Source organism: Novosphingobium sp. AP12, from assembly GCF_000281975.1.
Taxonomy (GTDB): Bacteria; Pseudomonadota; Alphaproteobacteria; order Sphingomonadales; family Sphingomonadaceae; genus Novosphingobium.
In genome coordinates this window covers 1-53244 of record NZ_AKKE01000149.1, presented here as the reverse complement: position 1 = coordinate 53244, position 53244 = coordinate 1, and the positions used below count along the sequence as shown (strand labels likewise).

The window sequence follows — 53244 nt, the reverse complement described above, 5'->3', positions numbered from 1 at the left end:
CGCTCAGCCCCGGCTATTTCCATCGCATCTTCAAGGCCCATACCGGGCTGACACCTAGGGGATATGCGACCGCGCATCGCGCAAAGCGTGTCCGCGAGGCGCTGGCTGGCGAGAACAGCGTCACCGAGGCGATTTACGATGCCGGTTTCAGTTCGAGCGGCCGCTTTTACGAAGCATCGAACGCGATGCTCGGCATGACCCCGTCGAGCTTCCGCAAGGGCGGCGCGAAAGAGGCGATCCGCTTTGCGATCGGCGAAACGACGCTGGGTGCGATCCTGGTTGCATCAAGCGCGAAGGGGGTCGCGGCGATCCTGCTCGGCGACGATCCGGATGCTCTGGCCCGAGATCTGCAGGATCGCTTCCCCAATGCGACCCTGATCGGCGCCGACGCCGAGTATGAGGCGATCGTCGCCAAAGTCGTCGGCTTCGTCGAGGCGCCGGAGGTCAGTCTCGATCTGCCGCTCGACGTGCGGGGCACAGCCTTCCAGCAGCGGGTATGGCAGGCGCTGCGCGACATTCCGGTCGGACAGACCGTGTCCTACAGCGATGTCGCCGAGCGCATCGGCGCGCCGACTGCGATGCGCGCAGTCGCAGGGGCCTGCGCCGCCAACAAGCTGGCGGTCGCCATCCCCTGCCACCGCGTCGTCCGCAACGACGGTGCCTTTTCCGGCTATGCCTGGGGCGTCGAGCGCAAGCGCAAGCTGCTCGCCATGGAGCAGGCGGCGTGATCGGGATGCGCGTCGACGATTTCGACTGGACGGAGGTTGCTAGCAGCCTTGATCGGCAGGGCTGGGCGATCCTGCCCGGCCTTCTGGCGACGGATCAGTGCGACGCGATTGCCGGCATGTACGGCGACAGTCCAGCGTTTCGCAGCCATGTCGCTATGGCGCGGCATGGGTTTGGAAGGGGCGAATATCGCTATTTCTCCTACCCGCTGCCCAATCTCGTGCGGATGTTGCGGACGACGCTCTATCCAAAGCTCGCCCCGATCGCGAACAGCTGGCACGATCGCATGGGGATGGCCGTCCAATTTCCGGCCACCCATGCGGAATTCTTGGAGCGATGCCACGACGCCGGCCAGCGCCGACCCACCCCGCTGCTGCTGCAATATGGCCCAGGCGACTATAACTGCCTCCATCAGGATTTGTACGGTGAGCATGTCTTCCCCTTGCAGGTGGCAGCCTTGCTGTCCGAGCCGCACGCCGCATTCGAGGGCGGTGAGTTCGTGCTGACCGAGCAGCGACCGCGCATGCAGTCGCGGCCCGTGGTCGTCCCACTCACCAAGGGCGACGCTGTGGTGTTCGCCGTGAACGCTCGGCCGCACCGTGGCACCAGAGGCGATTACCGGGTCACGCTGCGGCACGGTGTAAGCGAAGTGCGGTCCGGCTGCCGGCATACAATCGGGATCATTTTTCATGACGCCGCCTGAGACGATTTTTCCGACCGATCTGTTCGAGGAAGGTCGACGCGCCATGCCGCTGCAACCCGGAGCGATGCTGCTGGGAGGCTTCGCCTCGCCAGGGGCCGACGCGCTGCTGGCCGACCTCCACCGCGTCGCGGAGGTGGCACCGTTCAGGAAGATGGTCACCCCGGGCGGATGGCAGATGTCGGTCGCCATGACCAATTGCGGCAGCCTCGGCTGGATGACGGATCGCACCGGCTATCGCTACGACGCGCTCGATCCGTGGACGGGAAATCCGTGGCCGGAGATGCCCGAGACTTTCCGCTGTCTCGCCGAGCGGGCGGCCGAGGTCGCCGGCTATGCTCGGTTCGACCCGGATTCGTGCCTCATGAACCGATACGAGCCCGGCTCCCGGCTTTCGCTCCATCAGGACCGGAACGAGAGGGACTTCGACGCGCCGATCGTCTCGGTGTCTCTGGGGCTAGCCGCTACGTTTCTGTGGGGCGGCGCCACCCGAAGTGGGAAGCCGATGCGCGTGCGGCTGTTTCACGGCGACGTGGTGGTCTGGGGTGGCCCGGCGCGGCTGACGTTCCATGGCGTGGATACGCTGCGCGGCAGCGTTAGCCTGGCAGGCGAATTTCGGTACAACCTTACTTTTCGCGCGGCCCGTTGAACGGCGGCTCGTGCCGAATCCGGACGTTGGCAACGTTATCGGCGAACGGCGTGAAGTGGTCGATAGTGTTGAAAAATCCACCGTTGAGATCGACGCTGTTGCCAGCTCAGGGGCAGTTAGGAGGGCTCATTCCGATCATGCGGGCCTTGGGGCGGCGGGCATCGGGATCAGCTTAGCCAACTTGCGAAGGTTTTGTGCCGTGGCAGCCAAGAGAAACTCGTCTTTTGCACCATTTGGTCCTCGCAGGCGCAAGCGGTCGAGCTTGAGGATGCGTTTGAGGTGGGCGAACAGCATTTCAACCTTTTTCCGCTCGCGGCGGGAGGTGACATAGGCGTCGGTTTTGGACAAATCTCTTGCCAGATCCCGGGCCCCCTCGTGGATTGATCGGATCACTTTTCGGTTGGGCTGACCTGGGCAGCATTGCGGCCTGAGAGCGCAGGCATCGCAGTCATGTTTACTGGCGCGGTAGCGGATGAACCCGTCCTGATCGACGTCAGGCGGTGGGATCGCATAGTTCTTGCGGCGCGGGAACAGCTCTTTGCCGCCGGGACATACATACAGATCATTTTGATGGTCGTAGCGGAACTCAGCGCGTTGGTAGCTTCCAGTCCGGCGGCCCGCATGATCGAAAATGGGAATATGCGGTTCGATGCCGCGCTCATGGACAAGCCAGGCGATATTGGCGGCATCGCCATAACCAGTATCGGCGGCCAGGCGCTGTGGCCAAATGCCAAAGCGTTTCTGCGTCCTATCGATCATCGTTCGCTGCGCCGTCACCTCGGCGGGGCGAATGGCTGTGGTGGCTTCAACATCAACAATTACGCCGTTTTCCAAATCGATGAGATAATTGGTGCTGTAAGCGAAGAAGGCTTGTCCGCCATGAGCGCTTGTCCAGCGCGCTGCAGGATCGGCAGGTGACAGATATTTGGGTGTGACGGGCGATGCCGCGCCGAACGCTGCCGCATCGAGCACCTCCAGATACTCCCGGGCTGCATGGTTGCCGATCTCCGGGGGCAAGCCTTCCTCGCCGGGCACACCTCGCTGGCGGTTCGCGTCGGCCTTGATTAGGCTGGCGTCGACGGCAAAGCCCTCGCCACCGACCAATCCCTCCTCGATACAGCGCGTGACCGTCATCTCGAACAGGTCCCGCAACAGATCGCTCGCCCGGAAGCGGCCATGGCGGTTCTTGGAAAACGTCGAATGATCCGGCACCGCTCCGTCAAGGCCGAGGCGGCAAAACCAGCGATAGGCCAGGTTGAGATGCACTTCCTCAAAGAGGCGCCGTTCTGACCGGATCCCAAGGCAATAGCCAACCAGCAACATCCGGATCATGAGTTCGGGATCGATCGAAGGGCGGCCCGTCTCACTATAGAATGGCCGCAGCTTCTCCCGGATACCGCTCAGGTCCACAAAGCGGTCAACGGCCCGCAGCAGGTGGGTTTGCGGCACATGGTCCTCTAGGCTGAAGCTGTAAAACAGCGCCTCCTGCATCACCGTTCGAGCACCCATCATCAGTCTGTCTCCCAACGACAGGACCAGTGAATCAGGACTTTGCAACTACTGCAAGGCTGAGTTTTTCAACACTATCGGTCGTCTCCCGCCGGCGCCGAACACCGCATCCTAGGGCATTCTGGCGGTCTTGTCGGCGGTCTGACCGGCGGCTTTCGTCATTTACGGCCGCTGGTTCTGGTGTTGAGTTCTAGCGAACTTACCGAGCACAGACGTCACCAAGGGCTTACGAATCTATCCCACGCAATGCCGCGAGAACCGTAGAGAGCGTGTTCAGCCCCCAATGTTCGACATAGCGACCGTCCTCCAGACGTACGATGTCGATCACATCGATTGAGACGATTTTATGTGTCGCTGCAACATCCATGAGTTGGCCTGTGTGCTGACCAGAAATCGTCTTTCGCGTGGTGACCAGATCGCCCTGCGCAATCTGGTCATGGATGATCACTTTCAGGCCCGAGAGTGCGGGCCGCAGCATATTTTCGAACGTGTTCCACATGCTCTCCGGTCCGTTGACCATGCCCGGCGAGGCTGAGCGATTGATAAAGTCGGGGGCAACCAGAGCTTCGAACACCGCCCGGTTACCCGCTGCGATGACTTCCTCGTTGAAACGCCGCACGGCGGCCTTGTTCGTGTCTGTGAGCATGGCGATTCCCAATCGAAGAAGCTAGGAATATATACAGCTATACTGTATATATCAAGACCATGGCGATGCGCTGCTAGCCCGCCGACGGGGAGGAGTTCTATTCGATGAAACAGTCTGGTTCCCGACGTGATGAAGCAAGCCGCCTGGGTGAGGACTTGCGTCAGGCGGTCAGCGCATTCGTACGGACGATCCGCCGCGACGCCGATACACCTCGTTCAGCGCAAGCCGAGACACTTGCCCTTCTCGATAGGGAAGAGTCACTGAACATCGCGGCGCTGGCCAAACACCGCCAGGTCACGCACCAGACGATGCGGGTTGTCGCCAGGCAGATGGAGATCGCCGGCCTCATCATGCGGACGCCTGATCCGCACGACAGGCGAAGCCAGCTATTTTCCCTGTCGGTGAGCGGCCGCCGGGAGCTGGCCGATGAGCGCGCGAAGCGTGCGGCAACCATCACGGCGATGATTCGCGATGAATTGTCCAGCGACGAACGGGCCATCTTGCGGCAGGCCATTCCACTCCTTGAGCGGCTCAATAGCGCCGCCAAGTGATGCCGGTATACCCCCGTGGCCGGGAGGGTTCTTCAAGCAGGCTCAGACTTCCCGGACGCGAAGCTTTCGCGATAACGTAGCGGACTCAGCCCAAGCCGGCGCTGGAAGACGGCGCGCATCTGTTCCGGACTGGCAAAACCGCAATCGAAGGCTACCGCCTTGAGCGCCAGATCTGTCGCTTCAAGAAGACTGCGCGCATGGTCGAGGCGAACACTCTCCACAAAATCGTGCGGGGTGATGCCCAGTTCCCTCGTAAACAGGCGCGCGATACTGCGTATGCTAGTTCCCCCGATGGCCGCCAACCGCTCGACTGGGAAAGGCTCCCCGGGATGCGCCATGACATAAGCCTGCAACTTGCCAAGCGGCGTAGCGGGATCAGAGGGCGGCAACAGCATCGGACTGAATTGGGATTGCCCACCCTGACGCTGCGACACGACGACAAGACGCTTGGCGCATGCCAGAGATATCGCCGCGCCATGATCTTCGGCCACCAGCGCGAGAGCCAGATCGATGCCCGCCGTCACCCCCGCCGAGGTCACCAGGCGCCCGTCACGCGCGTGGATCCTGTCATGCTGGACGCGGGCGGCAGGGAAGGATGCCGCAAGATGGGCGGCATTCTGCCAATGGGTGGTCACCGTTCGGCCATCGAGCAATCCCGCTCGCCCCAGTGCAAACGCCCCGGTGCAGATCGAACCATAGCGCTTGGCCTTGACGCCCCACACACGCAGCCATGCCGACATTGCCTCGTCATCTGGCTTGTCCGGCAGCGCCGGCCCTCCTGCCACCAACACAGTGTGGAAGCGGCGCGAAGCCTGCGCGAAACTGAGATGGGCCGTCATCGGCATGCCGTTGGACGCCGGGATGACGCAGGTATGCTCGGCAACCAACCGGCAGTCGTACCGATCATCATGTGACACAAACCCGTTCGCTTCGGCAAAGACATCGAGCGGCCCGGCCACATCCAGTGCCTGAACCCCGTCATGAATGACAAGGGCCACTTCTTTTCTCGCCACATGCATACCCCTTGTCTTGGCGGCAGGATATCGCGCTAAGCTGGCAGAATATCAACGGTCACTATCGTTGCGGCCAAAGGCATGAACGGAAGATAAGCCGGGCAACGCAGTTCCATCACGGAGATCAACGATGACCAGCACCACCCTGCCCAGCGTCGAGGGCGTCACCATTCCCGACACCCGGCTTGCCCGGGCGATCACAGAATTCATCCGCGACACTGAGACCGAATTGCTTTTCAACCACTCCAGTCGCGTCTATTTCTTCGGCGCCATCGCCGGCCTGGATCGCGGGCTGACCTTCGACCGAGAGCTGCTGTATGCCGCAACGATGTTCCACGACATCGGCTTGATGCCCTCGCACAGCACGCCGCATCTGCGCTTCGAGGTCGACGGTGCTAACGCCGCGCGCGACTTTCTGGCCAGCTACGCCATCGACCCGTCCGATATCGAGAAGGTGTGGACGGGCGTCGCTCTGCACACCACGCCGGGCGTGCCGGAATTCATGCACCCGGTCATCGCCTTGACCACCGCAGGGGTCGAGATGGATGTGCTGGGCCTGACGTATGACCGGTATTCCGACCCGGTGCGTGAGGCTGTCGTGGCCGCCTTCCCTCGCTCGGCCCAATTCAAGGAGGACATCATTCAGACCTTCTACGACGGCATCAGGCACAAGCCTGACACCACCTTCGGCAACGTCAAGGCTGATGTATTGGCCGACAAGAACCCGCACTTTCACCGCGGCAATTTCTGCTCGGTAATCCGGTGTTCGCATTGGAAGGCGTGATGGCGGCATGATGTGAAGGCGCATGGCGGCATTTCGGGTATGTCGTCATGGTCGCACAGCCGATGAAAGGAACGAACGTGACGTCAGGGCTGGATCAATTTGTCCGTTTCCCCCTGCTTGAAGGCCCGACCCCCATCCAGCGGCTATCGCGTTTGGAAGAGGTGCTGGGCGAGGCTACGGGCGGCGCGCGGCTGTTCATCAAGCGTGACGACCTGACGGGCGTGGGCGGCGGCGGCAACAAGCTGCGCAAGCTCGAACTGCTGATCGGGGACGCGCTGGCACGAGGATGCGATACCTTCATCACGACTGGCGGCCTGCAATCCAACCACGCGCGACAGGCTGCCGCCGCTTCCGCGCGTGCCGGCCTGGCTTGCGAGCTCATGTTGACCGATGTGGTCCCTCGCCATGACGATGCCTATCAGCATAACGGCAATCTGCTGCTGGACGATCTGCTGGGTGCGACGGTTCACCGCTTGCCCGGTGACGCCGATGCGCTGGCCGCCGCGGAGGAGCGGGCTCGGGAGTTGGACCGAGAGGGGTGCCATGCCTATGTCGTAGGCAGTGGCGGATCATCGCCGCTCGGTTGCCTGGGCTATGCCCGTTGTGTGGCTGAAATACGCGAGCAGGAGAGGCAACATGCTCTCACCTTCGCCGCGATCGCCGTGGCCAACGGAAGCTCGGGCACGCATGCCGGGCTTGCCGGAGGCATGGCGGCGGCCGGCGACGATCCCAGGCGGGTGCTGTCCTGGACAGTGCTGGCGCCATTGGTGGAAGCGCGGCAGACAACGTTGCAACTGACCAAGGCAACGCTGGAGTTGATGAATCCGGAAATGTCGTTGCCAGAGGAAGCGATCATGGTCGATGGGTCGCAGCGCGGCGAGGGGTATGGCATTCCGACCGCCGCCACGCTGGACGCCCTGCGCCGGTTGGCGCGGTCCGAAGGTCTCCTGCTCGATCCGGTCTATAGCGGCAAGGCCTTCGCGGGCTTTCTCGAACGCGCGCGCAGCGGTGTCTGGCGGGATCAGGACGTGCTGTTCATCATGACGGGCGGCACCCCGGGCCTGTTCGCCTACCGCGACGCCCTGGCCTGCGACGACCCTGCTGTGGCAAGCAAGGGTCGTTCGGCGTGATCGGTCTCAGTGACGTCAGGGACGCTGCCGCGCGCATCCTTGGCACTATCGTCCGCACCCCGACCATTCGCAGTGAAGCCCTTAGTCGGCTCACGAAGGCGGAGGTCTGGCTCAAACTAGACACGCTGCAGGTCACGGGTGCCTTCAAGGAGCGGGGCGCGGCCAATCGGCTCGCTTTGCTGACGTCGCAGGAACGCGAGGCTGGCGTGGTTGCCATGTCGGCCGGCAACCACGCGCAGGCGGTGGCGCGCCATGCCTCGCTGCTCGGCATCCGGGCCGTGATCGTCATGCCCGCCTTCACACCGGCAACCAAGGTGACGCGCACTGCGCGCTGGGGCGCCCAGGTGGTGCTGCATGGCGATACGCTGGCGGAGGCGGCCGCCCATGCAAGGGCGCTGGCAGACCAGGAGGGACTGGTTTTCGTCCACCCTTATGATGATGACGCCGTGATCGCTGGACAGGGTACGCTGGCGCTCGAGATGATCGAGGACATTCCCATTCTCGAAACGATGGTCGTGCCGGTTGGCGGCGGCGGGCTCGCCGCAGGCTGCGCGATCGCGGCGCTGGGTGCGGCTCGGCCCATGGATGTCTTCGGTGTGGAGGTCGAGACCTACGCGGCGATGGCGCAGGAACTGGCGGGTGTGCCCGTCCGTGTGGGCGGTTCGACGATCGCCGAAGGCATTGCGGTGCGCGACGTGGGGCGGCGCCCGCTAGAGATTCTGCAGCGCCATGCGCGGCAGATCCTGACCGTTTCCGAGCACGCCATCGAAGATGCAGTCGCTCTGCTAGCCGAAGAGGGCAAGATCGTGGCGGAAGGGGCTGGAGCGGCAGGTGTCGCGGCCTTGCTGGCTCATCCCGCGCTATTTCATGGCCGCGCGATAGGTGTCCCGGTGTGCGGGGCCAATATCGACAACCGCGCTCTGGCCAACGTCTTGCAACGCGTAATGCTTCGTGACGGGCGTCTCATGCGGTTGGTGTTCGACATTCCCGACCGACCCGGCATCCTGGGGGAAATTTCTAGCCGGATTGGTGCCGCAGGAGCGAACATCATCGAGGTCTCTCACCACCGCCTACACACCTCACCAAACGTGCAAGCTGCCCGGTTGGAGGTCATGCTCGAAGCGCGGGACACAGCACATGGCACAGCTGTGCTCAGCGTGCTGGACCAGTTTTATACAGTGGAGAGGATTTGATCGAAGCAGCTGACCACTCAATCTGCGATTGACGCTCGCAGCGTCATGGAACTTGGGCTACCGCTCTGGTCAGTTGCGGACCGTCCCATCAACACGGACGAACGGCGAGTTGGGCGCGGCCAGCCAGTAGCGCCCTGCGCTGGCACGGAACTTCGCCCTCATTAAGGTCATTCCAAGCTAAAATCAGATGACCGACTCCGTCCGTCGGTTAATCACCGTAGATGGGACATTTTACCGTTTCAAAGCGATAGGTCGTCACTGCAGCTTTTGACATGAGCCGACATTCATCGGTTTCCTAACGGCATCGCATAATGACAGAAAGGCGGCCTTGCCGGACTGGCCGCTTGTCGCCGATCAAACGTAGCAAGCAGAGCGGCTTTTAACATTGTAAACGGCTGAGCGCGGTCACAGCTTTGAAGTGCCGATGGAAGGCCGACACAATAAGCGCGGCCATTTCCGCCCATGCCGCTGCCCGGAGCAGCCGCGTGCGTTTACGATTGCGCGCGAGCTGCGCACACGACTTTAAATTTGGACCATTGCGCACAGCAAGTCATCAAGATCTGCGACGGCAAAGCATGTGGACTCATCGCCGACGCCATAGGGTAAAAGCACTCGTCTTTCGTGAACCAGCGCCCCGCAGCTGTAAGTGACGTTGGGAACGTAGCCGCCGTGCTGCTCGGCGCTGGGGAAAATGAGGGGAGCGCTGGTGCGCGCAAGCACGCGCGACGGATCCGCCTTGTCGAGCAGGCACGCACCGATGCAGTAACCCCGCACCATGCCGACCCCGTGGGTGAAGACGAGCCAGCCCTCTTCGATCTCGATCGGCGATCCGCAGTTCCCCAGCTGCACGAACTCCCAGGGAAACTGCGGCGCCATGATGATGGAGCCCTCTTCCCAGACGTACAGATCGTTGGAGCGCAGAAGCCAGATGTTTTCGCTGTCCTGCCGCCCGAGCATCACGAACTGGCCGTCGATCCGGCGCGGGAACAGCGCCATGCCCTTGTAGCCCGTCATGGCGCCGGTCAGGGGGCGCATCTCGAAGGTGCGAAGGTCAACGCCGCGCACCATTTCCTGCCGGGTGTTGCGCCCGTCAAAGGCGGTATAAGTGCCGATTACGAGTTCGCTGCCGTCCTCGTCGATGAAGTTGACCATTCGCAGGTCCTCCACGCCCTGGCGTTGGGAGGGAAGGACGGGGAAGATGACGGTTTCCGAGATATCCTGGCTGTCGTCACACAGGAGGCGGACCCAGCCTTCGTGGTCGCTCTCGATGCAGGGCGGGACGCCGTATTCGCTGGGTGTATCGATGGTCACGACCTCGCCTCCGTCCCAGGTGCCGGTACGAAACGTGACCGAGGATATGTGGCCTTCGCCGATGCCGCGTAGCGAGAGCAGGAACCGGGTGCCGCCATCGGCGCCTTCGCTCTCGCCCGGCATGCGCACGATGCTGGGGTTGAACAGGGCTGCGGATTCGAAGGCGTATTCCTGGCTGAAATAGGCCCCGATGAGCAGGCGATCGCGTTCATTGACCCCGGTCAGATCGCCCAGTTCGTCGCCAATGGCTTCCAGGTGGCGCAGGAACGTGCGCTCGACGTTGCGATGACGTTCGCGCATCGGACCCGCGATGAAATCGAACATCCGCTCGCGGACCGCGTCATCCAGACCCAGAATGCGCTGGACCACGGCTTGCGGGCGGAGAGCCCGGCCCTCGGCGAAGGCTGGGGGATAGGCGAAGGAGAACGGACGGATCACCGTCCGGGCGGGATCTGGCCTGAGTTCGAGGTCGAGCTTGGTGAATACCTGCGCAGCTTCCATGCCGTGTCTCCCATGGCAACGACATGCCGCGCCCGGCGAGAGGAACGCCGTAGCAACGACAAAGTTCGGATGTATCCGGTGTTATCTTCCCGCGGCAGCCCAGCAGCCGGGCCCGTAGTCGCCGTTCAAAAGGGCTTCGATCGCCCGCGCGACGCCATCGTCGTCGCTGCTCGCCGTCACATGGTCTGCATGGGCCTTCACCTCGTCGGTGGCCTGTCCCATCGCGATGGAAAAGCCGGCCCGCGCGAACATCGGCAGGTCGTTGGCCTGATCGCCGATCACCGCCACATCTTCGAGCGGTACGCCGAAGGCCGCGGCGATATGGCTGATGCCGTCACCCTTGTTCGCCCGCGGAGCCGTTACGTCGAGGTAATAGGTCTGTGAGCGGGCAATGGTGGCCCGAGCGCCCGCGATATCCCTGGCTGCGTCTGCCAGCGTCGTCAGACGCTGATCGTCGGGGCTTACGCCGACGATCTTGTCGACACGCCCCAGCACCGCGGTGAAATCCTGCGTGATGACCGGCTGCACGTTGGCCGCCTTGACCTCGCGCAGGTTGTAGGGGTCGTCCGCGCTGTTCGAATACCACAATCCATCGGCAAACACCCAGCAGGTGATTCCGGCTTTGCACACCAGTTCGATGACGCCGCGCGCGACTTCGGCCTCCAGGCCATGGCGTTCAACGACCGTGCCGTCGCGCATGAACACCGTGCCGCCGTTGAATGCACCGAACGGTCCCGGAAGGCCGATTTCCTCCGCGATCCACCCGATGCCAGACGGCGGACGGGCGCTGATGAGACTCATCGGCACCCCCGCCGCAACGAGCTTGCGCGCCGCTGCCACGGTGGCCGGTGCCAGTGACTTGTCGGAGCGGACGAGAGTGCCGTCGATGTCGGAAACGAGGAGGCGGATCATATGCTCATCCCAAGGAGTTCCAGTGCCGACCGTCGCGCGCCAGCAAGGTTTCGGCGTCGGCGGGCCCATCGCCGCCCGCTTCGTAATCCTCGGGCTGTCCGGCTGTCTGCCAGCTTTCGAGCACCGGCTCCATCGCAGCCCAGCCTGCCTCGATCATGTCCGCCCGCTGGAACAGCGTCTGGTCGCCGATGAAGGCATCGTAGAGCAGCGTCTCGTATCCGGTGCGATGACCCATGGTGAAGGCATCGGCATAGGCGAAGTCCATGCTGACTTCGGCGGTATCGACCAGCGGTCCGGGCTTCTTGGCGAGGAAGCGGAGCGACATGCCCTCCTGCGGCTGGATCTGCAGGACCAGCCGGTTGGGCGGTAGCTGGCCGACATCGGTGTCGCGGAACAGGGCGAAGGCGACCGGCTTGAACTGCAGGACGATCTCGGTGTCACGCGCCGTCATCGCCTTGCCGGTGCGCAGGTAGAACGGCACCCCGACCCAGCGCCAGGACTCGATCTCCACTTTGACCGCCGCATAAGTCTCGGTGCGGCTGTCGGAGGCGACGTCGGCTTCCTTCAGGTAGTCCGGCACGTCCTTGTCGCCCGCGCGCCCCGCCACGTACCGGCCCCGCACGGCATGGGTCTCCACCTCGGCCGCGCGCGGGCCGCGCACCGCCGCCAGGACTTTCGCCTTTTCGTTGCGCACCGCTTCGGCATCGAACGAGTTGGGCGGCTCCATCGCCACCATCGCGAGGAGTTGGAACAGGTGGTTGGGCACCATGTCGCGCAGAGCGCCGGTAGCGTCGTAGAACTTGCCGCGTGTATCGATCGAGACGGTCTCGGCCGCCGTGATCTGGACATGATCGATATAGCGGTTGTTCCAGATCGCCTCGAACAGATGGTTGCCGAAACGCGCGACCATGATGTTCTGGACCGTCTCCTTGCCCAGGAAATGATCGACCCGGTAGATCTGGCCCTCCGGAATGCAGGCGAGCAAACGGGCGTTGAGGTCCCGCGCAGAGGCGAGATCATGGCCGAAGGGCTTTTCCACCAGGACCCTGCGAAAGCCCTCGTCCTCATTCAACACCCGCGCTGCCGCCAGTTTCTCGACCACGGGGCCGAAGAACTGCGGCGCGGTGGCGAGATAGAACACTGCGTTGCCGCTCACCCGCTTCGCCAACTCGGCGTAAGTGGCGTCCTGTTCGAAATCTCCCTGCAGGTAGCCGATCCGCCGCCGGAGCGATTGCCAGGCATCGCTGCCGCGCTCTTCCTTGGGGATGAAGGCTTCCAGCTCGCCGCGCAGCTTTTCGTCGCCAGCCTCGTGGTGGCTGACCCCAAGGATCGCAAAACCCTCCGGGATCAGGTCATCGCGCACGAGGTTGAAGATCGAGGGTACGAGGAGGCGCCGGGCCAGGTCGCCCATCGCGCCGAAGATGACGAGCGTGGCCGCCGGCGCCACCGCCGGCCCCGCGCCGTCCGTCACTGCGGCATCTCGACGTGGCCGCCGAAGCCGAAGCGCATCGCAGACAGCAACTTGTCGCCGAAGGTCGTGTCCACACGGCTGCGATAGCGCGCGAACAGCGCGGCCGAAAGCACGTAGACCGGCACCGCCTCTTCCATCGCGGCATCGATCGTCCAATGGCCTTCGCCGGAGTCCGCGACGCGGCCGGTGAACTGCTCCAGGTTGCGATCCTTCGCAAGGCCAATGGCGGTAAGGTCGAGCAGCCAGGAGGAGATGACGCTGCCGCGCCGCCAAACCTCGGCCACGTCGGGGAGGTCGATGTCGAACCGCTCCTCTTCGGGCAGTTTGTCGGAAGCGCGGCCCTTGAGCACGTCGAACCCTTCGGCGTAGGCCTGCATGAGGCCGTATTCGATGCCGTTGTGGACCATCTTGACGAAGTGCCCCGCTCCCGCGGGGCCTGCGTGGATATAGCCCCGCTCGGCGCGAGCGTCGGGCGCGTCACGCCCCTCGGTGCAAGGGATGGTGCCGTAGCCGGGCGCCAGGGTGTTGAAGATCGGATCGAGCAGGTCGACCGTCTCCTTGTCGCCGCCGATCATCATGCAGTAGCCGCGCTCGAGGCCCCAGACGCCGCCCGAGGTGCCCACGTCGACGTAGTGCAGGTCCTTCTCGCGGCAGGCCTTGGCGCGGCGGATGTCGTCCTTGTAGAAGCTGTTGCCGCCGTCGATGAGGATGTCACCCGGCGAGGCGAGGTCCATCAGCTGCGTGATCGTATCTTCGGTCGGCGCGCCCGCCGGCAGCATGATCCAGAAGATGCGCGGACCGCCGTCGAACTTGCCGATGATTTCGGGCACCGAGCTGGCGGCTATCGCCCCCTCTCCCGCCAGTTCGGCGACGGCCGGTTCGTTGCGGTCGAAGGCGACGATCTCGTGGCCTCCACGCATCAGGCGGCGGGCGATGTTGGCTCCCATTCGGCCCAGGCCGATCATGGCGATACGCATGCTTGGTGATCCTTCCTAGAGAGTCGCGGCCGAGACCAGCGCGGCTTCCAGCGCCGACACGTCTCCGCTCTTGAGATGGACGCGCAGCGCCCGCTGCCCGCGCTGCACGAGCACATCGAGATCGCCGCGCGCCTGCGCCAGTTGCACGGTGCCGAAGCTGGCCTTGCGTCCCGGCACGGCAAGGTCGCGGCCGGGCGTGCGGGTGATTTCGATGAAGGTCCCGGTAGCCGGGCCGCCCTTGTAGGCCTGTCCGGTCGAGTGCAGGAACCGCGGCCCGAAGCCGCCGACGGTGGCGATCTTCTTGGCATCGCGCACCGCCGTGCGCATACGGCCGAGCGCCGCCTGGTTGTCGGCATCGCGCTCGATATAGGCGAGGATGCCCAGGTAGCTGCCGGCTTTGAGCTGCGCCAGATGGCCTGCAAGGACCCCAGCAAGGCTCGTCTCGTCGAAAGTGGTCCCGGCCGGTGCGAACACGGCGACGGTGTCGTCCTCCCATACGGGCGTCTCGGGTTCGAGCGCGCCCGATTGCTCGTAGGCGTCGACCAGCTTGCGGGTTGCGATCTTGGCGTCCTCGACATCGGGCTGGTCGAAGGGATCGATGCCGATCACTGCCCCGGCGACGGCGGTGGCGATTTCCCAGCGAAAGAACTCCTGCGCCATCTGCGAGCGATTGGGCACGGTAATCGCGATGACCGGATGCCCGGCCGCCGCAAGCGCATCGAGCCTGGTCTCGAGATCGGGGTCCAGATCGCCCGCGAGGTGCAGATGCGCGAACACGCGGTCGGTGCCGTAGACGTCGGGTGGGCCCAGCGGCTCCAGGTCCACAGGCACGATGCCCCTGCCCTGCTTGCCGGTGGATTCGGCAATTAACTGCTCCAGCCACGAGCCGAACGGCGCCAGCCCGGCCGAGGGCACGATCGTCAGCTTGTCGCGCCCTCCCAGCGCCGCTTCGCCCAGGATCGCACCGAGACGAAAACCCGGATTGGCAGCAGGCGGCACGTCGTCGCCGCAGGCGAGGACCATCGGCCGGGTCGCAGCGAACAGCGCCTTCACGTCGATACCAATCGCGGCGGCCGGGGCCATGCCGAACACTGAGAGGACCGAATAGCGCCCGCCGATCGCGGGATCGCCATGGAACACTTGGCGGAACCCAGCTTCGCCCGCCAGCGCCTCCAGCTTCGAGCCGGGGTCGGTGACCGCGACGAAGTGATCGGCCTGCTCGCCCGAAGCGGCGAAGAAGTAGGCGCGCAGCAGTTCGGGCTCCATGGTCGAGCCGGACTTGGACGAGACGATGAACAGCGTCTCCTTCGGATCGATCTGCGCGGCGACCGCGCCGATCTGCTCCGGGTCGGTGGTGTCGAGGACGTGGAGCCGCGGATATCCCTGCGCCGAGCCGAGGACGAGCGAGAGCACTTCTGGGCCCAGGCTCGATCCGCCCATGCCCAGCAGTACCGCGTCCTTGAAGCCGCGCGCGGCCTCGGCAAGGTCCGACAGCTGCGCGAAGTCCACCTGCCTGCCCTCGCCCGCAGCCAGCCAGCCGAGCCATTTGCCCTCGTCGCCGCCGGTCCAGATCGAGGCGTCCCCGGCCCACAGCCCGCGCGACCACCCCGCCTTGCGCGCCGCTTCGAGACGGGCATCCACCGCGCTGGCGAGCGTTTCGGGCAGCCGCTCGGTCATCGCGTTCAGCTTGTCTCCGAACCATTTGGTGCGCCCGGACGCCACGCTGCCGAGTATCTTGTCGAAGGAGTCGGCGAACGACGCGAGCCCTTCGGTGAGCAGATGTTCGGTGACGACGGGCAGGTCCAGCCCGAGCGCCTCGGCATCGGCCAGCACCTGCTTCGCCGCATCCACATCGGCCGTGAGCGTCTGCGCGGTGGTGCCGTGGTCGCGGAAGCCGTCCATCGTCTTGGGCGGCATGGTGTTGACCGTATCGGGGCCGATCAGGCTGTCGATGTAGAGCGTATCGGGATAGGCCGCGTCCTTGGTCCCGGTCGAGGCCCAGAGCAGCCGCTGCGGTTTCGCCCCCTTGGCGGCCAAGGCCTGCCAGCGCGGCGAGGCCGAGGTGGCGATGAAGCTCTGGTAGGCCAGCTTGGCATTGGCGATCGCCAGTTTGCCGCGCAGCGCCTCGAGCCGATCGCTCTGAGCATCGTTGTCGCCGATCCGCTCGTCGATGGCCTTGTCGATCTGCGTGTCGATGCGGCTCACGAAGAAGCTGGCGACGCTGGCGATGCGATCTATCGGTTCGCCCCTGGCGACGCGCGCTTCGAGGCCGGCGAGATAGGCATCCGCGACCTTCTCGTAAGCGTCGATCGAAAACAGCAGAGTCACGTTGACGTTGATGCCGTCCTCGATCAGCTGCCGGATCGCGGGAACCCCGGCGGGCGTGCCCGGAACCTTGACCATCAGGTTCGGCCGGTCGACCACGTCCCAGAGCCGCCGCGCCTCTGAAATCGTGACTTCCGTGTTGTTCGCCGCGTAAGGCGAGACTTCAAGGCTGACGAAGCCGTCGCGCGCGTCGAGACGATCATAGACCGGTCTGAGCAGATCCGCCGCGCTGCGGATGTCGGGGATCGCCTCGCTTTCGTAGATGGCGCTGGTGCTGCCGTCCCCATCGTCGACGGCGCGTCCCGCCAGGGCCTTTTCGAAAATCGAGGGGTTGGAGGTGACGCCGGTGAGCGCGTCCTCGTCGATCAGCTTGGCAAGGCCACCGCTGGCGATGAAGTCCCGTTCGATGAAGTCGAGCCACACGGCCTGCCCGGCGGCGTTCAGTTCTACGAGACGACTGGTCATGACGCGTTCTTTCCGATGAGTTCGCGAGCCATTTTCACGGCGTTGTCGACCGTGAACCCGTACTTGGCCTGGAGTTTGGCGAGCGGCGCGGAAGCACCGAAGGTCGACATGGTGATGGTCGCCCCGTCGAACCCGACATAGCGGTCCCAGCCCAGCGAGCCCGCCTGTTCGATTGCAAGCCGCGCCCGCACCGAACGCGGGAATACGCTGAGTCGATAGGCGTCGTCCTGCTGCTCGAACGCATGCCAGCTGGGCATCGAGACCAGACGCGAGCGGACCCCGTCCGCCGTCAGCCGATCATGCGCCTCCAGTGCCAGCGAAACTTCGCTGCCGGTGGCGATGAGGATGACCTCGGGGTCGCCGTCGGCCGCATCGGCCAACACGTAGGCCCCGCGCCGCAGTCCGTCGGCGGCGGCTAGGCGCGAGCGGTCGAGCGTGGGCAAGGCCTGACGCGAGAGGACCAGCACGGTCGGTTCGTGCGTGGATTCCACTGCTACCTTCCAGGCCTCGGCGACCTCGTTGGCGTCGCCGGGACGGATCATGTTGAGGCCCGGTATGGCCCGCAGGGTAGCGAGATGTTCGATCGGCTGGTGGGTGGGGCCGTCCTCGCCGACACCAATCGAATCGTGGGTGAAGACGAATATGGTCGGCAGTTCCATGATCGCCGCCAACCGGATCGGCGTGCGCATGTAGTCGGCGAAGACCAGGAACGTCGCGGTGTAGGAACGCAGGTAGGACAGCGCCATGCCGTTCGCGATCGCGCCCATGGCGTGTTCGCGTACCCCGAAGTGCATGTTGCGTCCGCTCGGCGTGTCGGCCTCGAAGGTGCCTGCGCCCTGGAAGGTCAGGTTGGTCTTGGTAGAGGGCGACAGGTCGGCGGCGCCGCCCATCAGCAGTGGGATGTGCGGGGCGATGGCGTTGAGCACCTTGCCGCCGCTGTCGCGCGAGGCGATGCCCTTTGCGTCGGCCTCGAACACCGGAATGTCCTTTTCCCACCCCCCGGCGGCCTTGCCGGAGCGCAAGTTGTCGAGTTCGCCCGCGAGCTCGGGGAACTGGGCGCGATAGCGTTCGAACACGGCGTCCCAGTCCTGCCGCGCCTTGCCGCCATTGGCGTCCAGGGCGGCGCGGAAGGTATCGGAGACACCGTCGGGCACCAGGAACGAGGAATCCTCAGGCCAGCCATAAGCCTTCTTGGTGAGCCGCACGTTCTCTTCGCCCAGCGCCTCGCCGTGGGCCTTCTCGCTCCCGGCGCGGGGCGAACCCCACCCAATCACAGAACGCACGATGATGAGCGTGGGCCGGTCGTCGGTGGCGCGGAAGGTCCCGAGCGCACCGGCGACGGCGGCAGTGTCGTTGGCATCGGCCACATGCAGGACGTTCCAGCCATAGGCCTCGAAGCGCTTGCCGACATCCTCGGTGAAGGCAATCTGGGTCGATCCCTCGATCGAGATGCTGTTGTCGTCGTAGATCCAGCAAAGGTTCGACAGGCGCAAGTGCCCGGCGAGCGAGGCCGCTTCGCCCGAGATACCTTCCATCATGTCACCGTCGCCGCACATCGCGTAGACGTCGTGGTCGAACAGCGTGAAGCCGGGCCGATTGAAGCGCGCGGCAAGCGCGCGCTCAGCGATCGCCATGCCTACCGCGTTGGCGACGCCCTGGCCCAGCGGGCCTGTCGTCGTCTCGACACCGGTGGTCATGCGGTATTCGGGATGGCCCGGCGTCTTGGAGCCCAGCTGGCGGAACTGCCGGATATCGTCGAGGCTGACCGCCAGCTGGCCGGTCTTGCGCCCATCTGCTTCGATCTCCTCAACCGCAGCGAGGTGGAGCAGGGCGTAGAGCAGCATCGAGGCATGGCCGATCGAAAGCACGAAACGGTCGCGGTTGGGCCAATCGGGCGCGGCCGGATCATACCGCAGAAAGTCGCGCCATAGGGTATAGCCGACCGGCGCCATGGCCATGGGCGTACCCGGATGGCCGGAATTCGCTTTCTGGACGGCGTCCATCGCCAGAGTGCGGATCGTATCGATCGCCTGCCGTCTGGCGTCGGCATCCGAGGCGAGAGTGCGCGTGTCTAGGCTGGCCATGAGGCTCTCCTGTCAGCTATTTCAGAGGAATTACGTATCGCTAATGCAGCACCGTCCGGCGCGCCCCCGCACATGGGCAGTGGCTGCGCCGGGCAGCCCTCGCCGCGGGCGGAACAGAACTTCTGTCCGGCCGCCAGCGATACGATACCCATGACAAGGTTTTCAAGGGCTCGCCCGATGTGGCCGAGTCATCTTTTCGTGACGGGAGGGCGGGTCTTGCGTCCGATCCGGGTTCGGTGGCCATCGTGGACTCCGTGATGCGCCTCCATAACGGCAGCGGGCGCCTATTGTTTCTGGAATGTCTAAAACGCTTCAGAAAAGGATTCCGAGCCTTAACCGGCGGCGGCGAGCCTGAGAGAAGCGACGGCCTGCCCGTAGTCATCGGCACCGAAGATCGCCGTGCCGGCGACGATGACATCCGCGCCGGCCTCGATCGTTTTGCGCACTGTCAGTGGGTCCTGCCCGCCATCTACCTCGATGTGCGGATCAAGGCCGCGTTCCCGGCAAAGGCGGCGCAGGTCGGCGATCTTAGGAAGCATCTCGGGCAGAAACCGTTGGCCGCCGAATCCGGGGTTAACCGTCATCACCAGGACCACGCCGACGAGGTGCAGTACTTGCTCGATCCAGGCGATCGGTGTCGCCGGGTCTACGACAACGCCGGGCTGACAGCCCAGCTCGCGAACCTGGCTCAAGACCCGGTGGAGGTGAACGGTCGAGCCCGGCTCCGACTGGATGAGAATATGGTCAGCGCCGGCCTTGGCGTAGCGCTCGATCGTACGCTCAGGCTCCACCACCATCAGGTGCACGTTGAGCGGCTTTTGGGTGGAGCGCCTGATCGCTTCGACGACTGTCGGCCCGAACGAGATTTCCGGCACGAAACGGCCATCCATGATGTCCACGTGTATCCAGTCCGCGCCCGCGCGGTCGACAGCCTGTACTTCCTCGCCCAGCCGCGTGAAATCGGCGGCGAGCACGGAGGGCGCGATTTTTATGGCGCGGGTCATGCAGGTGCCGGCCTTTCCAAAAGTCGCACGCGATCACCCTCGGCCAGGTAGACGGCGTCTATTTCGTTTGCGAAGAAGCCGTGCCCCATGATCCCGGGGATGGCCTGCAAGTGGATCGCGAAGGCCTCGAGATCGAAGCCAGCGGGCGCAGTGCAGTCGAGCACGAAATTATCCTGGTCGGTCCGGTAGGGTTTGCCTGCCTCGATCCCGCGCAGGTTTGCTGTGGCACCCAAGCATTCGATCTGGTTCGTCACGAAAGCCTGGGCGAACGGTAGGATCTCGACAGGCAATGGCCCTGGCGGCAGGCGGGACACATGCTTGCTGGCATCGCAGATGGCAATCATGCGGGCGGCGGCTTGCGCCACGATCTTCTCGCGCAGCATCGCACCGCCCGCACCCTTGATCGCACACAGGCGTGGGTCAATCTGATCCACACCGTCTATGGCAAGGTCGACATGCGACACCGTGCTGAAATCCAGTACCTCGATGCCTGAAGCCTTGGCAGCGTGCTCGGTGCGCAGCGAGGTCGCGACTACCCGAACCGAAAGCCCCTCCCGGCAGCGCCGCCCCAAAGCCGTGATCGCAAAGGCGACGGTGCTACCCGTGCCAAGTCCGACCATCATCCCATGCGCGACTTCCCCCACCGCCGCCTGAGCTGCAGCTCGCTTCTCGTCATCATAATCACGCAGGTCCATCCCCCGTCAACGTGCGTGGCGCTTAACGGCTGCCTATGTCGGCGGAAGAACTCGCGTCATTGCCGGCCGATAAAATCTCCCGAAAATGCCAACTTTCAGGTCCGCCTTGATTGTGGACGTTCGCGAGCCAAAATCACGCGCGCAATTCCAGCCCTTCGTTCATAGCCTTAACGTGGGACTTTCCGATCCTTCAAGCCGATCACCCAAGATAGTGGTTCAACCAACGGAGGTCGTCGCGCGGGACGCTTGATGCGCTTCCGTGTAGGCGAAAAATTGATGGCTTGCAGTCTGGCCACTTTGGCAACCCCGTAACGTAAACATGCGTCAGGCAGAGCCGAATATATAGCTGCTACCGACGACCGACCGGATCACCTTCTGTGGCATGGCCGCAGTGGCAGCGGCGATAAACGCCTGGCCGGAACAGTGGCTTGGAATGATGTAATCCGGGTTGATCGCCTGTATCACCGCCAGCGTTTCCATTGCCTGGTCCCGCGTATGTGGCGGAACAAGATGGAAGCCGCCAACCATTGCGTGGACCTTGTCGATACCCGACACAGCTTGCGCACGCCGCACGGTATTAATGATGCCGCGATGGCTGCAGGATCCGACCACGATCAGCCCGCGTCCTGCAATATGAAATGCGGTGCCGAGTTCGTGCTCGGCATCGTCGACGACGAAGGTCTTGTTTCGCTTCGCAGTGTCGAGCAGCCTCCGATCGCAGTTCTGGCCGGGGAGCATTCCGGTCGGCACGCGTGGACGTTCCGTCGAGACGAACGGGATTCGGCCCGTAGTATAACCCTGTCCGGCGACGATCCGGGGATCGCCGGAGACGATGAGATCGATCCCGGCCTTACGGATTGCCGGACGGTCGATAGCGCCAAAAGAGGAGCCGTCAGGATCCGTGCCACGGATGCGTTCGCAGAACGCTTCCTCGCCGCCTACAAACAAGGGCGTCCCACGCCTTACCTTTCCGCTCGCAAGGAAACCGTCGAGCCCGCCGAAATGATCGTAATGGCCGTGGCTAAGAACCATCGCGTCGATCGTATCCGGGGCGATGCCGAGCAAGGCCATATTGTTGAGCAGGGCAGCCGGGGTGTAGCCGAAATCGATCAGCGTTGTCCGCTCTGCGCCGACAGCAGACGACTTCGCCAGCAGGGAATATCCCCATTGGCCGGCAAAGGCCGTGTGGTAATCCGCAGTGATTGGCGGCGCTATGACACGAATATCGGGCCGCGTGATCGATGCCCCGAAGACGCTCGTCGTACTGTCGATCAGCACCGTCAGCTGAAGCCGATCGATGGAGGGCACTTTAAACGTGTCAGCTGCAAATAGTCGTGGAGCAGGAATCAGCGATGCGCCTGCGACGGCCAGAAGTGATCGACGACTTAGCTCCACGACTTCCTCCTAAAGATTAATATTCTTACTGCTGACAGATTACCGGCGTTGGCGGAAGTGTGGTTGGTATTAGGTCCGATCTCAACGCCGTGTTTCGGCGCAGGCTACGACGCTATTTTCGGCCTACTGACCGGCAAGTTCCAACTCGGCGGACGGTCGCTCCCTAAGCGATGGAACGCCCAAACCAAACCGACGTGAAGATGATGGTTCCATAAGCGCCCAGCGACGCCGCCAGGACGGCGAACAGCAGGACCAGTGAACCGCCATAGCGCAGAGCAATGAAACCCCCGCCGATCGCGATGGCGACGCGCGTGATGCCGGCCAGGATCGGCCAGAACATGCGCCCAGCGCCTTGCAAGGCGAAATAGAGTGACAGGCCCAACCCGAAGAAACCATAAAACGGGCCCACAATGCGCAAGTAGACGCTGCCGGCGGCGATCGCGCTGGGCTCTGCTGTGAACAATTCCATCCACGCCTCAGGCAGGACTGCCGCCGTCAGGCCGATCACCTCAGTCAGGATAAACGCAATGGTCGCGCCACTGAGCGCGATCTGCCGTGCTCGCTGGTGCTTGCCGGCGCCTAGATTGGTGCCGACCATCGAAACCAACGGCGCGCCAATCCCGAAGACCAGAGGGATTAACAAATATTCGAGCCACACCGCCGTGCCGAACCCAGCGACGGCTATCACGCCGGCAAACGAGGCTACCAGTGCCGTTGTCCCCGCGATCACGATGTTGGTAAGGATCGAGTTCATGGAGGAGAGCGCGCCGGCCCACAGGAGGCCGGACAGGATTGATGGCTGCACGCGCGCCAGGCACAGGCGCACCGGAGTTCGGCCGGTCAGGATGTACCACAGCATCGCGACGGTCCCCGCGGCATAGTACGCCACAAGCGCGATGCCGCCGCCCGCGATGCCAAAAGCCGGTATCGGCCCGAACCCGAAAATCAGCATCGGCGAGATCGGTATGAGGAAGAGGACGCCGACGAACGTCACGATCGCCGGATAATGCATGTTGCCCGTACCACGCACAACGCTCGCGAGCCCGTTCATTAGCCAAGTGAACACGTTGCCGGAGAACACCACGGTCGAATAGATGACGGCCGCCCGCAGCTCGCCGCCGACCCCGCCCAGTTGGCGGAAGATTGGCCCGCCAAGCAACAGGAACACGGCCGAGAACGCGAGTCCGCCGATAACGTTGACGATGATAGCATGGAGCACGAGCGCGTCAGCCTCGTCGCGGCGCCCGGCACCCAACGCCCGCGCGACGGCCGATGATATGCTGCCGCCGAGAGCGCCAGCCGAAAGGGTCGTCATGAGCATGACCGCGGGAAACACGAGCGCCATACCGGCAAGCGCATCGATGCCGAGTTTGGAGACCCAGAAGGTTTCGATGAGACCGGTCGAGGCTTGTGCCACCATGATCACGATGTTGGGGAGAGCCAGCTTAGTGAGGAGCGGTACGATCGGCGCATGAAGGATGCGGTGCGTGCGGGCGTCGATTGTACCGCTCCGATCGACATCGGCTGCGACAAAACTCTTTGCAATCTCGCTCACGTTGAACTTCCCTCAACGCGATTGGTGTCGATTTCGGCTAGCCTGCAGGCCGCCTCGCGTGCCGACGACAGCATCGCGTTCCGCGCGTCGGCATCGCTTTCAAGGCGGGCCAACTGCAGGCTGCCGGCGAGCATGCCGAGAATCGCCTGAGCCCTCGATCGACGCGCCGCGCCGAGCGCCGCTGGCAGCGTGTCTTCGATCGCCGACACCAGCTCGGCGACACCTTCAGCCGCGGCCTGGCGAACCGGTCCGTTCGCGCGGGTAAGATCTGACAAGAGTGCCGCGATCGTGCACCCCGCCTCTGGCGCTGCCGCGTGCGTTGCATTCAGATAGGCATCGATGATCGCCTGAAATCCAGATAGCTGCTGGCTCTCGGCGTCAGTGCTTCTGGTGCGCATCCGCTCGCACGAAGCCCTGATCGACGACGCCACCGCTTCGGCGACCAAATCGTCCTTCGAGGCGAAGTGCGCGTAAAATCCCCCCTTGGTGAGACCCGCTTCTCCCATCAGGCCCACGAGTCCAATGCCATCGACCCCGTCACGTCGAAGCGCACGCGCAGCCGTCTCGACCACGCGCGATCGGGTCTCCGCCTTTCGAGTTTTCGCATAACGCATGCGCGTTGGTCCTTACTTTGCTGCCCGGCCTTGTGAACCCATCGGCGCCCATTAGATTACGGGTGGAATATAATGAACCGGCGGCAAAAAGGAATGGGCATGCGCTACAAATTGTTCGGCCACGGAACTGGCCTCCGAGCCGGTGATGCTCCCGGCGGACGGCGCTCACCACACTGCGCAGAGCACACATATCAGCAAGCAGCTCATCCTCCCGATGGTTAGGAGCATTTACGCAGCGGTGCCGCCATCGACTGGCAAGGTCGAGCCAGTCATGAACATCGAGAGGTCCGAAGCCGCGAACAAGATCACGCTAGCGCCATCGTCGGCCTCACCCACCCGGCCCAGCCGGGTGGTGTCTATACCGGGAATACCCATCGCCTTGAGGTTTCCCGGCGGCAAGTCACCAGGAAGGCGGTGTTCTCGGTAAGGCAGACGCCAGGAGCAACGCTCATTACGCGAATGTCATGTGGGCCGAGCTCGATCGCCATCTGTTTGGTCAGACCGACGACGCCGTGCTTGGCGGCCACATAGGCAGCTTGGCCTGACGCGATACCCAGCAGGCCCGCCAACGAGGCAACGTTGACGATCACTCCGCCTTTGCCTGCCTCGGCCATGTGCCGGGCTGCGGCGCGCGCGCCGACAAAGGTCCCTTTCAGCGTGACCGCGACGACCTTGTCGAACTCTTCCTCAGGCAGGTCGAAGATTGGGACCGACGAAGGCAAGCCGGCATTGTTGACCCAGATGTCGATGCTGCCCAACTCTCGCGCGGCAGTATCGACGAGGGCGAGCACCGAAGCGCTGTCGCCAGCGTCGGAATAGGCCGACAGCACCCGCGAGCCGGTAGCCTCGGAGATCTCGCCGGCGGTCTTCGCGGCACTCACTACATCGATGTCGCCGATGGGCACCGAGGCGCCAGCTTCGGCAAGCCGCCTGGCTGCCGCCTTGCCGAGGCCCCAGGCGGCGCCAGTGACGACTGCATTGCGGCCTTTCAGCGAAACGAGTTCGCTCAGTGAGTGGAGCGCGACCCTGGCGACCGCCATTTCAGAACAACTCCGCGAGTTCGGCGTCAACCTCGTCGAGCGCCGCGTCGGTAAACTGATCGGGCGCGAAGGCCTGGACCGCGCGCAGGGTCATCCCCTTGGCCATGCCGATCTGCGGGTTATCCGAGATGCCTGGGAAGTGCTTCTCCACCACCGCCAGCGCCGCGTCGTTACTCAGCAAGTCGCTAATCCGACTACTCGCCGTCGACCAGGTCTTCGCAGCCGTCAGGCCGGTGTCCTGCTTCTGAGGAGCAACGAAGCCGTCGGCCGGCACCAGCTTAATGTGCATGCGGTCGAGACCGCGGATGATGAAGCTCGGCTCGTAGTTGAGATCGGCCAGGCCGTTCGGATGCTTCTCCAGATCGAGTTCGATCGTTGACGTCATCTGGAGGAACTTCTCCATAATCACCCTGACTTCAACGCGGGCGAGCGGCGCGCCGGCGCAGACGTGCTTCCCGCGCCCGAAACCGAGGTGCTCGATCGCCTTCTTGCGGCCGATGATCAATTCGTCGGGATCGTCCCAGCGGCGGGGATCCCGATTGGCCGCCGACAGCGCGAGCAGGATCTTGGTGCCGGCGGGGATCTCGACATCACCGATCTTCGCATCCCTTCGGGCGAGGCGCGCGGTCTGCTTGGTCGAGCCTTCGATGCGCAGTACTTCCTCCAGGAATGCGCCGATGAGCTTGGGTTCGGCCCGCAGGCGGCTCTGCAACGGCTGATCCGCAACCAGGTACTTCATGGAGTTCCCGAGCAGCTTGGCCGAGGTATCCTGGCCGGCGCCGAACATGAACATGCCAAGTTGGACGAGATCGTAGACTTCAGGTGTTGACCCGTCGTTGTATTTGGCGTGGGCGAATTGGGTCAGGATATCGTCGCCGGGGTTGGCTCTGCGATCGGCGAGGTAGCCGTAGAAGTAAGTGCCCATGATAGCGAAGGGATGTTCCGCGCCGCCTGCCATGGGATCGGTGCCATCGAGGGCACCGGGTACCGGCCCCTTGGCGATCGCATCCATGAATAGCTGTCGGTCTTCCATCGGCACGCCAAGCAGGTCAGCGACGACCATCGTGACATAGGGCGTGGCGATCTTGCCGATCAGTTCCACGCCGCCGTCGGCAACGGCATTGCCGACCATCTCGTCGCAATAGACCTCGATGAACTTCTCGCTGGCCTTCAGCCGGGAGGGTACGAACAGCGTGTTGATGAAGGCACGCAACCTGGTGTGCGGCTCGTCGTCGAGGTTCACGACCTGGTCACCGCCGGCAAAGGCTACGCGGTGCTCTTCGATCTGGTCCGTGATGTCCGAACCATGCGGAGTGAAGGGCAACGGCGCCCCGGCTCCCTGCAGTCCGATGATCGCCGAGAAGGACTCATGATCCCGCAACACCTCCAGAGCTTCCTCGAACCCGGTGACGATGTAGTAGTCCTTGCCTGGAGGGCGGTAGACCGGGCCTTCGTCCCGGATTGCGTTGAAGAAAGCGTAAGGGTCTTTCAGGACCTCGTGGTCGGAGAAATAATCGCGTTCGATCAATTGCGTCGTCACAGGCTCTCTCCACTAGGTGAAGCGGCTTTGCCTTGCCCGCCGCATCGAGGTGCGTCACGAGCATTACGGATACAGCCGATTCTTATAATTATGCGATACAGTGTCGCATAGCCAGGAGGGCGTGGTGGCGTCAAGCGCGAAGGATGCACGAGCGGTACGGTCAGGGGCGGCACTGCGCGCCGCGCTGCTGCGCCTGCTTGACGACAAGGCGTTCGATCAGATCACAGTCCGGGACATCTGTGCAGAGGCCGGGGTGCACTACGCGACTTTCTTCCGCCACCATTCCGGCAAGGAAGCCCTGCTCGACCACATCGCCGCAGAGCAGATCGCCACCCTGGTAGATCTGACTTTGCCGTTCCACGAACCTATGGAAGCAGGACGGGGCTTCCACATGCTGTGCGAATATATCGAGGCACATCGCAGTCTGTGGTCCACCCTGCTCAACGGCGGGGCCGGCGCGGCGATGCGCGAGGAATGGCTACATCGCGCGCGCATCGTGTCCGACGCGCGCGAACCCGTCGGGTCGTGGCTGCCCAAGGAGTTGGGTACCATCTGCTCAGTGGCGCTGATCGTCGAGACGGTTTCCTGGTGGCTGAAGCAGCCATTGCACGCTTATTCCGCAGACCAGATCGCGGCAATCTTACATCGGGTCGTGACGTCTTCAATGCTGACCCCGTAATTGACCGCCGGTCGATGCGAAGCCGACCCACCCTTGCCATTCATCGGTCAATTTTCGCTCACCAGGCCCCGATGGTCTGTTTCCCAACCTTACGTGTGGATCGAATGGTGCAAGATCGTGGTGATCTGTTTACGATAGCCATTTTGGAATAGGAAGTTCATGAACGGATACGTGCAATTTGGAACACCGGACGGTGACTCTGTGTCGATAAACGCTGACCGAGTGAACTTCGTGCGGCGTTATAGAGGGGGAAATGATGCCAGCGCGGTTAATTTTGAGAAGGGAAACTATGTCGTCGTGAAGGGCAGTCTTGACGAAGTTACCAAAGTCCTTGCCGGAGCCTGAAGCCTTCCATCTCCGACCCTTTGCGGCCGCTCAATGGATAAAACCTGATCCCCAGCTTCGGAAGGTCCGGTATTCCGGCAGGTCGCGACCAAGATCGGTCGATCACTTCGTCTCGGCGAGCGTCCGGTTCTGACGAAACCCGTCGGGCACGTCGATTGTTGGAACGGGCACAGCCAAACCAAATGATTTTCCGGTCACTTCACGAAACTGGCTGTGGTTTCGGGCCCCGACCTCGGAGCGAGTCCCTAAGATGTCATGCGCGAGGTGCGAAGAATGATCGCCCCGTCGGACGATGGAAACGGCTCGCGCCCGGTACGCGAAAAATCGTAGCGGACCGAGCCGCTCTCTTCATTTGTATGACATCGCAAGGATTGCCTGAGGCAGGCGATCGCCGACCACGTCGATCTCCGCCATGCGCGATTCGATTCCGGACATTTCGTCGACCGACAGCGCGACGGCGGCGGCACGCAGATTCTCGCGGACCCGATCGAGATGGCGCGTGCCAAAGATCGGCACGATGAAAGGATGGCGGGCGAGCAGCCAGGCGAGCGCGACCTGCGCGGCGGTCGCGCCCTTGGCGGCGGCCACCTGCTCGACGATCTCGACCACCTTGCGGTTGGCGGCCATCGCTTCGGGCTGGAAGCGGGGCGAGTGCGCGCGGCCGTCACCGGCCTCGAAGTTGGTGTCCTTCACCTTGCCGGTGAGGAAGCCTGCACCCAGCGGGCTCCACGGCACGAAGCCGATGTTGAGCTCCGCGCAGAGCGGCAGCACTTCCGGCTCGGGATCGCGGGTCCAAAGCGAATATTCGCTCTGCACGGCGGTGACGGGCTGCACGGCATGCGCCTTGCGGATCGTCGTGGCGGCGGCTTCAGACAGACCGAAATGCCGCACCTTGCCTGCGGCAATCAGGTCGCGCACGGTGCCGGCGACATCCTCGATCGGCACCGCCGGGTCGACGCGGTGCTGGTACAGCAGGTCGATATGATCGGTGCCAAGGCGCTTGAGCATGCCATCAACGACGGCTTTGATGTGCTCGGGCTGGCTGTTGAGGCCTGGACGATACTCGCCGGTCTCGGGATCGATGTTCCAGCCGAACTTGGTCGCGAGCACGACCTGGTCGCGGATCGGCGCGAGGGCCTCGCCGACCAGTTCCTCGTTTTTCCAGGGACCATAGGCCTCGGCGGTGTCGAAGAAGGTCACGCCGAGATCGTATGCGCCGCGGATCACCGCGATCGCCTCCGCCTTTTCGGGTGAGGGACCGTAGGATGACGAAAAGCTCATCGTCCCGAAGCCGAGTTCCGAAACGGCCAGCGTGCCGAGGGTACGGGTCTGCATCATAATCTCCTGCTGACCGGGGCAACCGGCCTCTCAATTAATATAGACCCGGTGAGGCTATCTGATTAGACGCGTTATTCGGCTTGATGGTATTATGCGAGATAATGAATGTTGACTGATGACCTTGCCGATCTCGCGATCTTCGCTGCCGTCGCCGAGGCCAGAAGTTTTACCCGTGCCGGTACCAAGCTCGGCAAATCACAGTCGTCGCTCAGCCAGAGCGTGAAACGGCTGGAGGATCGGCTCAAGCTGCGGCTGCTGACCCGCACCACGCGTAGCGTCATGCCGACCGCTGCCGGTGAACAACTGCTCGAGGCGCTCGCCCCGGCGCTCGGCAATATCGAGGCTCGGCTTGCGGCGATCAGCGAGCTTCGCGACAGCCCATCTGGCTTTCTCAGGCTGACGTCGAGCGTCCAGGCCGCCCGCGACATCCTCTGGCCCGCGGTGTTGCGCCTGACCGCACGCTACCCCGATATCGCCGTCGAGGTCGATGTTTCGGGTACGATGACAGATATCGTCGCCGAACGCTTCGACGCCGGGGTCCGGTTGGGCGAGCAGGTCGCCAAGGACATGATCGCGATGCCGATCGGCCCTGACCTGCGCATGGCGGTGGTGGCGACGCCATCCTATTTCGCCAGCCACGGCGTGCCCGCCAGGCCGCACGACCTGGTCAGCCACATATGCGTCAACGTCCGCCTGCCGACCAAGGGAGTGCCCTATGCGTGGGAGTTCGAGCGCGATGGCCGCACGGTCAACGTGGACGTTCACAGCCAACTGATGATCAACGATCTCGACTTGCTGCTCGAAACCGCACTGCAGGGGCGGGCAGTCGCGATGGTAATGGAGGATATGATCGCGCCACAGCTCGCAGAGGGAAGGCTCCAGCGGGTGCTCCAAGATTGGTGCCCAGCCTTTTCGGGATATCACATCTACTATCCGAACCGGCGGCACCATGCCCCGGCCTTCGCCGCGCTGCTCGACGAGCTGAGGCCGTGATCGGGGCGGTGTTAATCGTCATGATGCAAGCGCACGTCGCGTGGGCAGCTCTCAAAAAATTCCCATTATCCCGGATAATGGGTTTGATCGAAATTGAGCGGCTAATCCTGGCTCGCCAACGGGCCTATGTATACCTCGAGAGCGTTCGTCTCGAGTGCTCAACAAGGTTGAGACGTTATGACCAAGATATTGCCCGCGCCGTCCGATCTTGAGACGGAAGTCATCGCGCTTTCCCGGCAGAAATGGCTTTGGATGGCGGAACGCGATGTCGGAGCTCTCGCCGAGCTGTTTCATGCGAGCGCCATATTCGTTCATATGGGCGCGACGATGACCACGGCGAAGGAGCTCAAGATCATCGCCGATGGGACAATCGAATATAAGCAGGTCGACATCGAGGACATCTCCGTCCGCTTCATCGACGACGTGGCGATCGTTGCAAGCCAGCTTGTCCTGCATGCGATCGTTGCCGGCAACGTGGCGAATAATCCCTTCTCGGTGACCGAAACCTATATCAAGCAGGGCAACGACTGGGTACTGGCGGCGCTGGCCTTCACCAAGCGTTGGATGCCTGACTGACAGGCTGGCGCGGCCGAGCACTGCCCGCCGCGCCAAATCCCCCTTATTTACCGACCGCCTTCATCATCTGCGCATTGTAGCGCGCGCCGACCACCGGTTGCTTAGCCAGCGTCTCGGCGAGCGTCTGCAGATCTTCTGGCATCAACGCCACGTCTGCCCCGCCGATATTCTCCTCGAGCCGGTGCAGCTTGGTCGTGCCCGGGATCGGCACGATCCACGGCTTTTGTGCGAGCAGCCAGGCGAGCGCGACTTGCGCCGGCGTCGCGGTCTTGCACGCGGCGATCTCGCCGATCAAGGCGACGAGCTTGGCGTTCGCTGCACGCGCCTCGTCCTGGAAGCGCGGCAGGGTACTGCGGATATCGCCGTCGCCGAAGGTCGTCGCGGCGTCGATCTTGCCTGTCAGGAAGCCCTTGCCGAGCGGGCTGAACGGCACGAAGCCGATCCCCAGTTCCTCGAGCACCGGCAGGATCTCGGCTTCGACATCGCGGGTGAACATCGAATATTCGCTCTGCAGCGCGGCCACCGGCTGCACGGCGTGCGCGCGGCGGATCGTCTCGACGCCGGCCTCGGACAGGCCAAAATGCCGGACTTTGCCTTCGGCGATGAGGTCCCTGACGGTGCCGGCGACGTCTTCGATCGGCACGTTGGGATCGACCCGGTGCTGGTAGAGGATATCGATATAGTCAGTCTTCAGCCGCCGCAGCGACTGTTCGGTGACTTCGCGGATCCGCGCCGGGCTGCTGTCCATGCCGCCCGCAGGACCGCCGCCCTTGAACCCAAACTTGGTGGCAAGGACGACATCGCTGCGGAACGCGGCGACGGCGTCGCCGAGAAGCTCCTCATTGGTGGCGCCATAGGCTTCAGCGGTGTCGAAAAAGGTGACGCCGCGGTCGTGCGCAGCGCGGATCAGCGCGATCGCGTCAGCGGTGTCGGTCGCTGGCCCATAGCCGAAGCTCAGTCCCATGCAGCCCAGGCCGAGCGCGGAAACCTCGGGGCCATTGGTGCCCAATATGCGTGTCTTCATGTCTTAAGCCTCATACTTATACAGCGCCGCGCGGTTGAACGGGTCGATCTTCAACGTCGAGATCTCCTTGAGAGCATCTCCGCGCCAGTCCGGATCCGCCGTGCACTTCTCGTCGATCAGCATGGTGGTGCGCGTCGCGGTATCATAGGCTTCCCATTTCGGCATGCGCGCGTTGTTGGGGTTGCCGGTGCGCGCGAACGCCACGAACGCCGCCATGATGTTGAGCGAGGTTACCTTCGGTCCGGGGCCGGGGCCGGTCATTTCCGCGGCGGCGTCGATCGTACCGAAGGCGAAGGGGATATCCACGGTATGCGGCGAACCGAGCACGCCATCCTGCCACGGCACGGTCCAGCCGAAATTGTACATGTAGACGGGCGCCTGGCCGGGTGCTGCGGACTTGGTTTCCGCCGCGCCGGTGAGCGGCAGGCGGAACTGAACATCGGTGGCGACCGCAACCAGGATCTGGGACGGCGTCATCCCCGGTTCGTCCTTGCGGTATGCGGCCATGATCGCATCGATTTTCGCGTCGTCGATCTTGAACACCGTGCGCATCCGCTTGCGCATCTGCGCCTCCGTCAGCGCGAAGTTCCGCATGTCGCTCTGGAAGAAGAGGCTGGCTTCGGTCTTGGTCGTGCCGAACAGCAACGGGATCCCGGCCTGCATTGCGAGCCCCTCCGGCGACATCGGCCGCGTCACGATGTGCTTGCCATCGACGACGGGACGAGCGCCATCCGTTCCCGAGGCCGTCACCGCCCGGTCGCGCGCCCCCAGCACCGTCCTGAACGGGACCTGCTGCATCGCGGCGAGGTTCTTGCGGTCGCCGCCGAGTTCCTTGACCAGGGCATCGGCATAGGGCTCCAGCGTTTCGGCCGGATCGACCGCGATCCCGGCGGCGCCACTCATGCTGATCGCGCGGTGGAACAGGCCCCGCGCCTCGGGCATGGCCAGCAGCGTCATGATCTTCGACCCGCCGCCGGACTGCCCGAACAGCGTCACAGATGCTGGGTCGCCACCGAAGGCCGCGATGTTGTCGCGGACCCATTGAAGCGCGGCGACGATATCGAGATTGCCGGCATTGGCGGAATCGCAGAACTGTTCGGGATCGATATGGCCGAGGTTGGTATAGCCGAAGGCGTTGAGGCGATGGTTGATGGTCACGACAACCACGTCGCCGAATGTGGCAAGATGGCTGCCGTCTAGGCTGACGCTGCTGCTGCCGCCGTTGATATACCCGCCGCCATGGATGTAGAACATCACCGGGCGCTTGGCGGCGGTGTCGAGGTCGGGCGTGAAGACGTTGAGGACGCAGCAGTCCTCGCCTTGCGAGGTGCCGTCTATCTGGTTGTACCAGGCGAAGCGACTGCCGCCCATGCGGACATCAACCTGCGGGCACAACGACCCATAGGTCGTCGCGTCGCGTTCGCCCGGCCAGTTGCGGACCGGCTGCGGTGCCTTGAATCGATTGGCACCGATGGTCGTATCGGCATAGGGAATGCCCTTGAAACTGACCGTGCCGCTTCCTCGCGCACCGCGCAGGACGCCGTTCCTGATCCTCACGGTGACAGGCGCCGCCGCCATGGCCGCTGAGGTTTTAAATAATATTGGCGCTGCAGCGGTCACCGCAGCAGTGGACAGAAACTGGCGTCTATTCGGACGGTGGGATTGCACTGGTCTTAATCCTAGATCGTAACGTGGATATTTTGCGCCCCCCCCCGGCGGGCTGACTTCGGGCATATCTGGCAATCACGTGCAGCATTTGCGTCTTGCTGTCGAACTGAGGCGCCATTTTGGCTTCAGCCAAAGGCTTCCCGATCACGTTGGCAGAGTGGTGCGAGTGATCTACTCGCCACCAGCCTTGAACGCCTAACCCTACACCGGTGCATTAGTAGCGGTTACCCACTCAATTTTGCTTAAGGCTATTATTCGGGATAATGAATGCTGCATGGCAGCGAGGCAGTAGCGATGAATCGTATCCCAACACCGGTGGCTTTCGCGACCAACACACGCCGTTCCGGTTCTCCTAAGGGAACGTCGGCTCATGTCGATGGCTGCCGCTTAGTGGGCGTGTGCGGAAGGGCCGATAAGTCCCAAAACGCGGCGATCGATCTCGACGAAGCAGGCGTTGCACCGCGGTCGGCAACACCCGACCCAACTAACATCGTTCAGCGAACGCGGTGTGAATGACCGCTCGAGCTGGAACCTGGCATTCGCCTTACGCCGACGTGCACTCTCCCGACGCGCCTATTGTAACTGTTCAGGTTCAGACCGCCGCGACGCCGCCATCCACGAACAGCTCATGACCCGCGACGAAACTGCTCTCTTCCGACGCCAGGAAGAGCACGGCACGCGCGACATCGTCGAGGCGCGCCAGGCGCCCAAGCGGGACCCCCTTGATAACTTCTTCCTCAGCACCGGGCGTTTTATCGAAGAAGTCCCGAATGAGCTGCGTTTCCGTGGCACCTGGCGCGATAACGTTTACGCGGATGCCCCGGTCCTTCAGATCGTTGGTCCAACTGCGCGCAAAAGAACGAACCGCTGCCTTGCTGGCATTGTAGAGCGACTGGCCCGGATAGGCCTTTGAACCGGCGATCGAGCCATTGAGGACGATCACGCCACCCTGCGTCATCAGCGGCAGTGCCTTCTGCACGGTGAAAACCATCGCTTTGACGTTGAGGCCGAACGTGGAATCGAAATGCGATTCCTCGATGGCTTCGAGCGGGACGGGTTCGTGCATGCCGGCATTGGCGAAAACCACATCGACCCTGCCGTGGTTGCGCTCGATGCGCTCGTAGAGCTTCGTGAGGTCGGCGAGGTTCGTAACGTCGCCCTGTACGCCGACCGCGCCGTGACCGATCTGGCGGACCGCATCATCGAGCGAAGCCTGTCGACGCCCGGTGATGTACACCATGGCACCTTCCTCGGCGAAGTGCTCTGCGGTTGCCAACCCGATGCCGTCGCTACCGCCGGTAATCACTACGACCTTGTCTTCGAACCGCTTCGTCATCATATCGTCTTTCAATTAAGTGGAGGAATGCTCCACTTCAGATATGGAGGAATCCTCCACTTAGCAAGCCGAGGATGAAAGTTTGATCGAAGCAAACCTACGCGCTGACGCGGAACGGAACCGCCAAAGCATTCTTGTCGCTGCAGAGGAGCTGTTCCTGGAGCGGGGCGCCGGCATCCCGTTGGAAGAGGTGGCGAAGCGAGCGAAGGTCGGGATCGGCACGCTCTATCGTCGCTTCCCGACGCGGGAATCGCTTCTGGCGGCTACCAGCAACGAGCGGTTCTTGTCGGTCGCAGAGACGAGCAGCGCGCGCGATGCAGATCAGGATCTTGGGGACGCAATGCGCCAGTTTCTCGAGGAGCTCGCGATCAATACGAGCGTCTATCAAAGCCTCGCCGCCTCGCTAGGGACGGTCATCCAACACGGCACACCCGGCTGTATGGCAATCACCTCGGAAGGGCAGCGACTGCTTCGGCGCACGCAGGAGGCAGGAATCATTCGGAGCGATGCGACCTTCGACGACATCATCTGTGTCGTGAGCGCGATAGCGATCGCGGTCGAAAAGGACACCGCACCGGCGTTGCGCGTCGCTCATCTGGTGGACCTGCTCCTCAACGGCATGCTCGTGCGGTGACGCGTCCGGTGCCCTGCACGGGCTGGCCTCCTGGGGAACCATTGCCTGGGTGAGTGCCGCTAAGGCGCCGCGAGATGCCGGGCGATGTTGGCCATGCAGACTGCCATGTAGCCCTTCCATTGCGCCTGCACGAACAGCCATAGCGGCAATCTGGCGATCCGGTTCTTTGCTGCGAAGGTGTAGGTCCACGTCACCTCGACTTCGTCGCCCTGCTGCTCGAACCAGAATTGTCCGACCGCTCCCAACATCAGATATTTGAGCGCGAAGCTCGCCTGCCAGATGCGATAGGCGAAGTAGCGCGCGCGCTGGTAGTGGGTCACTCCTTCCTGGACGGTGCTGCCGTCCGCGAGGTGCACCGTCCGCGTCGAGCCCGGCTGATCCCACGGGCCTGACACCTGCGAGGTGGAGCCTATCCCGGGCAACAGGCCGTAGCCGGTGAGGATCTTGGGCAGGACATCCTCCGCCACGAGGAAGTCGAACACGTCTTCGATCCGTCCCGCGACGCGAATTTGCTGCGTCACGGCTGCGCGGACCGCCGATGGTATTTGGAGTGGAGAATCCGGCAGCGACTGGTTGAGGGTTGCAGTGGTCATCTTGAGCCTCCTTCATCTGTAGCGGTGTGGGGGTCAGAGCGTGCCGTCGGCGAGCATCTCGCGGGTGCGCTTCAGCGTGGAAAGCAGCGCAGCCTTGTACCCCTTGTCGCTATCGAACTGCGCCTGTTCGGCCTGTTCCTCGGGTCCGCCCGACGTCCGCCCGCGGAGGCCGAGATAGCAGTAGAATTTGAGCTGAAGCTGGCCTGCCTCGGCCTCGAACAGCTCGTTGACGATGGCGCCTTCGCGCGGGCCGGTTGCCTGGAAGAAGGTGACTTTGGATTGTCGCTCCAGCACGATGATCTCGCGCAGGTCCTGGCCGGCGATCGTCGCCTCGCGCACGAAGTGTGTCGCGCTCTCCTCGGTCACGTCGCAGCGGGTGCACAGGCCCGGCGGCAGGAACAAGCGGGCGTCGCGGGCCTTGGCTTCCAGCCCCAGCCACACCTGTTCGCGGGTCAGCGGTGTCTCACCTTCGGGGTTCACGGCGACAGTGGCGGTCGAATAGATCATGATGATGGTCCTTGTTCGGATAGGTGGGAAAGGGGTCAGCCGGCGATCTGCGCGACGTGATCGCGGTAGGTGCGCAAGGGGCGGCCGAGCAGCGCGGTCAGCCGGTCGACGTCGCCCGCCTCGGGGATCATGCCGTCGCTCTGGAAGCGCTCGGCCATCTGGCGCATGTCATAGGCCATCCAGCTGGGCATGAAGGCGCGTAAATTCTGTTCGAAGCCGGCGGTGTCGTTTGCGGGGAAGGCGATCTCGCGGCCGAGAACGTCGGACCATATCGCGGCGGCGTCGGTGCCGGTCAGCGTGTCGGGCCCGACCAGATTGATATAGATCGTCGGCAGCGGCTCGGGCGCCTCAGCGCGGCGGATCAGCTCGATCGCGGCGACCTCGCCGACATCGCGCGCGTCGATCATCGCCAGGCCCTTGTCGCCGATCGGCATCGGATAGATGCCGTAGCCTGTGACCACGTCCTTCACCGTGATCTCATTGTCCATGAAATAGGCGGGCCGCAGGATGGTGGCGTGCAGTCCCATCGCCTCGATCATCCGCTCGACGCCGAACTTGCCGGCGAAATGCGGCACGTTGACGTAGATGTCGCTGTGGATCACCGACAAATAGACGATCCGCTCGATCCCGACCTCGCGGGCGACGTTGAGCGCGATCACCGCCTGGGTGAACTCCTCCGCGACGACGCCGTTCAGCAGGAACAAGGTCGACACGCCCGACATCGCGGCGCGCAAGGAGTCCACGTCGAGCAGGTCGCCCTGGACGACGGTCACGCCGGCAGGAAAGCTGGCTTTGGCGGGATCGCGGACAAGGGCGCGGACATCGGCGCCGCGTGCCACGAGCTGTTCGACGACATTGCGACCGATATTGCCGGTAGCACCGGTTACGAGAATGGTCATTGGGGTCACTCCTTGGTTGAGCCGGTTGGCATGTCCCAAATTAGTGATCCACAGGCGCGGCAATAGACGCTATGTTTGGACAGACCGTCTCACGGGTGGAACATATGGATCTCCTCGCGCTTGCTGACTTCAACCTGGTTGCGCGGCACGGGGGGGTCGGCAAGGCGGCCCGCGCCGCTGCACGCCCAAAGGCGACATTGTCTCGGCGTGTGGCGGAATTGGAGGCTAGCCTCGACGTGCGCCTGTTCGAGCGGGGCGCGCGCGATCTCAAATTGACGGAGGAAGGACGGGCATTGTTCGAACGAACGGCAGTCCTTCTTACCGAGCTTGACGAGACGGCGGCCGCCATCGCTTCGCGCGGTCATCACCCCCGGGGACGGCTGCGGATCAGCGCACCGTTGCTCTTTTCGCAGATCGCGATGGGCAGGATCGCGGCGGGGTTCGCGATCAAATTCCCGGAGATACGACTGGAAGTCACGACCGAGGACCGGCCGGTCGACATGGTCGAGGAAGCCTATGATTTGGTGATCAGGGTCAACCCCGCGCCGGATGATGCGTTGGTCGGACGCGCCTTCCTCCATGATCGTCTGGTTGTAGTCGCAGCTCCGGACTTGCATCGTTCGGCCGATGCGCCAGTCCCGGCAGTCGTGCGTGGGGTCATCGGGCAAATTCAGACATGGGAGTTGTCAACTGCATCGGGCAAGACGAACATCCACGTCGATCCTATCCTCGGACTGTCGTCGCTAGTAATGGTGCGTGATGCGGTACGCGCGGGGGCCGGCGTGGCGCGGCTGCCGCTGTCGCTGGTCAGCCACGACCTGGTCGCCGGCACATTGCTGCATTGGGGAGACGTCGAAGGGCCGGGCACTGCGCTATGGGCGCTGTATCCCTCGCGCCGCCTGCTCAGCACACGCGTTTCCGCATTCCTCGACCATCTCAGAGAAGCCTTCCCAAAGGGGACGCCGGAGGAACTGGCCGCGTATATTGCGTGGTGACGAGCGAGGTGCCCGCGAGGATAAGATCGGAGGACAGCTTCTGACTGAAGCTGCCGTTCGATGGCAGATTGTAAATGGCGGAAAGTCCCAAGCGCCCTAAGGTTGTTCCCTCGCCAGCTGCGAGGAGCCGCCGCTTTAGATCGACAGTGAGGACGATCAGCAATCACCCCGGTTGCAATCGTTCAAGTGGCTACTCGCTTTCCCAAAATGTGCCCGTTCACCCTTGCGCGGTTGGGCGTATGACAATGCTACCGACATCCACCTCCGGTGGCTGCTCAATCGCATAGAGTATCCCCCGAGCGATCGCATCGGGCGGGATCGCAATGGCGCCGAGTTGCCTCTCGATCATGGCTTTCGTCGGGTAGTCCGTGATGCTGTCGCCGAAATTTGTGGCGATCATACCCGGAGACACTTCGGTCACGCGCAGGTGCGGCCCTGCTTCTTGCCTCAGTATTTCCGTTACCGTGCGAACGGCGTTCTTTGTGGCCCCATAAACTCCCATTGTCGGCACCATCTTGATGCCGGCGGTGGAGATGACGTTAATGACGTGCCCGCTCGCCTGACGCGAAAAGACGGGAAGCGCCGCTGCGATGCCGTAAAGCGTGCCACGCAAGTTTACGTCGATCATGGCGTCCCAGCCGGCGACGTCCAGCGCGTCGATGCGGGAAATCGGCCCGATGCCCGCGCAGTTGATGATGACATCGAGCCGGCCACCTCGCTCGACCGCGAATGCGACGAGCGCTTCGAGATCGTCCCGCCGCCGCACATCGGTCGCCTTGGATGCAGCGGTCCCCCCGCTGGTGGTGATCGCTTCTACCACTTCATCAAGTGCGTCCTTGCGGCGCGCACCGAGCACAACGAAAGCGCCGTGTCCGGCCAGCAGTTTCGCGGTCGCCCGGCCTATGCCGCTGCTCGCTCCGGTGATGGCGACCACCTTACCCTCGATACCCATCGTCAATCTCCTTCGGCATGGAGATGGCTGACGGGACGAAGATATTCTATGGCGTGTCGTCTATGGATTTGTCGCGAGCGTCTAAAAAACCCATCGATCCGCTGTCCGACGTGTTGAGTGTTCTCGGCGCGCGGGTGACTCGGCGGACCAGGATGGAGGCGTCAGGTCGATGGGCCTTCGCTTTCCCGGCGATCGACCGGCTGAAATTCGTGGCACTGCTCCGCGGCAACCAGTGGATGTCGATTCCGGGATGCGCGCCGCAGTTGATGAAGAAAGGCGATGTGTGCCTGCTCGGGCGTACCGCCTATGCCGTGGCGAGCGATCCCGCCGAGATACCGATCGATGGCCGTGCGCTTTATGCGGAATGTGACGTGGCGCACGTGGGGGGTGACGACACGATCGGGATTGGCGGGACTGTCACGTTTAGCGCCGGAGGCGCGGCCTTCCTTCTCGACATGCTCCCGGATTTCATGATCGTTCCTCGATCCTCTCCGTCAGCCGACGTGGTCGCTACGATCTTAGGCCTCATCAATGGCGAAGCAGCGAGCGGGAAGATGGGCAGCGAGATCGTGGCCGCCCGCCTTGCCGACGTTTTGCTGGTGGAAGCGATCCGCGCCTATGCGGGCCGCGTCGATGTAACCGACATTGGATGGCTTGCAGCGCTTTCGGACGTCCGTATCAGCCGGGCGCTTCGCGGCATCCATGACGATGTCGCGCGACCCTGGACAGTCGCGGGATTGGCCGGCCTGGCGGGAATGTCGCGCGCGGCGTTCTCCGCCGAGTTTACGCGCCTCGTAGGGCAACCGCCACTTACCTATGTTCGCGCGTGGCGCCTCACGCTTGCTCGCGCATCGTTGGCGCGCGGCGATGGGACCGTCGCCAGTATCGCGAACCGGGTCGGCTACACCTCACAGAGTGCGTTCGGGCATGCTTTCCGGAGCGCTTTCGGGGCCGCACCGAAGGCAAAGTCCCGGTGGCGGAACGACCATTGATTAAGGGAATCCAGACCTGCCATTCCGTATCCCACCCGAATAGGCGTTCCGCACCACTCGTCGCGTCATCTCACAACGACCGATTTGATCGTAAGCAACCGTTTACGCATCGCTTCGGGAACGGCGGCTTCATCCCACGATGCGGTGTTCGGCTTTCGGCGGCACGCGACCACTTCAAGACGTTCGACGAGTTAGAACCAACGTCAGCTTCAGCCGAAAGCTGACGTTGGCTCGAAGTGTTGGCGGCTGAAGCGCCAGTTTGAGCTAGGTCAGCCTTTGCGCTTGGCGAACGCGTCCTTGGCAACAACGGCCGCGTTCATGGCGTTCGGCCACCCCGCATAGAAGGCGATATGGGTGATGACCTCGGCGACCTGTTCTTCTGTCATCCCGTTTTCCATCGCCTTGTTGATGTGGAAGACGATCTGCGCCGGCAGGTTGGCGGTGATGAGCGCGCTCATGGTCACCAGGCTGCGATCGCGCGGGCTGAGCGTCGAGCGTAGCCAAAGGTCGGCGAACAGGACGCTCGTGGTATAGTCGGCGAGAGCACCGAACGCCGGGCCGACCATGCCCTCGACGGCCGCGACGCGGTTTGCTTCTACCGTCGCGTCCTGTTCGAGCAATTCAACGGAAGCCGGCGCGAGTTGATCCTCGACGATCCCGCGCTCGGCGAAGACCTGCTGTGCGACGGCCACCGCTGTCGTGCCGTTGCCCCATCCGGAATAGAAAGCGAGCTGGGTGATCGCTTCCGAAATCTCGCTGGGCTTCACGCCATTGTCGAGCGCAAGCGCGACATGATGCGCCAGCTCGATCGGCTGAGAGCGCTGGATCAGCGCAGCGACGGTCACAAGGCTGCGATCACGCGGGGTGATGATGTCGCGCTTCCACAGGTCGCCGAGTATTGTCTCGCGGGTGTATTGGGCCAACGCGGGCGAAACCGCCATTGTGTCGCCGGGCTCAATCTTCTGGGTAGTTGCGGTCATGGGTCGCATTCCTTGGTTCGAGTAAAGGTGCAAGCTCAGTCCAGCTGCACGCCGGAAAGCTTTTGGAGGTAATCGAGCAGGCGCTGCTGCACGGCCGGATCATGCGCGACCCCCGCCACGGGCCGGCGCTGGCGATGATGGAAATACTCCCGGTTACGCGTGCCGTCGGATCGTTGCTGACCGCAAGCCATGCCTGCGTATCTGCACCCTTATCCAGATCATCCGGCGCGCTGGCGCCGTCCATCCGGGTCGGCACCCAGCCGGGGTCGACGGCGTTGACCATCACATCCGTCCACCGCTCGGACACGGCCATCATCAGAATTGTGTCATGCAGTTTGGTATCGGAATAGGCCTGGCTCGCATTCCAGCGCCGACGTTCCCACTGTGCGTCGTCCAAATCCGCATTGCCGCCGGTGTGCATGCCCGAGCTGAGATAGACCAGCCGGTCCGGTCGAGTCATGCCAGCGGTGAGGACATAGGGCGCGAGCACGTTCACTGCGAAAATCCGCGACAGGCCGTCGTCCGTGCCTTCACGCCGCCGGTCGTTGTAGCCAGTGCCGACATTGTGGATCACGGCATCGAAGCGACCGATCGCGTTCACCTGCTCGACGACGGAGTGCATCGCCGCCAGCGTCGAGAGGTCGCCCGTGACGACGGTCGGAGAGGATGCCAATGCAGAGCGAGCCGCATCCGCCCGCTGCGGATCCCGCGCGTGCAGGATGACATCGTGCCCGGCCGCCGCAAGCTGCTGGCCGGCAAGCAATCCCAGACCGTCCGATGATCCTGTGATGAAGACACGGGCCACTTTGATGCTCTCGCTATGCCGTCGATCAGGCCGGGTCGGTCATGCGGCGGCTGTGATGGTGCTCGAGCGGCGACGCGAGCAGCGGCCTGAGCTGCTCGACCACCCGGGTGACGTTGGGATGCACCGCGTGCGCCGCGAGCGCTGCCTCGGACGCCCAGCCGTCAAGCAGCACGAACGTGTCGAGGTGGTCACGCTCGTGGTATAGATCGTAATAGAGGCAACCGGCCTCCGCGCGGGCCGGATCGACGAGTTCGAGGAGCAGCATGCCCACTCGCTCACGATGTTCGGACTGCGCGTGCACCGTGCACACGATGTGGATCTCGTCGGCCTTGTTCGTCATGATCATGTCCTTTCAAGAATGGTGTGGGGTTCACGCCGGTCACTGCGCGCCGGCGGCAAAGGCACGACTGAAGTCCTGACCCGAGCGGACCAGCTTGCGCACGTCGGCGAGGCGCAGCTTTTCGTATCTCAGCAACGCCGGCACCACGCTGCCTCGGGCGATGCTTCCGTCGAGAGCCTCTGCCAGGATCTCCGCGTCGATCAGTGATGCCGTGAAGCCGCCGCCTGTCATCGGCGTCGGGACGTGGGCGGCATCGCCGACCAGGCACAGCCGGCGGTTGACCAGTCGATCCGGCAGATATTCGGCGATCGGCGTGGCGATGATGGAGCGTCGCTTGACGCAATCGGCCACGGCTTCGCGCCAAGGTCGCGGCCAGAGCCGCCCCGCCTTCACGGCCAAATCATGAAAAACGCTTTCGGGTATGTCGTCCGGGGTGAGCGAGCGGCGCACGACATTGTCGGCTACGGCGCCGGTTTCGCGCAGCAGGTCCTGCCGACCGGCGTCATACCAGGCCCAGCCGAGCCGCCGGCGCCCCCTCGCCCGACTGCCATCCTCTCCTGGCAGCGGATAGCCAAGAAAAGTATAGCTGCCATTCTCGAGATAGGCGGTGTCCGTGGGCATGCGGGCATGGAGTGCCGCTTCATCGACAAGGCCAAGCCAGATCAGATAGCCGGCGAACTCCGTATCGGGCTTCTCGGGCGCCACGCTGCGCCTCACGACGCTGCAATAGCCGTCGGCGCCAACGACGATGTCGGCGCCATATTTCCGACCATCGCTGGTGATCGCCCAAGCGCAATCGCCGTCCTGGCCCACGGTATCAACCGCACTATGTTGGTGGAGCCGAATGGCGGGATCGATCGCGATCGCCTCGCGCAGGGCGCCGTGAACATGGAACCAGGTCTGGATACCCGGCGCGATCGACCTGACCGCTTGGCCGGTGAGCCGTTCGAGCAAATGCTCATCGGCCTGCAGCGCGGCCCCGGTCCGGCCGGATTCGTCAGAGCGTTCGAGCAGGGTCACGCCTATCCCGCGCCGCGACAGGGTGAGCGCGGCCATCAGACCAGCCAGCGACGCGCCCACGATGACGGCCTCGCCGCGACCATTGGCGCGCCGGTTCCGATTGTGGGCAGATGTCGAGAGCCGAGTCACGGGAGGCGCGCTTCCTGTTGGTGGGATCACGGGCGAGGCCATCCGCGACCTCGCCCTAGTATCATCGCAAGGAATCAGTCCGGGATGACCCAGCCGTGATCCTCGAGGTTGAGCGTGTCCGGGTCGGGACCGCCGCGTACGCCGGTGTCGAGCGCATTGATGACTGCGATCTCGTCGGCGCTCAGCGAGAAGTCGAACACGGCGAAATTCTCGGCGATGCGATGCGGTTTGACCGACTTGGGAATGACGGAGAATCCATGGTCCAGGTGCCAGCGGATCACGACCTGTGCCGGTGTCTTGCCGTATTTGGCGGCAAGATCGGTGATGACCTTGTCCTCCAGCGGATTGGTCGGCGCATTGTTGTAGGTGTAGGATCCACCAATCGGCGACCAGCATTGCGTAAGGATGCCATGCGCGTCGTTGGCGGCGCGCCATTCCGGCTGCTGATAATAGGGGTGGACCTGGATCTGGTTAACCGCCGGCACCACGCCGGTCTCACCGATCAGCCGTTCGAGTTCGGCGGGCGTCTGGTTCGAGACGCCGATCGCGCGCACCCTGCCTTCGGACTGGAGACGTGCGGCAGCCTTGAAGGAGGCAATGGTCTTGTCAAACTCCCCAGCGAGCGGCTGATGCAGCAGCCACAGGTCGAGCGTTTCGATGCCCAGCTTGTTCTGGCTCACGTCGAAGCCGCGCAGCGCGGAATCGAAGCCGTAGTCTGTGATCCACAGTTTGGTCTCGACGAAGATGTCGGCCCGATCGACTTCGGCGCGGCGAATGCCTTCGCCGACTTCGCGCTCGTTGAAATAGGCCGCGGCCGTGTCGATCAGGCGATAGCCCGCTTTGAGCGCCGTCTCCACGGCGCCGACCGTCTCCTCAGGCGAGGACTGGTATACCCCGAGCCCGACGGCGGGCATTTCGACGCCATTGTTGAGTGTGATGATAGGCTGTTCGGTGGTCATGAAACGACCTTTCGTTGATATGCGCGGTTTGGGTGGTTCAGGCCTTGCCGGCGTAGACGCGGGTCATGCCGCCATCGACTACCAGGTCGATGCCGCGGATGTATTTGCTGGCGTCCGATGCGAGGAACACGAGCGCATCGCCCATCTCGCGCGAGGTGCCGACCCGCCCGGCGGGGATTTCCTTGGAGGCGCGCTCGACATAGGCGTCGACTTCCGCCTGGCTCATGCCTTGCTCGTCGCTATAGCCTTCGGTCGGAACGACGCCGGGGCTGATCGTGTTGACGCGGATGTCGCGATCCTTGAGATCAGTGGTCCAACTACGCGCCAGCGAGCGCACCGCGGCCTTGGTCGCCGCATAGACGCCGAAGCCGGGCAGGCCCATGTCCGCGGTAATCGAGGCGTTCAGCACCACCGAGGCGCCGCCGTTCAACACGTCCAGCATCGTCTGCACCGTGATGATGACGCCCTTGAAGTTGACCGCGATCTCCTTGTCGATCTGCGCTTCGGTGAGGTCGGGGAACGGCGTGGCGTGGCCGAGGCCGGCATTGGCGAAGAGGATGTCGAGCTTGCCATGTCGCTGCTTGATCGCCTCGGCGACCGCGGCCATCTCACTCTTGCTCGAGGCGTCGGCTTCAAAGCCCGCGGCGTTCTCACCAAGCCTGGCGACCGCGGCGTCGAGCGCTTCCTTGCCGCGGCCGGTGATGTAGACGAAGGCGCCTTCCTCGATCAGGCGCTCGGCTGAGCCGAAGCCGATGCCCTTGCTACCGCCGGTGACAAGCGCCACCCGACCCTCCAACATGGGGGTGTTCATAATCTCTATCCTTGTGGCGTGAGGTGGGTCGGACAGCGGCGCTACCGCCGCCCGACTTCCAATCAGCGGTCGATCGCCGCCTGCATGGCCGGCGTATAACGCTCGCCAGTCACGGGAACCTTGGCGAGCAAATCACTGAGCGCGTCGAGATCGGCCTTGGTAAGTTCGATGTCGGCGCCGCCGGCATTTTCCTGCATACGGCTGATCTTGGTGGTGCCGGGGATCGGCACAATCCAGGGCTTCTGGGCCAGCAGCCAAGCAAGCGCGACCTGTGCCGGGGTTGCCTGCTTTGCCTCGGCAATCTCGCCAATATGCTTGACCAGATTGGCGTTCGCCTCGCGCGCCTCATCCTGGAAGCGCGGAAGGTTGGCGCGGACGTCACCTTCCTTGAAGGTGGTGCCCGCGTCGATCTTTCCGGTCAGGAAGCCTTTGCCGAGCGGGCTGAACGGCACGAGGCCGATGTTCAGTTCTTCCAGCGTCGGGATGATCGTATCCTCGAGTTCGCGGGTGAACATCGAATATTCGCTCTGCAGCGCCGTGACCGGCTGCACGGCATGGGCGCGTCGGATGTTGGCGACGCCCGCCTCCGACATGCCGAAGTGCTTGACCTTGCCCTCGGCGATCAGATCCCTGACCGTCCCGGCGACGTCCTCGATCGGCACGTTCGGGTCGATCCGATGCTGGTAGAAAAGATCGATCACATCGGTCTTCAGGCGCTTGAGCGACTGCTCGGCGACAAGACGGATGCGCGCCGGGCTGCTGTCGAGACCAGCGGCAGGGTTGCCATCCTTGAAACCGAACTTGGTGGCGAGCACGACCTGATCGCGGAACGGCGCGACGGCTTCGCCCAGCATCTCCTCGTTGGCTGCGCCATAGGCTTCCGCGCTGTCGAAGAAGGTGATGCCGCGCTCATGGGCGGCGCGGATCAGGGCGATGCCATCGGACAGGTCGGTTGCTGGTCCATAGCCGAATGTCAGGCCCATGCAGCCCAGGCCGAGCGCCGAAACCTCCAAGCCTTCAGATCCAAGAATACGTGTTTTCATGATGTCGTCCTTTTCGCTGCCGGGCACGCCCGCATTCGATGACAGACAGCTAGACCTATCCCTCGATCAGAATTAGACATTAAAGTCGGCAATCGGTTATGAGCATTGCTCATGAAACAAATTCAGCAAAGCGCAGTTCGGGGCCGGTGTGATCAAAGAAAATCTGAATGACCTTGCCGCGTTCGTGGCGATCGCTCGCGAACGAAGCTTCACGAAAGCTGCGGCAAAGATGAGAGTGTCGCAGTCAGCGCTGAGCCATACGATGCGCGGGCTGGAGGAGCGGATAGGCATCCGGCTTCTGACCCGGACGACCCGCAGCGTCTCGCCCACCGAAGCAGGTGAGCGGTTGCTGGAGGCGGTAGGTTCGCACCTAGACCAGATCGAAATCGGCCTTGAGGCAGTTGGCGACCTTCGAGACAAGCCGGCCGGTCACTTTCGGATCACGTCCACTGAACCAGCTGCCGAGCAGATCCTGTGGCCGGCGATCGAGCGGGTGGTGTCGAAGTACCCGGATATCAATGTCGAGGTCGTCATCGACTATGGCCTTGCTGACATCGTCGCCGAACGGTTCGACGCGGGGGTGCGGATAGGCGAGGCTATCGCCAAAGACATGATCGCCGTCCGCATCGGTCCCGACCTGGAGATGGCAGTGGTGGCGACGCCGGAGTATTTGGAAAACAACGGCATCCCGGAGACGCCGCAGGATCTGGTGCGGCATAACTGCATCAATCTGCGGCTCGCAACCGCAGCTGGCCTTTACGCCTGGGAATTCGAGAAAGACGGGCGCGAGATCAATGTTCGGGTTGAGGGCAATCTCACGTTCAACACGCCTGGCATGATCCGCAAGGCCGTCCTTGGAGGACATGGTCTGGCGTCGATCCCGATGGACCAGATCGAGCAGTATTTGTCCGACGGACGCCTCGTTCGCGTGCTGGCGGAATGGTGTCCGCCTTTTTCCGGCTATCACCTCTATTACCCAAGCCGTCGGCAGAACTCTCTGGCTTTCCGGTTACTGCTTGGTGAGCTTCGTTACCGAGGTTGATCTCAGCATATATCAGCGCCCTGAAGGCGAAGCATCGACGCGTCTGGCAGCAGCGCGGCCAATTAACGACAAGACGCGCTGAGCGGGTCTACTCACTTGCAGCGGAGCCCATCGACGAGCAGCATGACCAATCCCCGTGCCTGATCGGGGCGATCACCTGCAGACGCGCACAAGGTGGCAGCGGCGTTGAGAAAATCATCCGCGCTCACGTCCCCGCGAATTTCTCCTGACGTAACGGCCGCTTCGAACAGGGTTCGGAACGCTGGGAAGAGTCGCTGCTGTCGCTTTACCGGCATGAAGTCGTAAGCCGGGTCGCCCGAGTGCAGCGCCTGAGCAAGACCGCGCTTGGTGGACGCCAGTTTCACGAACTCCCCCATCCACAAGGAGAGCGCCGCAAAGGGTGGGTGTTCGGCCGCAATGCGGTCGGCAGCGTCGGCACACGCATCGATCTCATACGCGAACACCGCGGCGATGAGATCGGCGCGGGTCGGAAAATGCCGATAGACAGTGCCCACCCCAACACCGGCTCGCTCGGCAATGTCGCGCACCGGCGCTTCGGTCCCGGCTTCCGCGAACACGTGCTTGGCGGCGTCGAGAAGCGTCACCAGGTTGCGCTGCGCATCCGCCCGCACCCGCCGCGTGGGCCCTTCTGCTTTCGGAATCTCTTCAGTTTCCGCCGACACGACTGATCTCCCTTGCATAACGGAACGCGTTCCGTTTATAAACGGAGCACGTTCCACATCTATAAGGATTGACCAATGCGGCACAAGCGGATCGCGCTCATCACAGGCGCAAATCAGGGTGTCGGTTTCCAGGTCGCCAAGGAACTGGCGGCAGACGGGGTAACGATGCTCATCGGCGCGCGCGACATGGCCAAGGGCGAAGCGGCCGCACGGGAGATCGGCGAAGGCGCCATTGCCGTGCAACTCGACGTGACCGACGCGTCGTCAATCGCCGCTGCCGCAGAGCGCATCCGTTCCGAGGTCGGCCGCCTGGACCTGCTCGTCAACAATGCGGCGGTCTCGCGGTCGACGCGCAACGACATCGCCCTCGAAGACTATGCATCACACTATTCCGTTGCCGTTGTGCCTCTCGACGAAGTGCGCGCGATCTGGGAGACCAATGTCTTCGGGCCACTGGCCGTCTATCAGGCGGTGCTTCCGTTGCTTCGGCTCTCTTCGGACGCGCGTGTCGTCAATGTCGGCAGCGGCGCCGGATCGCTGACGCTGAACGCGGACTCAGCCTTCCCGTATCGCAAGGCGTATAGCCCGGCTTACGCCGGTTCGAAGAGCGCGCTCGAAATCATCGCCCTGTCCATGATGATCGAGCATGAGGAGGACGGCATCAAGGTCAACCTGGTCTCGCCGGAATTCACCAGCACCGCGCTGAACAATTATCAGGGCGTTGCGACGCTGGAGGACGGTTCGCGCGAGGTCGTGCGCGTCGCGAAGTTCGGTCCGGACGGTCCGTCCGGCACATACACTCGCTGGGACAACCAGACGATCCCCTGGTGACCTGACCATGTGGCCTCATTGTCATGCTTCAACGGGCAGGTGGCCCTGACTGTCGAACGCGCGAGGGTTGCCGACCTGCGCGTCGTAGCCGGCATCACCGGCCAGTCCTCTGCCAGCACGTCATGCAAAGGGCGAGATCAGGCCGGATGCTAATCCGCGCCCACGTCAAAAGCGAGTCGTTCAGCTTCCACTTTCGTCTGCTCCTTGACTGGAAGCTGCCGATGGAATGCCCTGAAGCAGAGGGCAGTCATTCGTGACAGAGCAAACTGTTCCCGAAAGCCGGTGCTGCCCAGCTCCTGAAGTTCGCTCATGATTACTAATAGTCATGTTCACGCTTGCCACTAAAGTACCGCCGATCACCGAAATCGGCGCTAAGCATCTGCCCGGTTCAATACCAAGCTGGAGTTGCCCCTGACGATGGCCAAGAAGCCGACCAAAACGACCCCGAAGGTCTTTCTCGACGCGAACATCGTCATCAGCGCAGGAAAGCCGCCGGGCGGGCCCGAGATCGCGCGTATCGTGGACCTAGTCGAAGTCGGGCTGATATCGTTGCTGACGACCGATCTCACCATCACCGAGGTTGCGAAGAAGCACATCCAGAATGATTTCGAGACAATCAAGGAGATCAGCCAGCCACATTTCCGGAAGATCGTCGAGGGAGCAACCGGTGTTGCGCTTCCCGCCATCAAGCGGCCCGAGCTTCGCGAAAAGCTGAAGGCGATCTACGACAAATCAACTGCAGAAATGTTCAAGGCGCTGGAGGCAAAAACGCTCCAGATCGACGATGTGAAGCCTTCGGTGGTGTTTAACGCCTATGCAGCAAGCGAAGGCTTTTTCGCCAGCGACGGAAAGAAGGATCAGTTCCCCGACGCCTTTGCTTTCGAGTGCCTGAAGCAGGAGGCGTCGAAGAAGCACCCGGTGATCATCGTGTCGAACGATGGCGATTTCGACGGCCCGGTAAACTCCGCGAAGCATATCTCGCTCGTAAAATCGCTGCCCGAGCTGTTCAAAGCGCTCGGGCTAGAGATGGCAGCTCCCGAGCTGGATGCGTTTTTCGCCGCCCACAACGACGATTTGGTCGAGGGAGTCGACAAGGAGCTCAACTCCTGGGGTCTGCAGAGCGACGACGTCATGGACGCGGAGATCGACGAGGTCACTGTCAATTCAGTCGAGATTAAGAAGCTCACCGCCTTCGAGCCGATTGATGCAGGTGGGTCGATCCTGGTCGTGGGCACCATCGACGTCGAAGCGCTGATCTCCTTCACCCATCCCAACTGGGATGAGGCGATGTACGATTCTGAGGACAAGGTGCTCATCCCGTTCGAGGACGAGAGCGGGGAGGCTGAGATCGCGCTCACGATCGAAGTCGTCATGTCGATCGCAGTCAACGATGAAGGCGATCCCGATGAAATCGAGGCACTGCGGTTTCGGAACAGCGATTTTCAGTATGTGACGCTCTACCCGCCAGACATGTACAAGTAGCGTTTCTTTGAGCGCCCACTTTTGGTCGATAGTGTTGAAAAACTCGGCCTTGCAGTAATTGCATAGTCCTGATTCACTGTGCCTGTCTTTGGGAGGCAGGCTGATGATGGGTGCTCGGACGGTGATGCAGGAGGCGCTGTTTTACAGCTTCAGCCTGGAGGACCATGTGCCGCAAAGCCACCTGCTGCGGGCGGTTGACCGCTTTGTGAACCTGGACGGTATCCGGGAGAAGCTGCGGCCATTCTATAGCGAGACGGGCCGCCCTTCGATCGATCCCGAGCTCATGATCCGGATGCTGCTCATTGGCTATTGCCTGGGCATCCGGTCAGAGCGGCGCCTGTGCGAGGAAGTGCATCTCAATCTGGCCTATCGCTGGTTCTGCCGCCTCGGCCTTGATGGAGCGGTGCCGGATCATTCGACCTTCTCAAAGAACCGCCACGGCCGCTTCCGGGATAGCGACCTATTGCGGGAATTGTTCGAAATGACTGTCACGCGCTGCATCGAGGAGGGATTGGTCGGTGGCGAGGGTTTTGCCGTCGACGCCAGCCTGATCAAGGCCGACGCGAACCGCCAACGCGGTGTGCCTGGCGAGGAGGGCTTGCCCCCGGACATCGTCAACCATGCTGCCCGGGAGTATCTGGAGGTGCTCGATGCCGCAGTGTTTGGGGCTGCATCGCCCGTCACGCCCAAATATCTGTCGCCTGCCGATCCCGCAGCGCGCTGGACAAGCGCCCATGGCGGGCAAGCCTTCTTCGCTTACAGCACCAACTATCTCATCGATTTGGCAAACGCCGTGATTGTTGATGTTGAAGCCACCACGGCCATTCGTCCCGCCGAAGTGACAGCGCAGCGAACGATGATTGACCGAACACAGGAACGTTTTGGCATCTGGCCCCAGCGTCTGGCCGCCGATACTGGTTATGGCGATGCCGCCAATATCGCCTGGCTTGTCCATGAGCGCGGCATCGAACCGCATATCCCGATTTTCGATCACGCGAGGCGCCGGACCGGAAGTTTCCAACGCGACGAATTCCGCTACGATCACCAACATGATCTCTATGTATGTCCCGGCAGCAAAGAGCTGTTCCCGCGCCGCAGGAACTTTGCGGCGCTGCGGGGCGACGTCGATCAAGACGGGTTTATCCGCTACCGCGCCAGCAAACATGACTGCGATGCCTGCGCCCTCAAGCAGCAATGCTGCCCCGGTCAGCCCAATCGCAAAGTGATCCGATCAATTCACGAGGGTGCACGGGATCTGGCAAGAGATCTGTCCCAAACCAACGCCTATGTCACATCCCGCCGCGAGCGGAAAAAGGTTGAGATGCTGTTCGCCCACCTCAAACGCATCCTCAAGCTCGACCGCTTGCGCCTGCGAGGGCCAAACGGGGCAAAGGACGAGTTCCTCCTTGCAGCCACCGCTCAAAACCTCCGCAAGTTGGCAAAGCTGATCCCGATGCCCGCCGCACCGGCGCTCGCATAACCTGGACGGGCCTTCCAGACCGTGCCCAAGCTGGTACCAGCCTCGAGCTCAGTGGCGGGTTTTTCAACACTATCGGCCAAGACCTGCCGTTCGTTAGCCGCGAGGGAACGGCAGAAATGTTGTCTAATTGATTCCTGCATTGCGCTTCCTTTTTCCCGTTCGCCAATGGTTGTCTTCGAGGTCATCGGACAGCTGTGGTTGCTGTTTGTCCGAGCCTTCATGATCGCGGCCCAGCGGAATAGGTGGACGTCTCTGAGTCCCAAACGAGGTTTGACCCTCTACATTTCTGACGAGATCGTCCTGGGCATGGCTAAGCGGGATGAGGAACGCTAGGTTTAGGCCCAGCGGAACTCCGTCTCGTTCAGCCAAAGCGAATGAAGTAATGCGGCGAGCTTGCGCGCGACGGCCGTTCTGGCACGCTTGGCGCCCTTCGCTTCGGCCATTTTCCTGCCCCACGCCTGAAGGGCGAATGGTCGCTTTACCTGGGTCAGCGCGACGTTGGCCGCTTCGTAAAGCGCCTTGCGCAACATGGGATCTCCCGCCTTGGAGATATGCCCGCTGACATCGCTTTCTCCCGATTGACTGCGTCGGGGAACGAGCCCCGCATAGGCACCGACATCCTCGCTTCTGGCAAAACGGTGGGGGTCCTCGATGGTGGCAGTGAATGTAAGAGCCGTGATTGGTCCAACTCCAGGAACGCTCATCAACCGGGCGCAGACCTCATCCGCCTTTGCCCGGTCATTGAGCAGGCGATTGTATGCGCGCAGCTGCTCCTCAATAGCCTCCATGGATGCAATGAGCGGAGCAAACAGAGCCTTCAAATCCGGGCGCTGGGCGTAGAACGCTGTCAGGCGTTCGGCACGCCGGCCCGGTGTTCTGGCGGTACCCATGCGCAGGCCGAACAGTTTCAGGAGCCCACGCAGCTGATTGGCCATGGCTGTCCGGGCTGTGATCAACTGCGTCCGGATGCGCAGGGCTGCCCTGTCGATATGCGTGGCCGACGCTTTCATGTGGACGCGTTTGTACCAGCCGGTGCGCGCCAGCTGGGCAAGCCCTTCCGCGTCATGGACATCGCTTTTGTTCACGCGGGCAGAAAGCACGCCCTTCGCGTGCCGCGCGCAGATACATTCTATCGCGACCCCACGCTCGACCAGCCCATGATACAGGAACGTCGATAACGTTCCCGTCTCCAGCACCACGCGCGCCAGATCGCTACAATGTTTGTTGAGCCATTTGGCCAGAACATCGGGATCGCTCGCCACAACATCGCGTCGCAAAACCTTACCGTCGATATCGACCACGCAGATATGCGTCGTCT

At 62.9% G+C, this 53244-nt stretch carries 53 protein-coding genes; 18 read left to right on the top strand and 35 right to left on the bottom strand.

The features are described 5' to 3' along the window. The 3 genes from PMI02_RS21050 to alkB form a co-directional block, all read left to right on the top strand. A partial coding sequence (locus PMI02_RS21050) for a methylated-DNA--[protein]-cysteine S-methyltransferase (protein WP_007686700.1) occupies positions 1-728 on the top strand: 728 nt, incomplete at its 5' end. 5 nt (positions 729-733) lie between these two features. Then, entirely contained in the window at positions 734-1429 is a 696-nt protein-coding gene (locus PMI02_RS21045; protein ID WP_007686698.1) for a 2OG-Fe(II) oxygenase, read from the top strand. After that, positions 1416-2075: a DNA oxidative demethylase AlkB gene (gene alkB, locus PMI02_RS21040; RefSeq protein WP_007686696.1), complete on the top strand. Its 660-nt coding sequence runs from the start codon at positions 1416-1418 to the stop codon at positions 2073-2075. The genes PMI02_RS21045 and alkB overlap by 14 nt, the downstream gene beginning before the upstream one ends. A gap of 135 nt (positions 2076-2210) precedes the next feature. Here the strand turns inward: alkB and PMI02_RS21035 are convergent, their stop codons facing one another. Beyond that, entirely contained in the window at positions 2211-3587 is a 1377-nt protein-coding gene (locus PMI02_RS21035) for an IS1182 family transposase (RefSeq protein WP_007686693.1), read from the bottom strand. A gap of 223 nt (positions 3588-3810) precedes the next feature. Next, entirely contained in the window at positions 3811-4230 is a 420-nt protein-coding gene (locus PMI02_RS21030; RefSeq protein ID WP_007686692.1) for an ester cyclase, read from the bottom strand. A gap of 104 nt (positions 4231-4334) precedes the next feature. Here PMI02_RS21030 and PMI02_RS21025 point away from each other — a divergent pair, with 104 nt between their 5' ends. Beyond that, positions 4335-4781: a MarR family winged helix-turn-helix transcriptional regulator gene (locus PMI02_RS21025; RefSeq protein ID WP_007686690.1), complete on the top strand. Its 447-nt coding sequence runs from the start codon at positions 4335-4337 to the stop codon at positions 4779-4781. A 32-nt stretch (positions 4782-4813) separates the two neighbouring features. On the opposite strand, the gene PMI02_RS21020 is transcribed toward PMI02_RS21025, so the two are convergent. Next, positions 4814-5800, bottom strand: a complete 987-nt coding sequence (locus tag PMI02_RS21020; RefSeq protein WP_007686688.1) for a GlxA family transcriptional regulator — start codon at positions 5798-5800, stop codon at positions 4814-4816. A 124-nt stretch (positions 5801-5924) separates the two neighbouring features. On the opposite strand from PMI02_RS21020, the gene PMI02_RS21015 reads away from it, so the two are divergent. The 3 genes from PMI02_RS21015 to PMI02_RS21005 are packed head-to-tail and all read left to right on the top strand — an operon-like array spanning position 5925 to position 8901. After that, the gene (locus tag PMI02_RS21015) at positions 5925-6578 is read left to right on the top strand and encodes an HD domain-containing protein (RefSeq protein ID WP_007686687.1); all 654 of its coding nucleotides are present in this window, start codon (positions 5925-5927) and stop codon (positions 6576-6578) included. A gap of 47 nt (positions 6579-6625) precedes the next feature. Next, complete coding sequence (locus tag PMI02_RS21010; protein WP_007686685.1) at positions 6626-7708, top strand: pyridoxal-phosphate dependent enzyme; 1083 nt, start codon at positions 6626-6628, stop codon at positions 7706-7708. Then, positions 7705-8901 carry a threonine ammonia-lyase gene (locus PMI02_RS21005; protein WP_007686683.1) on the top strand — a complete coding sequence of 399 codons (1197 nt, stop codon included), beginning with the start codon at positions 7705-7707 and terminating at the stop codon, positions 8899-8901. The genes PMI02_RS21010 and PMI02_RS21005 overlap by 4 nt, the downstream gene beginning before the upstream one ends. A 522-nt stretch (positions 8902-9423) precedes the next feature. On the opposite strand, the gene PMI02_RS21000 is transcribed toward PMI02_RS21005, so the two are convergent. From PMI02_RS21000 to PMI02_RS20940, 14 genes are all read right to left on the bottom strand, one after another. Next, a complete protein-coding gene (locus PMI02_RS21000; RefSeq protein ID WP_007686682.1) occupies positions 9424-10713 on the bottom strand; it encodes a glycoside hydrolase family 130 protein in 1290 nt (429 codons plus the stop codon). Between the two features lie 81 nt (positions 10714-10794). Then, positions 10795-11625, bottom strand: coding sequence for a Cof-type HAD-IIB family hydrolase (locus tag PMI02_RS20995; RefSeq protein WP_007686680.1), 831 nt, complete (start codon positions 11623-11625; stop codon positions 10795-10797). Positions 11626-11629: 4 nt separating this feature from the next. Continuing rightward, positions 11630-13096, bottom strand: coding sequence for a glucose-6-phosphate dehydrogenase (gene zwf / locus PMI02_RS20990; RefSeq protein WP_007686678.1), 1467 nt, complete (start codon positions 13094-13096; stop codon positions 11630-11632). Next, positions 13093-14073, bottom strand: coding sequence for a phosphogluconate dehydrogenase (NAD(+)-dependent, decarboxylating) (gnd, locus tag PMI02_RS20985; protein WP_007686676.1), 981 nt, complete (start codon positions 14071-14073; stop codon positions 13093-13095). The genes zwf and gnd overlap by 4 nt, the downstream gene beginning before the upstream one ends. A gap of 15 nt (positions 14074-14088) precedes the next feature. Beyond that, positions 14089-16863, bottom strand: a complete 2775-nt coding sequence (locus PMI02_RS20980) for a bifunctional transaldolase/phosoglucose isomerase (protein WP_007686675.1) — start codon at positions 16861-16863, stop codon at positions 14089-14091. Then, entirely contained in the window at positions 16860-18947 is a 2088-nt protein-coding gene (gene tkt, locus PMI02_RS20975) for a transketolase (RefSeq protein ID WP_007686673.1), read from the bottom strand. Before tkt ends, PMI02_RS20980 begins: the two co-directional genes overlap by 4 nt. Before the next feature lie 332 nt (positions 18948-19279). Further along, positions 19280-19951: a ribulose-phosphate 3-epimerase gene (rpe, locus tag PMI02_RS20970; RefSeq protein ID WP_007686672.1), complete on the bottom strand. Its 672-nt coding sequence runs from the start codon at positions 19949-19951 to the stop codon at positions 19280-19282. After that, positions 19948-20646 carry a ribose-5-phosphate isomerase RpiA gene (gene rpiA, locus PMI02_RS20965; RefSeq protein WP_007686671.1) on the bottom strand — a complete coding sequence of 233 codons (699 nt, stop codon included), beginning with the start codon at positions 20644-20646 and terminating at the stop codon, positions 19948-19950. Before rpiA ends, rpe begins: the two co-directional genes overlap by 4 nt. 324 nt (positions 20647-20970) lie before the next feature. Further along, entirely contained in the window at positions 20971-22041 is a 1071-nt protein-coding gene (locus PMI02_RS20960) for an MBL fold metallo-hydrolase (RefSeq protein ID WP_007686670.1), read from the bottom strand. Positions 22042-22204: 163 nt separating this feature from the next. Continuing rightward, a complete protein-coding gene (locus PMI02_RS20955) occupies positions 22205-23596 on the bottom strand; it encodes an MATE family efflux transporter (RefSeq protein ID WP_007686669.1) in 1392 nt (463 codons plus the stop codon). Continuing rightward, positions 23593-24210 carry a TetR/AcrR family transcriptional regulator gene (locus PMI02_RS20950; protein ID WP_007686668.1) on the bottom strand — a complete coding sequence of 206 codons (618 nt, stop codon included), beginning with the start codon at positions 24208-24210 and terminating at the stop codon, positions 23593-23595. The genes PMI02_RS20955 and PMI02_RS20950 overlap by 4 nt, the downstream gene beginning before the upstream one ends. A 228-nt stretch (positions 24211-24438) precedes the next feature. Further along, on the bottom strand, positions 24439-24585 hold the full coding sequence (locus PMI02_RS28215; RefSeq protein ID WP_007686667.1) for an SDR family oxidoreductase: 147 nt from the start codon (positions 24583-24585) through the stop codon (positions 24439-24441). Continuing rightward, positions 24567-25250, bottom strand: a complete 684-nt coding sequence (locus PMI02_RS20945) for an SDR family NAD(P)-dependent oxidoreductase (RefSeq protein WP_007686666.1) — start codon at positions 25248-25250, stop codon at positions 24567-24569. The genes PMI02_RS28215 and PMI02_RS20945 overlap by 19 nt, the downstream gene beginning before the upstream one ends. Before the next feature lies 1 nt (position 25251). Continuing rightward, the gene (locus tag PMI02_RS20940; protein ID WP_238539129.1) at positions 25252-26778 is read right to left on the bottom strand and encodes a cytochrome P450; all 1527 of its coding nucleotides are present in this window, start codon (positions 26776-26778) and stop codon (positions 25252-25254) included. A gap of 136 nt (positions 26779-26914) precedes the next feature. Between PMI02_RS20940 and PMI02_RS20935 the strand changes: the two genes are divergently transcribed. Further along, the gene (locus PMI02_RS20935) at positions 26915-27469 is read left to right on the top strand and encodes a TetR/AcrR family transcriptional regulator (protein WP_007686660.1); all 555 of its coding nucleotides are present in this window, start codon (positions 26915-26917) and stop codon (positions 27467-27469) included. Between the two features lie 159 nt (positions 27470-27628). Continuing rightward, the gene (locus PMI02_RS26580; protein ID WP_007686659.1) at positions 27629-27814 is read left to right on the top strand and encodes a hypothetical protein; all 186 of its coding nucleotides are present in this window, start codon (positions 27629-27631) and stop codon (positions 27812-27814) included. Positions 27815-28162: 348 nt separating this feature from the next. On the opposite strand, the gene PMI02_RS20930 is transcribed toward PMI02_RS26580, so the two are convergent. Next, positions 28163-29149: an aldo/keto reductase gene (locus PMI02_RS20930; protein ID WP_007686658.1), complete on the bottom strand. Its 987-nt coding sequence runs from the start codon at positions 29147-29149 to the stop codon at positions 28163-28165. A 108-nt stretch (positions 29150-29257) separates the two neighbouring features. On the opposite strand from PMI02_RS20930, the gene PMI02_RS20925 reads away from it, so the two are divergent. Beyond that, positions 29258-30145, top strand: coding sequence for a LysR family transcriptional regulator (locus PMI02_RS20925; protein WP_007686657.1), 888 nt, complete (start codon positions 29258-29260; stop codon positions 30143-30145). Between the two features lie 177 nt (positions 30146-30322). Beyond that, complete coding sequence (locus tag PMI02_RS20920; RefSeq protein ID WP_007686656.1) at positions 30323-30721, top strand: nuclear transport factor 2 family protein; 399 nt, start codon at positions 30323-30325, stop codon at positions 30719-30721. Between the two features lie 43 nt (positions 30722-30764). On the opposite strand, the gene PMI02_RS20915 is transcribed toward PMI02_RS20920, so the two are convergent. The 3 genes from PMI02_RS20915 to PMI02_RS20905 all read right to left on the bottom strand — a co-directional run bounded on the left by PMI02_RS20915 (position 30765) and on the right by PMI02_RS20905 (position 34749). Continuing rightward, entirely contained in the window at positions 30765-31745 is a 981-nt protein-coding gene (locus PMI02_RS20915) for an aldo/keto reductase (RefSeq protein ID WP_007686655.1), read from the bottom strand. A 3-nt stretch (positions 31746-31748) separates the two neighbouring features. Next, complete coding sequence (locus tag PMI02_RS20910; RefSeq protein WP_007686654.1) at positions 31749-33323, bottom strand: carboxylesterase/lipase family protein; 1575 nt, start codon at positions 33321-33323, stop codon at positions 31749-31751. 682 nt (positions 33324-34005) lie between these two features. Then, entirely contained in the window at positions 34006-34749 is a 744-nt protein-coding gene (locus PMI02_RS20905; RefSeq protein WP_007686653.1) for an SDR family NAD(P)-dependent oxidoreductase, read from the bottom strand. An 82-nt stretch (positions 34750-34831) separates the two neighbouring features. Between PMI02_RS20905 and PMI02_RS20900 the strand changes: the two genes are divergently transcribed. Further along, positions 34832-35383, top strand: a complete 552-nt coding sequence (locus PMI02_RS20900; RefSeq protein ID WP_007686652.1) for a TetR/AcrR family transcriptional regulator — start codon at positions 34832-34834, stop codon at positions 35381-35383. Between the two features lie 59 nt (positions 35384-35442). Here the strand turns inward: PMI02_RS20900 and PMI02_RS20895 are convergent, their stop codons facing one another. Genes PMI02_RS20895 through PMI02_RS20885 form a run of 3 tightly spaced genes read right to left on the bottom strand, consistent with a single transcriptional unit; the run spans position 35443 to position 37382 of the window. Further along, positions 35443-35976 carry an SRPBCC family protein gene (locus PMI02_RS20895; protein ID WP_007686651.1) on the bottom strand — a complete coding sequence of 178 codons (534 nt, stop codon included), beginning with the start codon at positions 35974-35976 and terminating at the stop codon, positions 35443-35445. A 33-nt stretch (positions 35977-36009) separates the two neighbouring features. Then, positions 36010-36483 carry an AtaL-like protein gene (locus PMI02_RS20890; protein WP_007686650.1) on the bottom strand — a complete coding sequence of 158 codons (474 nt, stop codon included), beginning with the start codon at positions 36481-36483 and terminating at the stop codon, positions 36010-36012. 35 nt (positions 36484-36518) lie between these two features. After that, positions 36519-37382 carry an SDR family oxidoreductase gene (locus tag PMI02_RS20885; protein WP_007686648.1) on the bottom strand — a complete coding sequence of 288 codons (864 nt, stop codon included), beginning with the start codon at positions 37380-37382 and terminating at the stop codon, positions 36519-36521. Between the two features lie 104 nt (positions 37383-37486). Between PMI02_RS20885 and PMI02_RS20880 the strand changes: the two genes are divergently transcribed. Continuing rightward, complete coding sequence (locus PMI02_RS20880; RefSeq protein ID WP_007686646.1) at positions 37487-38377, top strand: LysR family transcriptional regulator; 891 nt, start codon at positions 37487-37489, stop codon at positions 38375-38377. A gap of 217 nt (positions 38378-38594) precedes the next feature. Here the strand turns inward: PMI02_RS20880 and PMI02_RS20875 are convergent, their stop codons facing one another. Continuing rightward, positions 38595-39329 (bottom strand): SDR family oxidoreductase, encoded by a 735-nt coding sequence (locus tag PMI02_RS20875; RefSeq protein ID WP_007686643.1) that lies wholly within the window; start codon positions 39327-39329, stop codon positions 38595-38597. 17 nt (positions 39330-39346) lie between these two features. On the opposite strand from PMI02_RS20875, the gene PMI02_RS20870 reads away from it, so the two are divergent. Then, positions 39347-40321, top strand: coding sequence for an AraC family transcriptional regulator (locus PMI02_RS20870; RefSeq protein WP_202948640.1), 975 nt, complete (start codon positions 39347-39349; stop codon positions 40319-40321). 269 nt (positions 40322-40590) lie between these two features. Here the strand turns inward: PMI02_RS20870 and PMI02_RS20865 are convergent, their stop codons facing one another. From PMI02_RS20865 to PMI02_RS20835, 7 genes are all read right to left on the bottom strand, one after another. Continuing rightward, positions 40591-41301, bottom strand: coding sequence for a carboxymuconolactone decarboxylase family protein (locus PMI02_RS20865; RefSeq protein ID WP_007686639.1), 711 nt, complete (start codon positions 41299-41301; stop codon positions 40591-40593). Next, a complete protein-coding gene (locus PMI02_RS20860) occupies positions 41276-42106 on the bottom strand; it encodes an SDR family NAD(P)-dependent oxidoreductase (RefSeq protein ID WP_007686637.1) in 831 nt (276 codons plus the stop codon). Before PMI02_RS20860 ends, PMI02_RS20865 begins: the two co-directional genes overlap by 26 nt. 25 nt (positions 42107-42131) lie before the next feature. Continuing rightward, positions 42132-42452 carry a putative quinol monooxygenase gene (locus tag PMI02_RS20855; protein WP_202948639.1) on the bottom strand — a complete coding sequence of 107 codons (321 nt, stop codon included), beginning with the start codon at positions 42450-42452 and terminating at the stop codon, positions 42132-42134. 33 nt (positions 42453-42485) lie between these two features. Beyond that, entirely contained in the window at positions 42486-43637 is a 1152-nt protein-coding gene (locus tag PMI02_RS20850; protein WP_007686632.1) for an FAD-dependent monooxygenase, read from the bottom strand. Positions 43638-43669: 32 nt separating this feature from the next. Beyond that, positions 43670-44554, bottom strand: a complete 885-nt coding sequence (locus tag PMI02_RS20845; protein WP_007686630.1) for an aldo/keto reductase — start codon at positions 44552-44554, stop codon at positions 43670-43672. A gap of 37 nt (positions 44555-44591) precedes the next feature. After that, entirely contained in the window at positions 44592-45365 is a 774-nt protein-coding gene (locus PMI02_RS20840; RefSeq protein ID WP_007686628.1) for an SDR family oxidoreductase, read from the bottom strand. A 62-nt stretch (positions 45366-45427) separates the two neighbouring features. Then, positions 45428-46408 (bottom strand): aldo/keto reductase, encoded by a 981-nt coding sequence (locus PMI02_RS20835; protein ID WP_007686627.1) that lies wholly within the window; start codon positions 46406-46408, stop codon positions 45428-45430. A gap of 148 nt (positions 46409-46556) precedes the next feature. Here PMI02_RS20835 and PMI02_RS20830 point away from each other — a divergent pair, with 148 nt between their 5' ends. Then, a complete protein-coding gene (locus PMI02_RS20830) occupies positions 46557-47450 on the top strand; it encodes a LysR family transcriptional regulator (RefSeq protein WP_036504851.1) in 894 nt (297 codons plus the stop codon). Positions 47451-47542: 92 nt separating this feature from the next. Here PMI02_RS20830 and PMI02_RS20825 read toward each other — a convergent pair whose 3' ends face one another. Continuing rightward, a complete protein-coding gene (locus PMI02_RS20825; protein ID WP_007686622.1) occupies positions 47543-48133 on the bottom strand; it encodes a TetR/AcrR family transcriptional regulator in 591 nt (196 codons plus the stop codon). A 75-nt stretch (positions 48134-48208) separates the two neighbouring features. Here PMI02_RS20825 and PMI02_RS20820 point away from each other — a divergent pair, with 75 nt between their 5' ends. Continuing rightward, entirely contained in the window at positions 48209-48964 is a 756-nt protein-coding gene (locus tag PMI02_RS20820) for an SDR family NAD(P)-dependent oxidoreductase (RefSeq protein ID WP_007686620.1), read from the top strand. A 149-nt stretch (positions 48965-49113) separates the two neighbouring features. Here the strand turns inward: PMI02_RS20820 and PMI02_RS27535 are convergent, their stop codons facing one another. Beyond that, complete coding sequence (locus tag PMI02_RS27535) at positions 49114-49275, bottom strand: hypothetical protein (RefSeq protein ID WP_162130169.1); 162 nt, start codon at positions 49273-49275, stop codon at positions 49114-49116. Between the two features lie 106 nt (positions 49276-49381). Here PMI02_RS27535 and PMI02_RS20815 point away from each other — a divergent pair, with 106 nt between their 5' ends. Both PMI02_RS20815 and PMI02_RS20810 read left to right on the top strand, forming a co-directional pair. After that, positions 49382-50446, top strand: a complete 1065-nt coding sequence (locus PMI02_RS20815; RefSeq protein ID WP_007686617.1) for a PIN domain-containing protein — start codon at positions 49382-49384, stop codon at positions 50444-50446. A gap of 103 nt (positions 50447-50549) precedes the next feature. Next, the gene (locus PMI02_RS20810) at positions 50550-51926 is read left to right on the top strand and encodes an IS1182 family transposase (protein WP_007686616.1); all 1377 of its coding nucleotides are present in this window, start codon (positions 50550-50552) and stop codon (positions 51924-51926) included. A 335-nt stretch (positions 51927-52261) separates the two neighbouring features. Here PMI02_RS20810 and PMI02_RS20805 read toward each other — a convergent pair. After that, on the bottom strand, positions 52262-53244 hold a 983-nt coding region (locus tag PMI02_RS20805; RefSeq protein ID WP_007686615.1), incomplete at its 5' end, for an IS110 family transposase.

What these genes read in the sequence shown, in the direction of transcription:
- PMI02_RS20875 (WP_007686643.1), bottom strand. Translation starts at nt 39,329, where the DNA reads ATGGGTATCGAGGGTAAGGTGGTCGCCATCACCGGAGCGAGCAGCGGC.
- PMI02_RS20850 (WP_007686632.1), bottom strand. Translation starts at nt 43,637, where the DNA reads ATGGCCTCGCCCGTGATCCCACCAACAGGAAGCGCGCCTCCCGTGACT.
- PMI02_RS20950 (WP_007686668.1), bottom strand. Translation starts at nt 24,210, where the DNA reads ATGCGTTATGCGAAAACTCGAAAGGCGGAGACCCGATCGCGCGTGGTC.
- PMI02_RS21010 (WP_007686685.1), top strand. Translation starts at nt 6,626, where the DNA reads ATGGTCGCACAGCCGATGAAAGGAACGAACGTGACGTCAGGGCTGGAT.
- PMI02_RS20905 (WP_007686653.1), bottom strand. Translation starts at nt 34,749, where the DNA reads ATGACGAAGCGGTTCGAAGACAAGGTCGTAGTGATTACCGGCGGTAGC.
- PMI02_RS20915 (WP_007686655.1), bottom strand. Translation starts at nt 31,745, where the DNA reads ATGAAGACACGCATATTGGGCACCAATGGCCCCGAGGTTTCCGCGCTC.
- alkB (WP_007686696.1), top strand. Translation starts at nt 1,416, where the DNA reads ATGACGCCGCCTGAGACGATTTTTCCGACCGATCTGTTCGAGGAAGGT.
- PMI02_RS20945 (WP_007686666.1), bottom strand. Translation starts at nt 25,250, where the DNA reads ATGGCGGTCGCCAGGGTCGCGCTCCACTCACTGAGCGAACTCGTTTCG.
- PMI02_RS21000 (WP_007686682.1), bottom strand. Translation starts at nt 10,713, where the DNA reads ATGGAAGCTGCGCAGGTATTCACCAAGCTCGACCTCGAACTCAGGCCA.
- PMI02_RS21035 (WP_007686693.1), bottom strand. Translation starts at nt 3,587, where the DNA reads ATGATGGGTGCTCGAACGGTGATGCAGGAGGCGCTGTTTTACAGCTTC.
- PMI02_RS20980 (WP_007686675.1), bottom strand. Translation starts at nt 16,863, where the DNA reads ATGACCAGTCGTCTCGTAGAACTGAACGCCGCCGGGCAGGCCGTGTGG.
- PMI02_RS20835 (WP_007686627.1), bottom strand. Translation starts at nt 46,408, where the DNA reads ATGAAAACACGTATTCTTGGATCTGAAGGCTTGGAGGTTTCGGCGCTC.
- PMI02_RS28215 (WP_007686667.1), bottom strand. Translation starts at nt 24,585, where the DNA reads ATGGGTATTCCCGGTATAGACACCACCCGGCTGGGCCGGGTGGGTGAG.
- PMI02_RS27535 (WP_162130169.1), bottom strand. Translation starts at nt 49,275, where the DNA reads ATGAGCGAACTTCAGGAGCTGGGCAGCACCGGCTTTCGGGAACAGTTT.
- PMI02_RS21025 (WP_007686690.1), top strand. Translation starts at nt 4,335, where the DNA reads ATGAAACAGTCTGGTTCCCGACGTGATGAAGCAAGCCGCCTGGGTGAG.
- PMI02_RS20995 (WP_007686680.1), bottom strand. Translation starts at nt 11,625, where the DNA reads ATGATCCGCCTCCTCGTTTCCGACATCGACGGCACTCTCGTCCGCTCC.
- PMI02_RS20910 (WP_007686654.1), bottom strand. Translation starts at nt 33,323, where the DNA reads ATGGCGGCGGCGCCTGTCACCGTGAGGATCAGGAACGGCGTCCTGCGC.
- PMI02_RS21030 (WP_007686692.1), bottom strand. Translation starts at nt 4,230, where the DNA reads ATGCTCACAGACACGAACAAGGCCGCCGTGCGGCGTTTCAACGAGGAA.
- gnd (WP_007686676.1), bottom strand. Translation starts at nt 14,073, where the DNA reads ATGCGTATCGCCATGATCGGCCTGGGCCGAATGGGAGCCAACATCGCC.
- PMI02_RS20930 (WP_007686658.1), bottom strand. Translation starts at nt 29,149, where the DNA reads ATGCAGACCCGTACCCTCGGCACGCTGGCCGTTTCGGAACTCGGCTTC.
- PMI02_RS20810 (WP_007686616.1), top strand. Translation starts at nt 50,550, where the DNA reads ATGATGGGTGCTCGGACGGTGATGCAGGAGGCGCTGTTTTACAGCTTC.
- PMI02_RS20815 (WP_007686617.1), top strand. Translation starts at nt 49,382, where the DNA reads ATGGCCAAGAAGCCGACCAAAACGACCCCGAAGGTCTTTCTCGACGCG.
- rpiA (WP_007686671.1), bottom strand. Translation starts at nt 20,646, where the DNA reads ATGGACCTGCGTGATTATGATGACGAGAAGCGAGCTGCAGCTCAGGCG.
- PMI02_RS20890 (WP_007686650.1), bottom strand. Translation starts at nt 36,483, where the DNA reads ATGATCTATTCGACCGCCACTGTCGCCGTGAACCCCGAAGGTGAGACA.
- PMI02_RS20885 (WP_007686648.1), bottom strand. Translation starts at nt 37,382, where the DNA reads ATGACCATTCTCGTAACCGGTGCTACCGGCAATATCGGTCGCAATGTC.
- PMI02_RS20870 (WP_202948640.1), top strand. Translation starts at nt 39,347, where the DNA reads ATGGAGATGGCTGACGGGACGAAGATATTCTATGGCGTGTCGTCTATG.
- rpe (WP_007686672.1), bottom strand. Translation starts at nt 19,951, where the DNA reads ATGACCCGCGCCATAAAAATCGCGCCCTCCGTGCTCGCCGCCGATTTC.
- PMI02_RS21015 (WP_007686687.1), top strand. Translation starts at nt 5,925, where the DNA reads ATGACCAGCACCACCCTGCCCAGCGTCGAGGGCGTCACCATTCCCGAC.
- PMI02_RS20840 (WP_007686628.1), bottom strand. Translation starts at nt 45,365, where the DNA reads ATGAACACCCCCATGTTGGAGGGTCGGGTGGCGCTTGTCACCGGCGGT.
- PMI02_RS20920 (WP_007686656.1), top strand. Translation starts at nt 30,323, where the DNA reads ATGACCAAGATATTGCCCGCGCCGTCCGATCTTGAGACGGAAGTCATC.
- PMI02_RS20880 (WP_007686646.1), top strand. Translation starts at nt 37,487, where the DNA reads ATGGATCTCCTCGCGCTTGCTGACTTCAACCTGGTTGCGCGGCACGGG.
- PMI02_RS20865 (WP_007686639.1), bottom strand. Translation starts at nt 41,301, where the DNA reads ATGACCGCAACTACCCAGAAGATTGAGCCCGGCGACACAATGGCGGTT.
- PMI02_RS20925 (WP_007686657.1), top strand. Translation starts at nt 29,258, where the DNA reads ATGTTGACTGATGACCTTGCCGATCTCGCGATCTTCGCTGCCGTCGCC.
- PMI02_RS20820 (WP_007686620.1), top strand. Translation starts at nt 48,209, where the DNA reads ATGCGGCACAAGCGGATCGCGCTCATCACAGGCGCAAATCAGGGTGTC.
- PMI02_RS21020 (WP_007686688.1), bottom strand. Translation starts at nt 5,800, where the DNA reads ATGCATGTGGCGAGAAAAGAAGTGGCCCTTGTCATTCATGACGGGGTT.
- PMI02_RS21045 (WP_007686698.1), top strand. Translation starts at nt 734, where the DNA reads ATGCGCGTCGACGATTTCGACTGGACGGAGGTTGCTAGCAGCCTTGAT.
- PMI02_RS20845 (WP_007686630.1), bottom strand. Translation starts at nt 44,554, where the DNA reads ATGACCACCGAACAGCCTATCATCACACTCAACAATGGCGTCGAAATG.
- tkt (WP_007686673.1), bottom strand. Translation starts at nt 18,947, where the DNA reads ATGGCCAGCCTAGACACGCGCACTCTCGCCTCGGATGCCGACGCCAGA.
- PMI02_RS26580 (WP_007686659.1), top strand. Translation starts at nt 27,629, where the DNA reads ATGAACGGATACGTGCAATTTGGAACACCGGACGGTGACTCTGTGTCG.
- PMI02_RS20855 (WP_202948639.1), bottom strand. Translation starts at nt 42,452, where the DNA reads ATGATCATGACGAACAAGGCCGACGAGATCCACATCGTGTGCACGGTG.
- PMI02_RS20895 (WP_007686651.1), bottom strand. Translation starts at nt 35,976, where the DNA reads ATGACCACTGCAACCCTCAACCAGTCGCTGCCGGATTCTCCACTCCAA.